This window comes from Paenibacillus vietnamensis (assembly GCF_020169515.1).
Lineage (GTDB): Bacteria > Bacillota > Bacilli > Paenibacillales > Paenibacillaceae > Pristimantibacillus > Pristimantibacillus vietnamensis.
The window spans coordinates 403,155-460,825 of sequence record NZ_JAHMHW010000004.1 but is presented as its reverse complement, the minus strand read 5'-3'; the positions used below and the strand labels follow the sequence as shown (position 1 = coordinate 460,825).

The window sequence follows — 57,671 nt, the reverse complement described above, 5'->3', positions numbered from 1 at the left end:
AGCTGCTCCCCCGCAACCCGTTTGAAGTTCTGGACGGAGAAGGAGTAGGCCAGCTGATCGAACTGGCGATGATGAACGGACGCGCCCGCAAACCGGGTTTAAAAACGGGAATATGCGGAGAGCATGGCGGAGACAAGGAATCGATCGCCTTCTGTCACCGCGCCGGCCTCCATTATGTAAGCTGCTCGCCCTATCGGATCCCGATGGCGAGAATCGCTGCTGCGCAGGCGCAAATCGAGCATAGTCAAAATATTGAATTTTCTGCCGGATAATCAAGACAGACCCTAATCCTGACACACAAACGGAGCCACGCGAGTTAGCGGGCTCCGTTTATTGTTTTTCTCAAGTAGGCATTCCCGTCAATTCAAATACTGCTTCCGGAATTTAAGAGGAGTTAAACCGACGCTTTGTTTAAAACACGATGAGAAGTAAGGAGAATAACGGAATCCAACCTCTTCAGCTATGCGTTCAATCGACCATTCCGTAGTGACGAGCAGGCGTTTTGCCCGTTCCAGCCGGTAATCGAGCAAATACTCGATAGGCGTGCGGCCATACTTGGATTTCATACATCGAACAATGTAATTAGGGTGAAAATGCAGGGCTGCCGCTAATGCTTCATTGGTGATCTTTTCCTTATAGTTCTTTTGAATGTAGGCTGCCGCTTGTTCTGCCAATCGGGCTGCCACAGAGCCGGTGCGGCTCGAGCCTCTTTCCAGCATGGCGAGTAATTGGGCAAGCAGCCGTTGTTCCTCCCAGAAGGAAGAATCAATCGGCAGATCCAGCAGCTGCTGCATTAGATCGAATGCTCCCTCGAGGTTGGACAGCCGGGTCTGCTTCGGCAGGCGCAGGGTGTAGGGATTGATGAAAGGCCGTGACGAGAAGAGAGCTCTGAGCGATTCGGATTTAACAAAACTTTCCCGCCAAACCGTATGCTCGAAATGAACCCAGTAAAACGAGGTATCCTGATCGCAGGGCTTAACCGAATAATGCTCCCCGTCCGGAATCAGAAGCAGTGTATCTCCCTCCGTTAACGTCCATTGCCGGCCGTTCTCTCCAATATGAAGTTCTCCCTTAATGACGATCAATAAATCATATATGCCGAGATTTTTTCGATTCGGGTGATTGTCGCCGATTTGGAAGTCCGAGCGGCCCGATCCCAAATAGTAGGGCAAAGGAGGTGTCTTTAATTCGATCATCGTATCTTCGCTCAATGTATACCTCCAGTTGTGTTATTTATTATAAAAAAAGGTTCAATCCATTTCTATTTTATCGCTAGAATACAGCATATAATTGAACTCATTAAGAGTCAAATTCTATAGGAGGATATTCCAAATGAATAACACGCAAACCTGCATTCGGGACGACTTCTGGGAGGACTATACGGAATTGGTACGCCAGACCGTCATCCCTTATCAATGGGAAGCTTTGAATGATCGGATAGAGGGTGCGGAGCCAAGTTACGCGATTCGAAATTTCCGGATTGCCGCAGGGCTGGAGGAAGGGGAATTTGGAGGCTGGATCTTTCAGGACAGCGATCTGTATAAATGGCTGGAAGCGGTCGCCTATTCGCTTCGTCATCATCCGAATCCCGAGCTGGAGAAGACGGCCGACGGCGCGATCGACCTGATCGGCCAAGCGCAGCATGAGAACGGATACTTAAATACCTATTTCTCGATCAAAGAACCGGGGAAGCAGTGGACCAATCTCTACGAAGCTCACGAGCTTTATTGCGCAGGCCATTTGATCGAAGCTGCGGTCGCTTATTACGAAACCACGGGCAAGCGCAAGCTGTTGGACATTGCTTGCCGCTTTGCCGATCTTATCGATAGCCTCTTTGGAGCGGAGCCCGGCCAAATCCGGGCGTATTGCGGTCATCAAGAGATCGAGCTTGCACTGGTGAAGCTGCACAAAGTGACAGGTGAAGAACGTTATTTGAAGCTGAGCAGCTACTTCATTGACGAGCGGGGAAGCAAACCCAACTATTTCATTGAAGAATGGGAGCGCCGCGGCAGAACAAGCATTTGGTCGCAAGGTACGCCCAATCTTGAGGTTTATCAGTGTCATCTACCTGTACGTGAACAATCTGTAGCTGTCGGCCATTCCGTTCGAGCCGTCTATATGTACACTGCAATGGCGGATCTGGCGAGGATTACCGGTGACGGCAAGCTGCGCGAAGCTTGCGAGAGGTTATGGGACAATACGACCCGCAAGCAGATGTACATTACCGGAGGTATCGGTGCGACTCATCTTGGCGAAGCTTTTACGTTCGACTACGATTTGCCAAACGATACGGTTTATGCGGAAACCTGCGCTTCGATCGGTTTGATTTTTTGGGCGCGCAGAATGCTGCAGATTGAAGCAAAAAGCAATTACGCGGATGTGATGGAAAGAGCGTTATACAACAACGTGCTCGGAAGCATGTCCAAGGACGGCAAGCATTTTTTCTATGTGAATCCGCTTGAGGTTTGGCCGGACGCAAGCAGCAAAAATCCGGATAAGTTTCATGTGAAGCCGGTTCGTCAGAAGTGGTTCGGCTGCTCCTGCTGCCCGCCGAACGTTGCCCGTTTGCTAAGCTCGCTGAGCGATTATATTTATGACGTGTCCGATCAGGGCAGGACGGTGTATACCCATCTGTTTATTGGCAGCGAAGTCGGCTTTGAAACCGCGAACCGTAAGGTAACGCTGCGCCAAAGCTCCGAATTGCCTTGGAGCGGCAGAGTCGAATTTTTGATTTCGGTTTCGGACAAGGACATCGCCGCCTTTGAGCTTGCGCTGCGAATACCCGACTGGTTCCAAAGCGGTCTTCCCGTATTAAAAGTGAACGGAGCAACGCACGATTATCGCGTGGAAAACGGGTATGCGAGAGTCGAGCGGGAATGGTCGGATGGCGATACGGCGGAGTGGCTATTGCCGCTGGCATCGAAGCTTATCGCAGCCCACCCGTTAATGCGGGCGAATGCCGGCAAAGCGGCCATCCAACGCGGACCGCTTGTGTACTGCGTCGAAGAGACGGATAACGGTGCGCCGCTTGCTTCCCTTTCATTAGCCGAGGAACCGAACTTGACGGACCGGCTGGTTTTCGATTTGCTTGGCGGCTGCGTCGTTGTGGAAGGCGACGGACTGGCGTCGGATGAATTCGAATGGCCGGAGGATAAGCCTTATCAACCGCTAGGCAATCAGAAGAAGCCAGTTCGTTTCAAAGCCATTCCTTATTATTTATGGGGCAATCGCAAGCCTGGCGAGATGAGCGTCTGGCTGCGATACTGATCCATTCGTCATTTCGCTAATTAAAATAAGTACAAAGAGCATCCCCGGGCGAAAGCCGGCAGGATGCTCTTTTTTGTCATGTCTTCGGACGAGCCGTCGAAGGAAGCGCGGGTTGCCGGTCCGGCGATCTCTTCAACATGCGGGTAAGGATCATTTTCAATAAAGGGGATACGACGAAAAAAATAAAAAGAATCCGGAACAGCTGGTATCCCGATACGATCGAGAGGTCGGCACCTATTGCGTGCGCCATGATGCTCATCTGATCCATTCCGCCGGGAGCCATACTGAGCAGCGAGGTAGCCGCCGAGAGAGAAAACACTTTTGATAAAAAATAACTTAGCCCGACGGATCCGGTTATAAGCAGCATACTGCTTAGCAGCGCGAGCGTGATCGTCTGTTTTTTGCGCTGCAGCTGCTGCGGCCGCAGCATCAAACCCACATGACTTCCAATCATAAGCTGGGATATATTCAGCAGCGTGACAGGCAGCTCGGGCGGAGGTGCCGCAGCCGTCCACTGGACGATGCCCATGACCAGCATCGGGCCGAGCATAGACGCAGTCGGAAAATGAAGCTTGCGGGCGATCCAGGCTCCCAATATGCAGAGCGGCGCATAGAACAGCATATCGGGAAAGAGCCCTGACCAGGAGGGGCCAATGTCCTGAGCTTCAGCCGCAATGCCCGAAGCATGAAAGTTTCCGCCAATCCATGGGCTGTACAGCAGAATCGGCACACAAAACACAATCATGATCAGCCGAATGACCTGTAAAAAGGTGACCAGTGTCAGATTGATCGGCTTCATCTCGTCAGCCAGGGTTACCATCTGGGAGAGACCTCCGGGAACGCTGCCGACGAGCAGCGAAGGAAAGTCGAAATCGGTTGCTTTGGATGCCGCGTAAGCAATCAGCGCACATAAACCAACCAGCAGCAGGGACATGAGCAGCATCATCGGAAGCTGAAACAAGATGCCCTGCAGCGCCTCTTCCGTCATGGTCAAGCCAATAGCATAACCAATGATCAAAATGCCGTAATCCCGGACGGGCGTCGGCCACATCAGCTGCAGCTTGAATACTTGGGATCCGAGCAGCATAAACAGCATTGGACCAAGCAGCCAAGAGATGGGGATATGTAAGAATGTAAATATCAGTCCGCCCGATAGGGAAACGCCCAGACTTAAAAGAAAACGCATGTACAATCACTCCTGTTGTGAAAATTGTAATGTGCGGAAACTGCGATTTCAAGTTTTGTGCTGAAGGTATTCATTTTCTGTAATCATCACAAAAAGAGACAGCCCGCGCACCGCGGGTTGTCTCTCATTGCAAACGATTATTTCGCATTTTTTCGATCAATGTACGTGAGCTTGCTGACGATGTCCTGGTAGTAGTTGCCGAAGCCGGCTCCGTAGATCGTCAGCCCGCCGATGTTCTTCGCGTCTTCCTTCACTTCGAGCTTGAGCTCCCACTGCAGCCGGTTAATGTCCACATCGTCGATCGTGTAGTCGGAAACCTTCGTTCCTTCGATGAACGTGCCGTCAGCGTTGATCCGGATATGGACAAGCAGGCCGTATTGGTTCATCTCGATGTTCCACCACTCCGGCGTATATTTGCCGCGCGTGCCGCCGAAGTCGCCGGGGCTGGTCCATTTGCCGATCGGGAAGCCGTTGAACGAGAACGAAATGTCGGACGGCCAATGTTCGTTGGAAAGCGGGGCTTCGGAGGCGAGCTCCATCGTAATTTCGAGCTCCTCGGGATCTTCATCGGGCATCAGGTAGTTTGGAATTTTGTACGAGATATAGCCTTTCGAAAACCACAAAATTTTCGCGTCGACGCGTTCCGGGTCAAGGAAGTAACGCGGATCGTCGAAGCCCCCGCCGATAATCTTGTACTTGGACGCCAGACCGCATGTCGGCTTGACGTCGAAGTCGGTGAAATGGCCGATCGAGATGTTTGTAATATGGAAGTTGCGCGGAATGAGCCCTTTGCTAGGGAACACGAGCTCAATCCGGTCGGCAACCAGGGTGCAAAGCTTTTGCGAAGCTCCTTTGCCGGGTATCATTTCCGTGCGGACCAAGTCGGCCCGCTCAAGCTTCTTGACGTGCATCGTAATGATTGAATTGCTGAGTCCGAGCGCGGAGGCCAAGTCTTTCATGATCATCGGCTCCTGTCCGAGCAGCTCGATGATCTTGATTCGGACGTTGCTGGCCAATGCTTCGAATAAGGGGAGATTGTTCTCCGATACGATTGTCTCCATGCGACCTCTTCCAATAGTTCATTTTTATATTAAATATACCTTATCTACTTGACATTTGACAAGAGCATACATGGATGATTAAATTTTTGATTAATTCTATAAAGAACTTAATATAAATGTGAAATACTTAATAAAAAATCGTTGACAAAAACGATCATGCGTTTTAACATGCTAAATATAACAGGCAACTACGAAATACTTCACACTTATGTAAACAATGTAGACGGCTATCGTATGCTGGCATAATTGTTACCGTTTGCAAGCATCTGCTGTAAATTTTGGAAGGGAGGACGCATTTTTTCGGAAGGAATATGTAAACGCTATTATGGGGGCTTGTCATTCGCTTTACCAATAACGAGGAGGTTTTATAACAGATGAGAAAAGGTTCGATTATGATCCTCACCCTTATGACCGCGCTGACCATTACAGCGTGCGGCGGCAACAATGCGGGCAGCAACGCTTCGTCAGGTAACAACGCAGCGAACGGAGGCGAAAAGACGCCGGCCGAGAAAGTGGAAATCTCCATCTCGTCGTGGGGCGCACCGGATGAGCGTAAAGTGTTCGAAGCGGTGCTCGATGAATTCCAGAAAGCGAATCCGAACATCAAGGTCAAATTCATTCATATTCCAAACGATTATACGACGAAGATGAATACGATGATTGCCGGCAACTCGGCGCCTGACGTCATCTTCACGAGCGACGGCGACTTCCCGCGCTGGGTGAAGCAGGGGGCGTTCCTCGACATTACGGAGCATGTGGAGTCGAGCGACAAGCTGGACCTGGCCGACATGTGGGAAGGCGGCCTGAACCGCTACCGTTACGACGGCAAAATTACGGGCACAGGCGGCTACTACGCGCTGCCGAAAGATATCGGACCGACGGTTATGTACTATAACAAAGACATTTTCGACAAGCTGGGTGTTCCTTACCCGAGCGCCGAAACGCCGATGAATTGGGAACAAACGCTTGAAATGTGGAAAAAACTGACGGTCGACGAGAACGGCGACGGCAAAACCGATATCTACGGAGCAGGCCCGGTCTGGTGGGAAGGCTTTGTCTGGGGCAACGGCGGAGCATTGCTGAGCGAAGACCGCAAGCAGTTCGTGCTGAACGAGCCGGCCGCTGCCGATGCGCTGCAATTCATCTATGATCTGACTACTACGCACAAAGTTATTCCGGATTCCCGCGCGCTGCAATCGATGAACGACGGCCAGATGTTCGAAGCGGGCAAGCTCGCAACGATTACGGGCGGGCGCTGGATGGTGCCGACGTACCGCAAGCTGAAATTCGATTGGGATGTCGCGCCGATTCCGTCGGGCAACGGGACGTGGACAAACGGCTGGTCCGGTTCGGTCGGCCTCGGCGTCAACGCGAAGTCGAAGCATCCGGTCGAAGCGTTCAAGCTGGTTGAATTTTTCGCGGGTATCGAAGGCCAGACGAAAATGACGGAGCTTGGCTTCCAAATTCCGAACTTCAAATCGATGTCCGATGACGAAGTGTATACGCAGCCTGGCCAGAAGCCGGAGCATCCGGAAGTGTTCGTCAAGGCGGGCGAAGGCCAGCAGCCGGGTCCGTGGACTTACCTGCCGAACGGCAAATGGCTCGATACGCTGAACCAAAATCTCAGCAAGTTCTGGACCGGCAAAGAATCGGCGGCCGATTTCTTCACAAAGCTGAAGCCGCAGATCGAGAAAGACCTGAAGGAAGGCAATCCGGAGCTCTTTCAGTAATCCATAACGAGAGAGTGCAGCGCGGACGCCTCGCGCGTACGCGTTGCGCCTCCTTTTTAAAAGATAAGGAGGTTTACGCTTGGCGGAACAAATTAGAAGGGGGCCAGCCCTGATGAATGCCAGAACCAAGACGGTGAAGCGAAAGTCGCTCTACCGCAGCGAGATGTGGTGGGGGTTCCTATTTATCGCACCGCCGTTCATCGGCGTGCTCGTATTTTTGCTTTATCCGCTTGTGAATTCGCTCTATATGAGCCTTACGACGTTTAGCTTCGGTCAGCCTGCCGAGTTCACGGGCATCGAGAACTACAATCGCGCGCTCACGAACGATCCGCTCGTCTGGAAGACGCTGTGGAACACGTTCTACGCGGCGCTTGGCGTGCCGATCGGCATGATCGTCGCGCTGATCGTCGCGATGCTCCTCGACCGGAAGCTGCGCGGAAGAAACTTCTTCCGGATGCTGTTTTTCCTGCCGACGATCTGCTCGATGGTCGCGCTCGCGATGATCTGGCAATGGATCTTTAATGCCGACTTCGGCTTGCTCAACTACTACTTAAGTGTGATCGGCCTAAACCCGCCGGCATGGCTTGTCGACGAGAAATGGGCAATGATCGCCATCATCATCCAAGGCATCTGGGGCGGCATGGGCGTCAGCATCATCCTGTACCTCGCGGCGCTCGGCAACGTTCCATCGTCCCTGTACGAAGCGGCGACGGTCGACGGCGCAAACGGATGGAACAAGTTCATCCATATTACGATTCCGGGCATTTCGCCGGTGACGTTCTTCATTCTGATCACGTCGCTCATCGGCGCGCTGCAGGATTTCCCGCGCTTCCAGCTGCTTACAGGCGGGGGGCCGAACTACTCGACAACTACGATCGTGTACTACTTGTATACCGTGGCGTTCGAGTACAGCGAGATGGGCTACGCGTCCGCGATCGCCTGGTTTATCGGCGTCATCATCATGCTTGTCATTTTGATCAACTTCCTGCTGTCCAAGCGGTGGGTCCACTACAACTAAGGGGGGATACGAATCAATGAGTACGCAAACGACAACCGCACGAAAAGAAAAAACAAGCGATGTGCTTGCCAAAACGGTCGTCTACCTGCTGCTGATCGCCGGCGGCATCGTCATGGCAGTGCCGTTCCTCTGGATGCTGTCGACGTCGCTCAAGCCGGAAGGCGAAGTGTTCTCGTATCCGCCGCAGTGGATACCGTCGACGATCGCCTGGGAGAACTACAAGTTAATTTTTACGGATGCGCATATGATTCGAGGTTTCTTCAATACGATGATCGTTGTCATTCCAACGCTTGTGATCGGCCTGCTCGTCTGCGCGCTGTCCGCCTATGCATTCGCGAAGCTGCGCTTCCCTGGGCGTGACAAGCTGTTCATGACGCTCGTCGGCACGATGGTTATTCCGGGCGCGGTCATGATGATTCCGGCTTTCATTATGTTCAAGTCGTTCGGCTGGACGGACAGCTGGAAGCCGCTTATCATTCCGGGCATGTTCGGCGCGCCGATGACGATTTTTTTCCTGCGCCAATTCATTAAGCAGCTCCCCGACGAACTCGAGGACGCGGCGAAGATCGACGGGATGAACCCGTTCGGCATTTTTATGAAAATCATTATTCCGCTTACGAAACCGGCCATCATTACGCAAGGCATTCTGTCTTTCAATGCGGGCTACAACGATTACCTGGGACCGCTCATTTACTTGAATTCACCGGAGAAATATACGCTTCAACTCGAGCTTGCTTCCTTCTCGTCCTACTACGTGACGGAATGGACGCTAATTATGGCCGGCGCGGTCGTCGCGCTTGTGCCGACGCTGATTCTGTTCGCGTTCGCGCAGCGGTTTTTCATTGAAGGCATCGCCTTGACGGGCATCAAAGGATAGGAACATTTTTCACTGCTGCTTACTAGATAAAAAAAGGAGACAAACCACACGATGACCACACACAAGGTAGTCGTACACGCCGACTGGACGGTTGGCTCGATTAACCGTCATATCTATGGACATTTCGCGGAGCATTTGGGCCGCTGCATTTATGAAGGGCTATGGGTAGGCGAAGATTCGCCGATCCCGAATACGAAAGGCATCCGTAACGACGTGCTTGAAGCGCTGCGCAAGCTGAACATCCCGAACCTCCGCTGGCCGGGCGGCTGCTTCGCGGATGAGTACCATTGGAAGGACGGCGTCGGCCCGCGCGAATCGCGGAAGCGGATGGTCAACACGCATTGGGGCGGCGTCGTGGAGAACAACCATTTCGGCACGCACGAGTTTTTCCAGCTATGCGAGCTGCTTGATGCGGAGCCGTACATTTGCGGCAACGTCGGCAGCGGCACGGTGCAGGAAATGAGCGAGTGGGTCGAGTACATGACATTCGGCGGCGAGTCGCCGATGGCGAACTGGCGGAAGGAGAACGGCCGCGAGCAGCCGTGGAAGCTGAAATATTTTGGCGTCGGGAACGAGAACTGGGGCTGCGGCGGCAGCATGCATCCGGAATATTATGCGGATCTGTACCGCAATTATCAGACATACGTCCGGCAATACGGCGACAATCGCCTTTACAAGATCGCCGGCGGCGCGAACATCGCCGACTATCGCTGGACGGAAGTGCTTATGCGCAAAGCGGGCCATCTGATGGACGGCCTCAGCCTTCATTATTATACGATCCCGGGCAGCTGGGAGGAGAAGAAGCCTGCGCTTCATTTTGATGAGCTAGACTGGGCGGAGACGATGGCCAAGGCTTTTTATATGGATGAATTGATTACGCGCCACAGCACGATTATGGACCAGTACGATCCGGAGAAGCGCGTCGGCCTGATCGTCGACGAATGGGGCACGTGGTTCCTGACGGAGCCGGGCACGAATCCGGGCTTCCTTTACCAGCAGAACACGATGCGCGACGCGCTTGTCGCGGCGATTCACCTGCATGTGTTCCACAAGCACTGTGACCGGGTCCATATGGCGAACCTCGCACAGATGGTCAACGTGCTGCAAGCGGTCATCCTGACGGAAGGAGACAAAATGCTTCTTACGCCGACCTACCATGTACTCGAAATGTTCAAGGTGCACCAGGACGGCGAAGCGCTTGCGACCCACGGCTCGTTCGGCGAATACGAGGGGAATGGCAAGAAGCTTCCGCAGGCGACGGTATCCGCATCGGTCAAGGACGGTGTCATCAGCGTCAGCCTGGCGAACCTCGACCCGGCGAAAGCGGCCGACCTGAACGTCGAGCTGCGCGGTTCGGCTGGCGGCTATACGGCGAAAGGCTCGATCCTCGCGGCGGACGATATTCACGCGCACAATACGTTCGATCGGCCCGATCGGGTCGCGCAGCGTTCATTCGACGAAGCGCGCTGGGAGGACGGCACGTTGTCTGTGAAGCTGCCGCCGGCATCGGTAGCGGTTGTGCGGCTGACGCCGAAAGCATAATGGCGCGCAGGGCGGAATGGTACCGCGGGCTGCGTGCGGGGATCGGCGCGGCCTTGGCGGCTTCGCTGCTGCTCACCGGCTGCAGTGATGCCGGGTCCGGCGGAGCCGGCAATGAAGAGGAGGTTACACCGGTGTTCGGGGAAGCGTCCGTGCACGATCCGTCCGTCATCCGGGCGGAAGACGGCACGTATTATGTGTTCGGCTCGCATCTGGCGGCGGCTAAGTCAAAAGATTTGCTGAGCTGGGAGCTTGTCGCGTCCGGCGCAGCCGACGGCAACCCGCTTATTCCGAACGTGACGGAGGAACTGCGCGAAACGTTCGAATGGGCGCAGACCGACACGCTTTGGGCGGCGGACGTCATCCGGCTGCCGGACGGCAAATATTATATGTACTATAACGCATGCCGCGGCGACTCGCCGCTCTCGGCGATGGGCATAGCGGTGGCGGATGACATCGAAGGGCCGTATAAGGATCTCGGCATTATTCTTAAATCCGGCATGTGGGGCGAGCCAAGCGAGGATGGCGAGGTTTACGACGCTGCGATTCATCCGAACGTCGTCGACCCGCACGTCTTCTTCGACAAGGACGGTAAGCTGTGGATGGTGTACGGCTCGTATTCGGGCGGCATTTTCATTCTGGAGATGGACGAGAACACAGGCAAGCCGCTGCCGGACCAAGGGTACGGCAAGAAGCTGCTTGGCGGCAACCACAGCCGGATTGAAGGCCCGTATATGCTGTACAGTCCGGATACGGACTATTACTACCTGTTCCTGTCGTTCGGCGGGCTTGATGCGGCCGGCGGCTACAACATACGCGTCGCGCGGTCGAAAAATCCGGACGGTCCGTTCGTTGACGCGGAAGAAAACGACATGCTCGAGGCGAAGGCGGATCCGGCGCTGCCGCTGTTCGACGACCGGTCGATCGAGCCGTTCGGAACGAAGCTGATGGGGGGCCATCTGTGGAACGATCCGGCGGAAGCGGGACGCGAAGCCGGCTACGTGTCGCCCGGGCACAATTCGGCTTACTACGATGAAGCGAACGGGAATTATTATTTGTTCTTCCATTCGCGCTTTCCGAACAGCGGGGAGAAGCACGAGATTCGGGTGCATCAGTTTTTCCTGAACGAGGAAGGCTGGCCTGTCGTCGCGCCATTCCGTTATGCCGGCGAAACGCTCAGGAAAGCCGAGAAAGACGCGGTTGCAGGCGATTATGAACTGGTGAACCACGGAAAAGACATTTCGGCCGAGCTGAAGGAGTCGGCAGCGATCCGGCTCGAGCCGGACGGCACCGTGACCGGCGCAGCGAGCGGGGAATGGGCGTTAACCGGGGAAGCAGGCCTTCGCCTTACCGTGGACGGCGACACGTACGACGGCTATTGGCTCCGGTCGTGGGATTACGCCGCGGGGGCGTGGACGGTCACGTTCACCGTCCTGTCGAAGAAGGGCGTCTCCTTATGGGGTGCAAGGCGGCCAGACCCGGAGCAGGTCTCGTCCGCTTCGGCGAATACGACGGCTGAAGCCGGAGGCGCGGCTTGATGCTGCGCGAGGAAGCCGTGCGCGGCTGCCGGGGCTGCGGCGACCAATACCGCGTAACGGAACGGCAGATCGAGCGGGCGCTGGCCGCGTTCGGTTCCGAGCCGGAACGTCTTGTGCCGGATGACGTGTACGAATCGCGTCTTGCCGCCTGCAGAGCGTGCGAGAAGCTTGCGGACGGCGTCACCTGTATGGCGTGCGGCTGCATCGTTCGTGTGGCGGCGAAGCTGCGGGAGAAGAGCTGCCCGCTGCCTGGCGGCGGCCGTTGGACGCAGGTGTAGCGCAGGCGGCAATATCATTTTTTTTGAGGATAGAGAGGGAGAGAGAGATGACTGAACAGAATACGAGAACGGCGACTGAACAACCGATGATTTTGCAGCGCGCCGATCCATGGGTTTATAAGCATGACGACGGGTTCTACTACTTTACGGCGTCCGTTCCGGAATACGACCGGATTGAAGTGCGGCGGGCGAGTACGATCGCGGGGCTCGCGGAAGCGGAGCCGGACGTCGCGTGGCGGAAGCACGCTTCCGGCATGATGAGCGCGAACATCTGGGCGCCGGAAATCCATTTCATCGACGGCAAGTGGTACATCTACTTCGCTGCCGCCCGCACGACGGAGACGAACGACGGATTGTTCGATCACCGTATGTTTGTGCTGGAGAACGCGTCGGCGAACCCGCTCGAAGGCGAGTGGGTCGAGAAAGGCCAGATCAAGACGATGTGGGAATCGTTCGCTCTCGACGCGACGACGTTCGAACACCGCGGCACCCGTTACCTCGTCTGGGCCCAGAAGGACCCGGACATCACGGGCAACTCCAACCTGTATATCGCGCCGATGGCGAATCCTTGGACGCTTGCGGCGGACGGCGTCATGCTGACGAAGCCGGAGTACGACTGGGAAGTAATCGGCTTCCTCGTGAATGAAGGGGCGGCCGTCGTGAAGCGCGGCGGACGTATCTTTATTTCCTATTCGGGGAGCGCAACGAACCATCATTACTGCATGGGACTGCTCGAAGCGTCCGAAGAAGCCGACCTGATGGACCCGGCCTCCTGGACGAAATCGCCGCAGCCGGTGCTGAAAACGGACGAGGCGATCGGTTTGTTCGGCCCCGGCCACAACAGCTTCACGAAGTCGGAGGACGGCCGGGATGACATCCTTGTTTTCCACGCCCGTACGTACAAGGAAATCGTCGGCGATCCGCTGTACGATCCGAACCGTCATACGTTCGTCCGCAAGCTGCAGTGGAGCGCTGACGGTAAGCCGATATTCGAATAATCAGGCTCTGGGACGACTTAGCCGCCGAAGGTGACTGCACCTCGGCGGCTCTTCGTATATTTCCGGCAGTCAAGAAAGGAGCAAGTACGAATGGAGAGCGTGACAAAGCACAAGCTGCCGGGCGAGACGATCGAAACGGTGGTCTCGAAGGCGTTCCCCGGTTGCTTGTTGGAGCAGCTACTCATGATCTATTATTCGTAATCAATAACTACCATTTGATGGCCTATTATTTGATCAATTTGATAGTTAAGCGTTTCTCCTTCTACCGTAAAAGCAACTTTATTTAAATCGGGAGCCGTATATACGCCGGTTACCTGCTTGCCGGGCAATCGGAGCGTTACGCGAATATTCGATAGAGGGATCATATCTTCAATAATTTCAATTCCGTCACCCCGCTTGACCGGACTTGCATAAAGCAAATGGTTAATATACCGGCTCTCGGACGCTTGCTCCTGAAGCGTAACGATGCCCTGGGCAGGCAGGCTGGTTTGCAGCGTTTTGTCCGGCAGCAGCAGGTTCAATGCATAAACGATCACTTCCTTCAGAGCCAGCGACCCTTTTACGGCATAATCCTCGAATACGTTCCAGGCCACGTAAATGCCGCACGCGCTAAGCACCATTCCAGGACCGCCGTCGTTCAAGCTGCTGGGCGTATGCTGGTGGGAGCAGAAGTGATAAACGTCACGGTTAAAATAAGGATCCTCGCGCTTGCCAAGCTCCTCTCCGCCATCCAGCTCTACGCGGCGGCCATTCGCATAGAAAATGTAAGACGCGTCCCCAAGCGGCTCGAGCGGGAATAATGGCCTGAAATAGTCAGGCTGGTAAGGATTGCTTCCGGCATCCCGCACACCCAGATCGAGAATGAAATGAGTTTGTTCGGGGTTAAGTCCGGAATTGCCGGTCGCCAAAACCTTTCCGCCGCTTTCAAGGAACGAAGTGAGCTTCATATGCAGCGGTTCATTTATTACGATGTGATCCGGGAGAATGATCACTTTATAACGGTTGAAATCCGACTGGAGATCAATGACATCGAATAAAAAATGGCCTTCAAGCAGCATGCGCACGGCGCCGGCATCGGATTTACCGGTGAACATCGCGTCATTCTCCTGGCTCGCGCCGGCGGCTTCAACCGTCAACAGTCCGATATCCGCTGTATTGGTAACGTTGACACACCATTTTTCTTTCCGCTCGACCTCGGAGTAGGCAGCGCCTATTAAACGGTAAGTAGCCGGATCCATGAGTCCTTCCGGATGCAGCTGGTCGCCTATGGAACAGCGTGCGCCGTTGGCAAGACTAAGCGCCGTTTCATAACGAAGCGCGTTCGGATGCTTGTAGCCGCCGAATTCGCCCCAGAACGTATGGAACTTGCCGGTCATGCCGAGAAAATCCATCCCAAGCTGCTGTACATAACGCGCCGATAGCGGGAAGTGGTCATAACCCCAGCCGCCGGTAGGCAGCGATTCGAGCTCAAGATGCGTATTCATCGCCGCAAGATCGCGCCTTCCTTGACTGATATGGCCCGCATTGTGGAAAATCGGCATACCGGGTTTGATCGCATGAACCGCTTCTTCGACCCGGCGAGTGTAGCTGCTGTAGATCCGCTCGCCCAGCTCGACAATGTTGCTTTTCACGCGAGGATCCTTACCCTCTTGGTGTAATTGAGCGATACAAGTATGGCAATAGCATTGACGAACGCCGACGATATCCAGGAAAATCCCGTCCGCATCGTATTTCCGCACAACTTCTTCGATTTGGACAATCATCAAATCGAGATAAGGCGAATTTAAGCAAAACTGATGAAAGCCCGGGGTCATAAATCCGTTGACCCAGTTCGTTTCGTCCTTCTCGTTGCGCATGAGCCATTCCGGATGAAGGCGGGCCATTCTCTCGTCAAGCCCTACGGACAAGTAGACGGGAGCTTTGACGCCGATTTCGTGGGCCGCTTCCATTTGCTGCTGCAGCAGATCAAATTCGAGGTGCGGATGGATTTCATTCGTTTCGGAAGGAAAGTAAGCCCATCCGTGATGGCATTTGGCGAATACGGTAATCGAATCGACATGTCCCAGGCGCAGCATTTCTTGAAACTGCTCTTTGGAGAAATTTTTCGCGATGTTTGTAATTTTTTCGGTCGTATGGAAGTCGAGATGTACTTGTCTGAATTGCATGCTATACGCTCCCTTATACTAAAATTAAGTATTCCTTGGGAATATGGCTTTATTGTAAAATGGCAAGTGGCGGCGTGTATTTAAACAGGATTCCTTCATTTATATAAAATTCCGCTAATTTAGAAACTGGGTGGGGGCGGGCTTATGAAGAAGCTGACCGAAATGACCGTTCATTTGCGATCCGCGCACAGTTATTCCTATACAGGAAGCATTCATGAGGAAACGCGGGTAGTCCACGCCTTTGCCTTCCATCTGTTCGTTCAAGGAAAAGGAAGTATGATTATTGAGGGCAAGACGTACGAGGTAGGAAAAGGCTCGCTCGTTTTTATTCGTCCCGGACAAGCTCATTCGTTTCATCATCATCCGGGCTTGCAGCTGGAGGCCTTTAATATTTACTGCGACTTGTGGGAGATTCCGGGCAGCGGCGCGGCGACTTTTTCCTTCCAAACGGATTCAGCGGATCCTGCGTTGCTCACACTGCAGGAGAGCTGTCCGGAGCTGGAGGAGCTGCCGACACATGTGATGATTACGCCTTATCCGGACGCCGTTGATTTATTTATTCAAATATGCGGCCTGCATGCCTCGTCCAGGATTTACAGCGAAGAAATAGGCGCCTGTTTGATGTCGGGGTGGCTGATGCGGTTCTATAATATCGTTCGCGAAGGGCAGCCCCGCGATTATCGGATCATGCATATCCTCGAAGAGATCGACCGCAATCCGGAACGGCAGTTTAATTACACCGACTGGTGTAAGCGGTGGGGGCTGGAAAAAACGCATTTTTATAAGCTGTTCAGAAGAGATACCGGGATGACCCCCAAAGCGTACCAGCTAAAGCAGAAGATGGCGAAGGCCTCCGTCTTGCTGCTGGAGAGCAATCAATCCGTTACGTCGATTGCGGAGCATTTGGGGTATGATTCCATCCACTATTTCTCCAAACAATTTACGGATGTCATCGGCGTGCCGCCGACAACGTACAGACAGAGGAAGCGCGGCGGAACGATTTAGACGTTTTGAGAGAAAATCGTCATATAATTGAAGTGTTATAGATTAAAATGCACGACATGGGCTGGAGGGCTGTAATCATGACACAATTTGAGGATGCAAAAGAAAAGGTAAAAGATCAATTCGCTAGAAATGCCGAGCAGTATGTTTCCAGCAAAACCCACGCGAATGGAGACGATCTTGACCTGCTAAGCGAGTGGCTTCAGCTTAAACCGCATTGGAAGGTGCTTGATGTTGCCACAGGAGGAGGGCATGTTGCCAAGAAGTTAGCTCCTTTTGCAGCTTCTGTTACCGCAGTTGATTTGACGCGGCGGATGCTGGAAACGGCACGAAATTTTATATCGCAGCAGTCCGATCATGTCGGTTATGTGGTAGCTGATGCTGAAAATCTTCCTTTTCTGGACGAATCGTTTGATGCGGTAACTTGCCGGATTGCAGCTCATCATTTCCCGAATCCAGGGCAATTTGTAAACGAGGCGGCCAGAGTATTAAAGCCGGGGGGCCGGCTGTTACTCATTGATAATGTCGTGCCGGATCATGATTCGATTGACGATTTTGTCAACACGCTTGAACGGCTGCGGGACGAAAGCCATGTGCGCTGCAGCCGCATAAGAGAATGGGAAGAGTGGATGAAGATTGCCGGCTTCCGAGAGTTAAAGTCCCGCATCCGCAAAAAAGCATTTGATTATCCGACGTGGGTCAGGCGGACGGCAAGATCGGAAGAACAGGTGGAGGCGGTTTCCAATCACATTTTGCAGGGCAATGATGAAATGCGGGAATATTGTGGTCTCGTGATGAAGGATGGGGCTATTTCATCGATCCATATTGATGAGTGGATGGTTATGCTGGAAAAAGTTTGACAAGAAACAAGCTTACCCGGATTGCTCCGGGTAAGCTTGTTTTTTATCCTGATGACAGCATGAAGTACAAAGCCCAGTCCTGATCGTTTGCCCAAGGATCGTCAAACTTGCCGGGAACATCGTTAATGCTGAGCGGGAAAAGTCTGGCACAAGATGCGCTGCCGTCTTCCTTGAACAAGCTCAGAACGCCCCGGAGCGAACGCTCTGCAAGGCGCGCATATCGTTCGTCGCCGGTTACCGAGGCATATTCAGCGTATACTCTGCCGGACAGGCCGCTCCAATAATGGGGGAACGTATCGCCGTACAGTCTGCGTTTGCCGAACCAATAGCCGTCCCAATGCCGGATCGCCACTTCGTGCAGATTGTAATCGGGCTGTCCGCCACTGAAAAGCTCAAGCAAGCGCAAATGCTCGCGGAAGGCAGTCAGTTCACCTTCATCTCCGTTTAGCCCGTACATCTGGATAAGTATGTTAGCTGCCGGCGCAACAATGGCTTGCTCATATTTGACTTCACTTGGCGGGTAGGACGTGCCGATCTTGCGGATCGTTTCGGCATGCTTGGCGAACAGCGAGAAGAGTGAATCCGCTTGTATGGTCAAGCCATTTTCCCTTAAAAGCCGGATCATATCCCGGATCGGAAGCTCGATCGGATATAAACCGCCAAAGGCGTGAAGCTCTTGTTCCTTGGGATCGCTGCCCCATTTGGCGCCGCCTCCGTTTTTATAGAATGCGTGCATAATATTCGACATTTTCACTAAGCTGCTCTGCTCTTCGAAAAGATTAAACAGCTCCATGTACAGGATTGCCAGCCATGTATAGTTGTAAAGCCGGTGAATATCATTATTGCGTCCGATATCGTTATAAACTTCTCCGCTTTCGGCGTCGAACAGCTCCCTCTCAATATATTCGACGTATTTAAGCAAGCTGTGCTCGAGCTCGCCGGCGTTTTCCGGACGAAAGACGCGCAAATATGTCGCGATCAGTACACCCATACCGAACCTTTCTCTGCCGCCGTTATGGTCATGGTAATGCGAATAGTACATGTCACCGTCTTCATTGTCATAGATGAGGTAAGCACCGTTCAATCGGCTGTCCGGCCGGTGGCATTGCTGGTTGCGGACAATGAATTCGCAACGCGCCTTTATGAGACGTTCGAGTGTAGGAAGCACCAGAACAACGCAGTACGTTTCTGTACTATTTAAGCGTATGTCGTATTTGTATTCGCCAGGGAGCGAGTAACCATCCTCGACGAACAGCGTATTTCCTGCTGTAGTGAACGGCAGCTCTTTCCCTTCACGAGTTAAGGATACTTGATCAAGAGAAGGCATCGTATGCGAAATTGCGATTCGGCTTTTCTCGCCGGAGAAGAGAACATACTTGTCCGCTTCCACATGAACGTAATGAGGATAGTCCCGAAGCTTGGCGTAGAAATCGTCTTTACCTTCGTGCCAGAACAGCTCCCACTCCAGCGTATACGAAGCCCCGGGCGGCAAAATAAAAGGGGCGGGGTGCAGGATCATGCTGCCGCGATGATTACTGCTATGCGAAATATCCCGTTCTATACTGTAATTGGCGATCGATCCGGCAGTCAACACAAGTCCCAAGTGCGGAGCGATGCCGCCCATTCTTAGTCCCATGATGTAGCTGGATTCACGGCCGCACCAAATATGCGCGTGGCTTCTCTGCGTCTTGCATACGTCTGCCGAATCGTATTGATCGGGAAAAGTCGCGTATACGCCGATATCGTCTTTCCTCACATAGACGTCATACTCCGTCCGATTCGTAAACACGTAAGTTTCCTTGAGCTTGCCATCCGCCGTTGATTGTCTGTTCACAGATACGTCCAATCCGGATTTCATTTTAACTTGACCCCATTTGCCGAGTTCGCCAGCCCAGTTCATCTGGTAGGGATCGTTCGGGTGGACAAGCTTCAGGATTGTGTCGTTTTCGGAAAATTCCACTTGAAAATTAGCTGTCTGCATATGAATGACTCCCGACTCTATAGGAATAGTTTTGGAAATTAACCCTTTAACGCGCCGTTCATGACGCCGCCGATAATATATTTTTGCATAATCAAATAAAAAGCGAGCAGCGGCAATACGCCTAGTACCATCATCGGAAACATACTCGTCCAATCGGTTGAAAACTGTCCGACGTTGCGGTACACCTCTTGCAAAATGACATTTTTCTCCCTGGACTGGATGAAGTAGAGAGGTCCCATAAAGTCGTTCCAAATGGTTAGGGCGTTTAATATAGCGACTGTAGCGATAATAGGCTTCATGAGAGGGAACGTAATGATCCAAAACACGCGGTAAAAACCGGCGCCGTCTATTTTGGCCGCTTCCTCCAGCTCGCCCGGAATCGTCGATACGAACGATCGGAACATGAAGGTGGCGAACGGAATGTTCACGGCGATATTGATGAGGATGACCGCCGTTAACGTATTCATCAAATGCAGGCTTTGCACGACTTTATATAATCCCAGTACGGACATTTGGTAAGGAAACATAATGCCGGCTAAGATGAAAATGAAGATGATTTTACCCCATTTGCTGCCGCTCTTGCGGTTCAGCACGTAACCACCCATGGAGGCGGACAAAATGACACCGGCGACCGAGAAAGCGGTAATGAGAAAAGTGTTCATGAACGCCCGCGGATATTCCATCTTGACGAAGGCGTCGACGTAGGCGTTGAAGCTGAATGACGATGGCAGCGATAGCGGAGAGACGGCTGCTTCGTAAGACGTTTTGAACGTCGTGACAACGAGATAATAGACCGGCACGGCTATGATTAGCGTCAAACCGCACATCAGCAGGAAGGAGACAATCGGAATGAACCGCTCGCTAAATGATGTTGTCTTCAATTGAGCCGATCCTCCCATATTTTAAAAGTTCGCAGCAGCAATGCCGCCAGCGCGAGGCTGAGCATTAGAAATACGATGCCGAATGAGGCGGCATAGCCGTAATTGCCTTCCGAAAATTTTGAGAACATAAGCGTCAATATCGTTTCGGTCGAATAACCCGGACCGCCCTTCGTAAGCGACACGACAATATCGAACACTTTTAACCCCGATATCATGCCGGTAATGAGATTAATCTTGATGGCAGGCGCAAGCTGGGGCACGGTTATGCTGAAAAATTGCTGCAGACGACCCGCGCCGTCGATGCTTGCCGCTTCGTACAGATCTTCGCTGATGCTTTGAAGATTGGCCAAGTAGATGACCATTGCCCAGCCGAACCATTGCCATACCTGAGTCAGAATGATGGCGGTCAGCGCCGTATCCGGATCGCCCAGAAAATTAACGGGTCCGATGCCGAAGGAAGCGAGCAGCTTGTTCAGCATACCGTAATCGCTCGAAGAGAGCATGTAGCTCCACAAGAAGCCGACGACCAGCGTACTGAGAACGGCCGGGCTAAAGAAGATCGCTCTAAAGCCGTTTCGGAATTTCAGCTTGGAGTTTAGCAGCACCGCAACGGGCAAGGCGATCAAATTTTGTAGAATAACAGTAGAAATGGCATATACTAACGAATTTTTAACACCAACGAATAAGGTGTTGTCTTCGAGTATCTTCCGGTAATTGGAAAGACCCGTAAATTGAATCGCGCTTGAATAGTTGCTCCAGTCCGTGAAGCTGTAGATGGCGGTATAGATTAGCGGTACGATGTAAAAAACGGAATAAATCACAAGCAATGGAAGAAGCATGATGACATAGGGGGAATAAACGTTTAATTTATTTCTCACGGTTTTTCTCCTTTCTGGCGGTCTCAAAGAAAGAGAAAGGGACTTTTTCAAGTCCCCGTTTCTTTCGGTTCTATTAGTCTTTATATCGGATAAGGTTCGCTTTGTCGTCCATCGCTTTCAAAAATTGCTCCGTGGTCGTCATGCCGGCAACCATGCCTTGAAGCTGCTTCAGCCCCTCGTCGATCAATGATTGGGCAGGCATGTTCGTGCCCCAGCGGTCCCACGACACGCCGACTCTTCCTGCTTCCAGGATTTCCTTGATTGCGCTGTATTCTTCCGGAAGCTCGCTGTCCAGTCCTTTGAAGTAACTGAAGCCGCCCGGATTGCTTTTCAGGATGCTTTGCTGCACTTCCTTGGAGCCGAACAGTTTCAGGGCAGCTTTAGCTCCTTCCATGTTCTCGCTGTTTTTGTTGATTCCGAAGTTGGCGGCAGGCCCTCCGACCAGCCACCTGTTGTCCTTATCGTTTCCGACATGCGAGAACATACCGAATTCCATGCCCGATTCCTTCAACTGCGTGTACTGCCATGGGCCTCCGTTAAACATGGCAATTTCGCCCGAAATAAATTCAGGAATAACCTGCTCTCCCGAAATGCCGAGCATTTTTTCATTAATAAAGCCTTTATCGATCAATTGCGCCCATTCATCGACATAGCTGTTCAGATGGCCGCTAAGCGTCGTTTCTCCTTTGGCGAATTGCGTATCGAAGGCGGTTGTCGCCTTGCCGCCGTTATAGTACGCATTTTCCAAATACCCGATCAGCGAATGCCATGCCGTATCGCTATCGGATAAACCGAAGCCGAGCGGCTGCACGCCGTTATCGGTAAGTGTCTGGCTGACGGCCAGTAGCTCGTCGAACGTTTGCGGCGGAGTCAGATTGTATTTGGCGAATATTTCTTTGTTGTACCATACCCCCGAATACCAGCCGTAAGCAGGGATGCCGTATACTTTCCCGTTAGCCGAGGTCGATAGCGCTAATCCCGCTTCGTTGAAATCCGCGACGTAAGCTTCGTTACTGATGTCGATCAGGTTGCCTGCTTTAATGCGGGCAGGGAAAGAGGCGCCGTCCATCACGATGTCCGGACCTTCGCCGGCCGCAAGCTGCGTACTGAGTACGTTGTTGTACTGCTTTAGGTTGACGAACGTATATTCAAGCTTGTAGCCGTCCAGGCTTTCGTTGATCTTAGTAATCGCATCGTTCATAATCCCTTCTTCATACCAGCCGATCATCGATATCGTTTTTGTTCCTTTGGACGCTTGTCCGCCGGAGCTTTCATTTCCAGTGCCCGCATTGCCACTGCCGGAGGAGCATCCTCCGATCATAAATGCGGTGATTAATGCCCCTAACAAAATTATTTTTTTGTTCATTTCAACTAACACCCCCGATAGAAAGTCAGCCCTTGCAAGTAAGCTTACGTTTATTATAGACAGCGGCATCAGCTGCCTGGAATGATAAAGTTTTAATATCCGTATCGATTTTTTATGTTTGGCCGATTATGCCGTAGTCGAAGATAAGGAAAGAAGATACAATGAAAGTCGATTATCGATTATGCGGATCGCAATAAACGTTAAGGTGGTGTCCTCATGTCCGGCGAATTTTCGATATTGGTCGTCGACGACGAGAAGAAGGAGCGCGACGGCATCGAAACGCTAATCAGGAGAGGCGGCTACAATCTCCGGGTTCTTAAAGCCAATAATGGTGAAGATGCGCTAACCGTACTGGAACAAATAGGGAATGTTGATATTTTACTGACAGACATTAAGATGCCTTTTTTGGATGGCCTTGGTCTCATTCGCGGCGTGCAAGACCGTAAAGGCGAAATGTTTATGATTTTGTATAGCGCTTATGCCGATTTTGAATACGCGCAAAACGCGATCGCGTTAGGCGTAAACAAATATTTACTCAAGCCGATTAACATGGAAGATTTCCATTCGATTATGGAAGAAGCGATCGCTTGGTGCACGGAACGGGAAACGCGCAGAGCGGAGTCGGATAAATTCCGGAAACTGATTGAAGACTCGAAGCAGGACAGACTGGAAAAGCAGCTTCAGCTATTAATAAGCCCAAGCTCTAACAAGGTAAGGGCGGCTTACGATGATGTTTATGAGCTTGTGCCCTCCTTCAGGTATTCTCCATTTATACCGATTATCATATGCTGCGAGGGGACGTCGTTCATCGAAGCATTTGATGAGGCTAACGAATATTCGCGTAAGCCTTTCGACTTTGTCTACTGTCTACCGGATGAAGGGAGCTTCCTCGTCTGTCTGTTTGGCGGGCAAGTGGAGCAGGGTGCTGGTACCTTTTGCGATAGGCTGCTTCGGGCATCCGGACAGCGGAAGCTGTCTCCCGCACTCGTCATTGTAGGAAGAACATTAACAAGCCTTGAAGACTTGAAGCCCGAATACGAAAGAATGAGTTCATATGCAGATTATTATTATTTCATTTCTTCCAACACGGTTGTAAATGTGCAGAAGGATGCTCTTATCGAATCGAGTCATGACGTGCTGAATATGTCGATCGAAAAAATCGTTACCTGCGTCAAGGTTCAGAACTATGCCGAAGCCTACTCGGAGCTGGACAGGCTGCAATCGCAGATCCACAACAGCCGTTCCTACAGTCAAATTTTTATAAAATATATTTTCACCGAAATGATTAAGAAAATATCCGCCGGCAGCGGATTTTTTATAAAACCGGAAGATTTCGTGAACGAAATTTACTCGACCGGGAGCTTGGGCCGGACGATGGGCGTCATTGAAAAGATCATCCGTAAAATCGAATCGAAACAAAACGACAGCTTGGATATAAACCGCACGGTTCGTATGGTCAAAGACCTCATTGCCGCCGAATATGGAAGCAGTCATTTGGGACTTGCCTATCTAGCGGACCAGGCGAACGTCACATCCGCTTATTTAAGTGCGCTGTTTAAGAAAGAAACCGGACAGAACATTAGCAAATACATTGCGGATTATCGAATCGAACAGGCCAAATATTGGCTTCGAACGACAAACGCGAAAGTGTCGGAAATCGGGGAGAAGGTCGGCATTCCAAATACGTCTTACTTCATTTCTATTTTCAGAAGCAAGGAAAACGTAAGCCCCGCACAGTACAGGGAGAGAGAGGAAGGCAGATGAGGAGGCTGCGCGAATATTGGAAGACGTTATCGTTTTCGGGCAAGCTGAAACTGTCTTACGTCATCGTTTTTATGATTCCGCTGCTGCTGCTTGGCGGCTATTCGTATTATTCCTCGCTTAGTTTTGTTCGAGTGCAGATGGAAGAAGAGCTTAATCATACGGTAGACCGTGTAACCAAAGAAATGGAGACGAAGCTGTACCAAGCCGAATCCTCATTGTCTCTTGTTGTGAACAATTACAGCTTTCAAGAGTTTTTGCTGCAGGCCGGCCAACTCACGAAGCTGGAGACGACCCGGATCGCCGATGCGTATATCGGGCCGTTCCTGTATAATGCGCTATTATCCAATTACAATATCGACAAGCTGCAAATATACACAACAACTGAATTTTATGTGCTAACGGATTTGATCAAAAGTGCAAACACGGTTCAGGAAACCGGCTGGTACAGAGAGGCGCTGCTATCCGGAAGCTATTTGTGGCAGGAGGAGGAAGGCAGGCTATTCGTTAGCAAGTCGATTCGGAATTCGATTACAGGCGAAGTGTCGGGAGTCGCGCGAATGCGCATCAAGGAGGGACTGTTCACTCAAAGCTTCGAGTCCTTTGTAACACCGCCTGCAAATATTACGATTGCCCATGACGGCAGCACGTTTTATGAATATCATCCGAATTATGCGGACGATCACCTCTACCGTGCTGCGCGGACACTTGCGCCGCTCGGCTGGGAAGTTCGTTACGACTTCGAGCGCCAGAGCATGTCCTCCCGTTCAACGTCCCAGCTTCTGCTTAATGTTACCATTACAGTATCCTGTTTGCTGCTGGTCATCGTGATGATCCATTTTCTGTCCCGTTCGCTTGTTAAACGGATATTTGTCCTAACGCATCAAATGCAAGAAGTACGCGAAGGTCATATGAACATTCAGGTGGATACGTCGTATAAAGACGAAATCGGAAGTCTTGCCTTATCGTTTCAAACGATGATGAAACGGATTAACCAGCTTATACTGGAAAGCTACAGGTTCGAAATTACGAAGAAAGAGCTTGAAATCCGGCTGCTGCAGGAGAAAATTAATCCGCATTTTCTATACAACATGCTCTCGACAATGAACTGGATTGCGATCGAGCATAACCAAATGAAAATATCGCAAATGACGAACGACCTTGCGACATTTTACCGGACGGCACTTAATCAAGGGAAAAATATAAGTACGCTCAAAACGGAACTGGACAATATTCGAGCCTATATTGCTTTGCAGCAAATCGCGCGTGACGATTCGTTTGAGGTTGAATTTGACGTACCGCATGAATGGATGCAGCTTACGGTACCGAACTTTATTCTTCAGCCGCTCGTTGAAAACGCGATCGAGCATGGCATTGATACGCTTCGTGAGGGCAGGGGGATCATCACGATTAGAGGTATGAAACGTGAGGCAGTTTGCGAAATTGTGATTGAGGATAACGGCATGGAACTATTTCGGCGTTTCGGCGAGGCCAAGATCGACGAATCGCTGTACGGGTACGGTCTCAGCAACGTCAATGAGCGAATCCGGCTTCAGTCTAATCGTCAGTTTGGAATTTCGATTTATGCGAGCAAGTGCGGGACGCGTGCGGTCCTTACCCTGCCTCTTCATGAAGGGCAGTAAGTTTATGGACAGAACCTTTGAAAGCCCATCACGTGATGGGCTTTCTGTATGTTTCCCTTGCTTCTATCTCAGCTCAATAGGAAAACTTTTTAACGACTGTCCGGTGATCGATACGGTCAAATGCGGTGCAATTTCAAACCCCTCGACCTGACGGATATCGGCGAACCGTTTCACAAACGAGGTTAGTGCCATATTAGCTTCTAACCGGGCGAGAGGGGCACCCAAACAGAAATGAGGACCGGCTCCGAATGTCAAATGCTGCTGATTGCCTGGACGATGGATATCGAATACGTCAGCGCTTTCGTATTTGGATTCGTCCCGGTTCGCGGAGCCGATCCACGCCACGATAGCTTGTCCCGCTTTCATCTCGGGCCCGAAGACGTTCGTATCCTGGGCTACCTTCCGATCCATAGTTGCCGCAAAGCGGAAGCGCAGCACTTCCTCGGTCAGCTTCGGTACCAGCGACAAATCGGATCTCAGCTCCTGATAGATGCCCGGCTTGTCAAACAGCATGCAGTAGAACATGTTGGAGATTAATGTGGTCGTCGTTTCGTTGCCGGCTCCAAGGAGTCCGATGGCTGACATGACCACTTCTTCGTCAGTCAACCGCTCGCCTTCCAGCTCGGCTTTTGTCAGATCGGAGATGATATCGTCCTCCGGATGGTTCCGTTTCTGCAGAACGATGGGATACAAATACTCTGCGAACTCCTTCATGGCCTGGCCCTTTTGCTGCTCGATGTCGGCAAATGCTTCATTATTGTACGGGAGGAAGAGGATGTCGGACCATGTTTTGAACTGGCGCCGATCCTGGTATGGGACTCCGAGCAAATCCGCGATCACGATGATCGGCAATGGAATTGCCAAGCTTTCCACAATATCGACGCTCGGGGCACCCTCCATCTCCGCTATTAGGCCGTCAACGATTTCTTGTATCCGCGGCTCCCAATCTTTGAGGCTTCGGGGAGTGAAGGCCTGGGCAAGAAGAGCTCGGCGTTTTCGATGTTCCGGCGGATCGACCAGATTAACATTGCTCCGGCTTTCCAGACGCTGGGGAATGGGAATCAGGCTTCGCTCCTTTTTGTTGGAGAACAGCTCATGGTCGAATAGCACACGTTTGGCATGATCGTACAAAAATACGTTCCAAACATCCTGCTCGGCATCATAATAGACGGGGTTGTTGTCTCTCATTTCCTTGTACCAGGCATACGGTTCCCATTGCGCCGTACTTGTGCCAAGCTTCGAGATTTCATGCAGCAGGATGATTTGAGAGTTCGCTTTCATTAGGATTCCCTCCAAATTGGAATGATTTTGATCGGTAACCTTCGTCGGTTCCGGCGATCTGCCGTCCATGAAGGGGTAATACCTAAAAATGTTGCGGAACACCTCCTTCTTGCATGATTGGCTGTGTCGAAATTTTGTGTTAAACTTACATAGGTTAATTTAACATATAGAGGTTCATTTCCTGCTTTCGGATGGAATGTTCACTAAAAATTCAAAAAAAGGTGATCCTATGTACGCAGATATATTGATTTTGGGACAGCTGCTCACTGGACCTAAGCACGGCTATGAGATCAAGAAAAACGTTCAGGAGGCGCTCGGGGAATCGTTCGAAATCAATAACAACTTGTTATACCCTGCCTTGCGGCGTTTTCTCGAGATGGGCGCCATGAGCAAGGAGGTCGAGAAGACGGACGGCAAGCCTGACCGGCATGTTTATTTGCTGACGGATGCCGGGGAAGAAATTTTTACCGAGCTCATTCGTGATTTTCCAAAAAAAGCTGCTGCAAATCCGATGGAATTTCTGGTGCGCGTCGCTGTGTTCGACCGGTTGGAGCCCGAGCTGCGGCTCGAGATTTTGCGCAAACGGCTGGCGGTGCTGGAGGAAGAAAAAGAGCGTTACCAGCGATACGACGATGTCCATTCGCAAAATCAGTTCGCTGCTGAGGTTATACGGTTCAGAAAAACGCAAGCCGAGCAAGAAAGGGCTTGGGTGGAGCATTTGATGCAGCAAATTCAATCGGAGCAATAAAAAAAACTTGTCTATTCGATACGTCAAAAATAGAGTGCTTGATATTGTGGAGACAATATCAAGCACTTTTTTTCTGTGAAAGGAGTCGAGAAAGAGGTCGGAAAACCAAAAACAAAAGGTCGTTATTCCGAAAGCTCTCGGACGGAGTATTTCGATACAATTGAATCGGACAAGCTGTGGCGACGGATGAAAGGACGACTGCACGGCTCAAAGCTGCCGAGGCGATCCTATGGGTCTGTTTCATCACAAAACATAAGTCCGAAGCCATTAGCCGGGAACTTTCCCGAATTCGCAAGTAAAGGTGGGGAAACGATGCAGCAAACGAATAAAAGCGCAGGCATCCGTTATGTGCATAACGCGAACGGTCCGAGGCTCGGTTATTCCGAGGCGTCCGGTGTCCGTATCCTGGAGGCGGACGGCCTCTTCTTCAAGGATCTGGATAAGGACGGAAAGCTGAATCCTTACGAGGATTGGCGGCTGCCGGCCGATGAGCGCGCAAAGGATCTGGCCTCCAGAATGTCGATCGAACAGATCGCAGGTCTCATGCTTTACAGCAGCCATCAGGCTATTCCGGGCAACATGGGCTGGTTTCCTGCCACCTACCACGGCGGCAAACCGTTCGAGGAGAGCGGGGCTGAGCCGGGCGAACTGTCCGACCAGCAGCTCGCTTTCTTAAAGAATGATCATATCCGGCATATTTTAGTGACACGGGTGCAGAGCCCGGAGATCGCGTCCGTTTGGAACAACAATGTGCAGGCGTTCGCAGAGGGCATCGGCCTCGGCATTCCGGCCAATAACAGCTCGGATCCCCGGCACGGCTCCGATACGTCGAAGGAATTCAACGCGGGTGCAGGCGGGACGATTTCGATGTGGCCGGAAAGCATGGGGCTCGCCGCTACGTTCGATCCGGAGACCGCCCGCCTTTTCGGCGAAATCGCCTCGAAGGAGTACCGGGCGCTCGGACTTGCAACCGCGCTTTCGCCCCAAATCGATATTGCGACCGACCCGCGATGGTTCCGGTTCGGCATGACGTTCGGCGAAGACCCGCAGCTTGCGGCGGATATGGCAAGAGCCTATGTCGACGGCTTTCAGACGTCGGAAGGTCAGGCGGAAATCGCGGACGGCTGGGGGTACGACAGCGTCAATGCGATGGTGAAGCATTGGCCGGGAGGCGGCTCAGGCGAAGCGGGGCGGGACGCGCATTTCGGTTATGGGAAGTACGCAGTTTATCCGGGCGGCAACTTCGACGAGCATCTGGTTCCTTTCACGGAAGGGGCGTTTCGTCTCGAAGGCGCAACTGGAAAGGCGTCGGCCGTTATGCCGTATTACACGATATCCGCCTTGCAGGATCCGAAGAACGGCGAGAACGTCGGTAACTCCTACAACACCTATCTCATTAACGATCTCCTGCGGGAAAAATACGGTTACGACGGTGTTGTCTGCACTGACTGGGGCATTACCGCCGACGAAGGCGAAGACATCACGCAGCTGTTCCCGGGCGGACGCTGCTGGGGTGTGGAGGAAGGCTATACGGTCGCGGAACGTCATTACAAGCTGCTTATGGCGGGCGTCGACCAGTTCGGCGGCAACAACGAGATCGGGCCGGTCATCGAGGCTTACAACATCGGCGTCCGGGAGCACGGCGAAGCTTTCATGCGCAGGCGGTTCGAGCAATCGGCGGTCCGTCTGCTGCTCAACATGTTCCGGCTCGGCTTGTTCGAGGACCCTTACTTGCAGGCAGAAGAGACGGCCGCCGTCGTCGGCTGCTCCGCGTTCATGGAAGCGGGCTACGAGGTTCAGCTCAGGTCCGTCGTTCTCCTCAAGAACGAAGGCGCGCTGCCGCTGCCGAAGCGAAAAAGCGTCTATATCCCGAAGCGCAAGCTTCCGGCGGATACGGACTGGATGGGTGCGCCGATTCCGGCCTCGGAACATTATCCCGTAAATCTTGAGGTCGTCCGCAAATATTACGAGGTGACAGACCGGCCGGAGGAAGCGGATTTCGCACTGGTGTGCATGGAAAGCCCGCGGTCGACGAAGGGCTACAGCAAAGCGGACGTCGAGGCGGGAGGAAACGGTTATGTGCCGATCAGTCTCCAGTATGGACCGTACACGGCCGAGCATGCACGCGAAACGAGCCTGGCGGGAGACCCTCGCGACGTGCTGAACCGCTCCTACAAAGGCAAAACGGTCACCGTTTCGAACGCCGGCGATCTCGAAACCGTGCTTGAAACCAAGCGGCTGATGGGCGGGAAACCGGTTGTCGTCTCCATCCTTCTGTCGAACCCCGCGGTCGTAGCGGAATTCGAACGGGAAGCGGACGCCATCGTTGCCCATTTCGGCGTGCAGGACCAGGCGGTGCTGGACATCCTCTCCGGCGCGTTCGAGCCGCAGGCGCTGCTGCCTTTCCAGCTGCCGGCACACATGAGAACAGTGGAGGAGCAGCTTGAGGACGTGCCGCACGACATGGAGGTCTACGTCGATTCGGCCGGCCATGCCTATGATTTCGCGTTCGGCCTGAACTGGAGAGGCGCTATTTCGGACGCCCGCACGGCGAAATACGGAAAGATCAGATAGGTGCAGAATGAGAAGGCGGCGGCAGCGTCGACCTTCTTTAGCATTTTCCAAAGATAATTTCACAAACCGGTTGCGGACACGCTATAATGCTAAGAAAGCGCAAACGTTTACAAGGGAGGTGCGGCGGCCATGCGCAAAATCAAACCGTTCGTCAATTCGCTGCGCTTCAAATTTTTTGCCGCCGTACTCGTCATTTTCGTCCCGCTTGTCACTGTGCTCATCATCAATAACTTTTATTCCGTCGATGTCGTACGCAACCAGGTGGCGCAATCCAACAAGAACATGCTTAGCCTGTACGTGGACCAGATCGATCGAAATCTCGAGGAAGTGGACAAGTACCTGGCAAATACGCTGGAAAGCGATTTGAACGTGCTTGAGCTTGAATTTCCGAGAGAAGCGGACGACGACCGCTACAACATTGCGAAGCTCACGCTGTACAACATGATGCGGGACGACATCAGCTACTATCCAATCCTGGATTCGTTTTTCATCTATTCCGAACCGAACCGTGACCTGATCGCGATGCAAACCAACCTGGACTCGTTCGATACCCGTGAACATGTGAGTAATGAGATGCGCAAGATGCTTGAGCAGGAAGCCAGGACGATCGATTACGCGCGTTGGCATATTTGGAAAGGCGAAAACGACTACTACCTGTTCCATTTGCTGAAATCCGGCAATGTGTACATGGGCGCCTGGATGAGCAGCGACAAGCTGATGGTGCCGCTGAACCTGATCGATCTCGGAGAATCCGGCGTCGCAGTCATTACGACGGACGAGAACGAGCCGATCAGTCATACGGCACTGATTCAGGACAAGGCGATCGACCTGACATTTCCCGTCGATTCGTACGCCATTACCGGCCAAGGCCGGAATACGTATCTCGTAATGGGCGAGCCGTCGAAGAAGGGCAACTTCAATCTGGTTGCCGCCGTGCCCGACAGTACCATCTTGCAACAGCTGCCTTTCCTGCAGAGAATTTCGTCCTTCATCTCGATTGCGGCCGTTCTGTTTCTGCTGCTCTTCATCTTCATGATGCGAAGCGTGATCCTTAATCCCGTCAAGCGGATCGTCGTTGCCATGCGCAAGCTGCGGGACGGCAACTGGGAATCCAGGATTGAGCAGCGGAGGACCTCGACTGAATTTGAAATCGTTAACGAAACGTTCAACCGCATGATCGCCGAGATTCAGAATCTAAAGATCAACGTATACGAGGAAAAACTGAATCACCAGAGGGCCGAGCTCCGCCATTTGCAGCTGCAGATTAACCCTCACTTTTTTCTGAATACGCTTAATATCATCTACAATCTGGCCACGGTAAAAGATTTCTCCCTGATCCAGGAGATGGTCAAATGTCTGGTGTCTTACTTCCGCTTTATGTTCCGCAGCAATTCCTATTTTGTGTCGCTTAGAGACGAGCTGCTGCATACGGCAAACTATTTGCGCATCCAGCAGCTCCGGTTCCCCGACAGTTTCCAGTACCAGATCGAGCAGCCCGAGCATTTGCTCGATGCGGAAGTTCCGCCGCTAATTGTCCAGACGATGGTTGAGAACACGATCAAATACGCCGTCAACATGGACGAACCTATCAGGATATCGGTCGAGGTCGGAGAAGAAACGGACGGGAATGAGGCGAGGATCGTCATTCATATCAAGGACACCGGGCCGGGATTTCCGGAGGAAGTATTGAAGCGGCTTGCGCTGGAAGGCGAACCGGGGAGCGAGACCGGCGAACAGATCGGGATCTGGAACGCTCGGCGCAGACTCCGCCTGTTATATGAAGACCAAGCGGATATCGATTTCTACAACGAAGACGTGTCGGGAGCGGTCGTGCGGATTGACGTTCCCTTCCGAAATACCAAAACGTGAGGTGATCGATCGTGTATCAAGCGTTGATCGTGGATGACGAGGTTCACGCGGTGAGAGGGCTGCAGGCGGGCGTGCGGTGGGAGCGGTTGAACGTCGGGTCCGTCTATACGGCGCACAGTTTGAAGCAGGCACAGGAGGTTTTTCAATCCAAGCAGGTGCACGTGATGGTCTGCGATATCGAGATGCCCCAAGGAACCGGGCTGGAGCTCACAGCCTGGGTCAAGGAGCATTATCCCGGAACCGAGACGATTTTCCTGACCTGCCATTCGGATTTCGGCTTCGCCAAGCAGGCCATACAGCTCGACAGCTTCGACTATCTGCTGAAGCCCGCCGATTATTCGGAGCTCGAATCGGTCATCGCAAGGGCGCTCGGCAAGATGGCGAAGGAACGGGAGCTTCGCTCCTTCGAGGAAACCCATCATCATTACAAGAAGCTGTGGGAATCGCATCAGCCGGTTGTGGCGGAACGCTTCTGGCAGGACCTGATCCAGCGAAAAATCCCTTCCAATCCGCAGTCGCTCTGCGGGCACCTGCACAAAGCCGGACTTGACTATCCGGAAGGTGTCCTCTTTCTGCCCATTTATACCCGCGTTCAGCGCTGGCACAAGGAGCTATCCGAGCGCGATCAGCGAATCATGGAGTACGCGCTGCGGAACGTATTGCAAGAGACGATGAAATCGGCCCCCGGCTCGGCGGTCATACCGGTATCCGGCGGCTCCCTGTTGACCGTTGTTCCGCTGAATCAGCCGGCGGACGAGTCGAAATTGCGCGCAAATTGCGACGCGTTCATTCAAAACTGCAATCAATATTTGTTTTGCGATATTAGCTGTTACGTCGGCGATCGGGTGCTGCTGAACGGGCTTCCCGACATGCTGCGCTCGCTCAAGCAGCTCGATGAGAATAACGTGACCCAAATCAATCGGACCTTCATCCTGTCCGAGACGAAGAAATGCGGCTCCCGGCTCGATCCGGCTCCGCTGGGGGATTGGGCGGAATGGATGAAGCAGGGCGCCCGCGACAAGCTGAAGGAACAAGTGGCGAAATATCTGGAGTCCTGGAAAGCCCTTAAAGGCGGCATCGATGCGCAAGCGCTGCATGCCTTCTACCAGGACTTCCTGCAGATGATTTTCTTCAGCCTGCAATCGAAGGGGCTGCAGGCGAATCAGGTGTTCGCCCAGAACCTGCTGACGGACAAACCGGAATCCGTGCTGCGATCGCTCTCGTCCCTGCAGGAATGGGTCGGTTACGTACTCGACATCGCGATGAACCGCATTCACTCCATCGAAGAAAATTTATCCGTCGTGGACAAGGCCAAACGGTTTATCGCAGAACAGATCGGCGAGCAGGACCTGTCCCGGGAAGACATAGCCAGCCACGTGTACCTGAATCCGGATTACTTGACACGGATTTTCAAGAAGGAAACGGGCATGTCGCTCTCGGACTACCTGCAGACGAGTCGAATCGACTACGCGAAGGAGCTGCTTGCCAATACCGGGCAATCGGTAAGCGACATCGCCGTCGCTTCCGGCTATTCGAACCTGTCGTATTTCTCGACCATCTTCAAGAAAGCGACCGGTGTAAACCCGGTGGACTACCGCAAGCGGGCGCAGCAGAATTAGCGCTTAAGCCGATTCCGTAACAGCGGAGTCGGCTTTCTATTTTCCCTATGCGAGAAGGTCGGAATATTGAAAGTCGGAAGTCGTTTTATTGGTAAGTGTCCCTCTCCTCCGTCCGATAGAATGAGAGCATAACAAATGTCACGAAAGAGGGGACAGCAGATGGAACAAGCGGAACGAATGGCACAGGCAAAGCGGCATACGGCGCAGGCAACCCGCTCTTCGATTTTCTTCAAGAAGCTGAGGCGGTACCGGGCGCTGTTTATCATGATGATCCCGGGCTTTCTCTACCTGATCATCAACAACTACCTGCCGATGTTCGGAGTGATGATCGCCTTTAAGGACATCAACTACGCCAAGGGGATTCTCGGAAGCGACTGGATCGGGTTCAAAAATTTCGAGTATCTGTTCATGACGACGGATGCGTACATCATCACCCGGAACACCATCCTTTACAACGGATCGTTCATTATTCTCAATACGGTCTTTGCGATTGCGGTCGCGATTCTGCTGAGTGAAGTCAGAAGAAAGCTCGCGGCGCGGTTCTATCAGAGCATCATTCTGCTGCCGTATTTGATTTCCATGGTTATCGTCGGCTACCTCGTTCTATCGATGTTGAGTGTCGAAAGCGGATACCTTAACCTGAACCTGCTGCCGATGTTCGGGATGGAGCCGATCTCCTGGTACTTCGAGCCGAAATACTGGCCCTACATTCTGACGATCGTGCAGCTCTGGAAAGCAACCGGTTATCTGTGCGTCATCTTCCTGGCGGCGATCATCGGCATTGACCACGAGTACTACGAAGCCGCCACGATCGACGGGGCATCGAAATGGCAGCAAATCCGCACCATTACGGTTCCGCTCATCGCACCTACGATTACGATCATGACACTGCTGGCGATCGGCCGCATTTTCTACTCGGATTTCGGCTTGTTCTACCAGGTACCGCTGAATTCCGGTCCGCTTCAGCCGGTGACGGATGTTATCGACACCTATGTTTACCGCGGCCTCATGACACTTGGCGATATCGGCATGTCGTCCGCCGCCGGTCTGTACCAGTCGCTGGTCGGATTTGTCCTGGTCCTGCTGTCCAACTACATCGTCAGCCGACGCAACAAGGAAAACGCCTTGTTCTAGGCAGAGGGAGGGAAAACGACTATGAAAACCAACGATATGAACCAGCCCGTCGTCCATGCGATATTTATCATCCTTGTCGCGCTGTGCCTGTTTCCTTTCGTGCTGCTCTTCATGTCTTCCATTACGGAGGAGAGCGCAATCGTCAAGAACGGTTACTCGTTCTGGCCGAGCGAATTTAGCCTTGAAGCCTATAAATACCTCTGGATGCAGAAGTCGGCGATGTTCAACGCCTACGGCATCACGATCGTGATCACGATCGTCGGCACATTCGTCGGCCTGCTGATCAGCGCGCTGCTCGCCTATCCGTTATCGCGGCGCGACCTGCCGATAAAAGGCATCCTGAGTTTTCTGGTGTTCTTTACGCTGTTGTTCAACGGCGGCCTCGTGCCGACGTATCTGATCTACACCGAAGTGTTCCACCTGAAGAACACGCTGATGGCCCTGATTCTTCCCGGGCTGTTGACGAACGGCTTCTTCATCCTGCTGATCCGGACGTTCTTTGCGAACTCCATTCCTGTGCAGATCATCGAGTCGGCGTACATGGACGGAGCTTCGGAGTTCAAGATTTTCTACCGGATGATCCTGCCGCTGTCGTTGCCGATTCTGGCGACGATCGGGCTCATGCTGACGATCAACTACTGGAACGACTGGTTCAACGGCCTTATCTATGTCACGGAGCCGCAGCTGTTCAGCATCCAGAACCTGCTCAACCGGATGCTGGTCAATATTCAGTTCCTGCAGCAGAACAACTTGGGCAACCAGCAGATGGCGGTCAATCCGCCGATGAACTCCGTGCGGATGGCCATGGCCGTCGTCGGTATCCTGCCGCTGCTGCTGATCTACCCGTTCTTCCAGAAATACTTCGTCAAGGGCCTCACCATCGGTGCGGTTAAAGGGTAAGAAGCAGTTGAAGTCATGGCCAATCCCGGGCCTTCGGACCCGGTTGGTATAGATGCAGTGTAAACACTTGTTAGGGGGAAAAGATATGCCAAAAAAGTCGAAAGCCGCGACACTGCTTCTCTCCGTCGTACTGATTCTGTCGATGCTCGTTTCCGCTTGCTCTGGGTCGGGCAGCAATGCCGGCACATCCGGGCCGGCCGCGAACAAAGGCTCCGCTGAGAATTCCAGCGCAGGTGGAAGCGCAAACGATGTCAACGAGAAGGAAATGGAGCTGACGGTTGCTTTTCTCGGTCTTGGAAATATGCAGGAAGTCGGTCTCGTTCAGGAAGAGATCAGCAAAATCACCAAAGAAAAAATCAACGCAACGGTCAAACTGATGCCGATCGATGTCGGCGCATGGACACAGCAGGTCAATCTGCTGCTTGCAGGTAACGAGCCGCTGGATTTGCTCGTCACGTCCTCCTTCTTCAATTTCAGCTCTCAGGTCGCGAAGGGTCAGCTGCTGCCGATCGACGAACTGGTGGAAAAATGGGGGCCGGGCATCAAGGATACGATGGAACCGGCGATCTTCAGCTCGACAAAAATCGGCGGCAAGAGCTACGGCGTGCCGAGCGTGCGCGATACGGCGGCAGATCAGGGCTTCATCGCAAGAAAAGATCTGATGGACAAGTACAATCTGATCTTCGACAACGTCAAGACGTTTGCCGATCTTGAGCCAATCTTCCAGACGATCAAAGAGAATGAGCCGGGCATTTATCCGCTGGTTCAGCGTTCCCAAGCGATTTCAGTGACTGTTGACCTTGTTCGCGGCTATATCGATACGCTTGGCGACACGCCGGGCGTCCTGATCGTCGATAATCAGGATCTGAAGGTCGTCAACCTCTACGAGCAGCAAATTTACAAGGACGCGCTGCAGCTTGCCCGCAAATGGTATCAGGCCGGCTACATCATGCCGGACGCGGCGACGACGCAGGAAAGCAACATCAGCCTGGTGAAGGCGGGTAAAGGCTTTGGCTACCTCTCCAACATGAAGCCGGGCTTCGAGGCACAGGAGACAAACGTCACTGGCCAGGAACTGGTCGCCGTCCGTCTCAACAAGCCGATCTCCACGTCCGACGCAGGCACGGGCTTCATGATGTCGATTCCGAAAAACACGCAGGATCCGGACCGCGCTGCCCAGCTGCTGAATCTTCTCTACACCGACAAGGATATCGTCAACCTGCTCGCCAATGGCGTTGAAGGCAAGCACTATACAGACGCGGGCAACGGCCTGATCAAAGCGCCGGAAGGCGGCAGCAACTACGTGTTCAACCAGTGGCAAGTCGGCAACAACGCACTGGCGAAAGTATGGGAAGGCACGTCGCCCGATATCTGGGAGCAAACGAAGGAGTTCAACAAGTCGGCAATCTTCTCCAAAGCGCTCGGCTTCTCGTTCGATTCATCTCCGGTGAAGACCGAGGTCGCCGCCGTCACCAACGTCAACAACCAGTACAAGGCGGGTCTGGAATCGGGTACGATCGATCCTTCCAAGCTGGATGAGTTCGTCAGCAAGCTTAAGCAAGCCGGCCTTGACAAGATTATCGCCGAGAAGCAGAAGCAGCTGGACGCGTGGGCGAAGGAAAACAACGTGCAATAAACGGTAATAGCCGAGGCGAGTGAAGACTCCCTTCTTCGAAGCCTGTTTCGGGGAAGGGAGCCTCGCTTTAAAACCAACATGGCAGGGAGATGAAGAAGTATGAACTTTACGGAACGGACCCGCATCGGTATCCTTTACAAAAATGAGCCGTCGCGCGAGATCATTGTGCGGCGGGTCCCGGCTCTTTCCACCGCTGCGCCGCATGTCGCGTCGCTTACAAAGAGCCTTACACTCGAGCAATATTATCGTTTTCGCGAGGACGAACTGCCGCAACAATGGATTGCGGAAACGCTGGCCGAACTGGCGGACGTGCCGTACGAACCGGAAACCGCAGGAGCGGAATCTGAACCGACGACGTCCATTAACTATGAATCGGCGGATGTTCCGGCCGCTTCCGCGGCCTATCACGCGCCTGCCGAGGCCGGGCAGTGGGACGTATACGAAATCGAATTCCACGGTCCGAGCCACGGGAATCCATTTACGGACGTGACGCTGTCCGCCGAGTTCCGTTCCGGGGACAAGGTCGTCCGCACGCCTGGCTTCTACGACGGCGGCGGCGTGTTCCGTATCCGTTTTATGCCGGAGGTACATGGCGGCTGGACGTTCAGGACGTCCAGCAATGCGAGGTCGCTCGACGGAATTGAAGGTGAGTTCCGAGTCGTCGCTCCGGCCGAGGGAAATCACGGGCCGGTGCGGGTTAAGGATACGTTTCATTTTGCGTATGCGGACGGAACGCCTTACATTCCCGTAGGAACCACCTGCTATGCTTGGACGCATCAGGGCGACGAGCTTGAGGAACGGACGCTCGAGACGCTGAAGGCTTCCCCCTTCAACAAAATGAGAATGTGCGTGTTTCCGAAATCGTACCTGTACAACGAGAACGATCCGATCCGATACCCCTTCGAAGGCTCTCTCGCGGACGGCCCGGATTACTCCCGGTTCAATCCGGCTTTCTTCCGGCATCTCGAGAACCGAATCGCCGATCTGGGCCGGCTCGGCATCGAGGCGGACCTCATCCTGTTCCATCCGTACGACCGTTGGGGGTTTTCGGAAATGCCGCCGTCCGCGGACGACCGTTACCTCCGCTACATCACTGCACGGCTCGCTGCTTACCGAAACGTGTGGTGGTCGCTGGCGAACGAATATGACTTGATGTGGTCCAAGAGCGAAGAGGATTGGGAGCGGTTCGCTTCCGTCGTGACGGAGAACGATCCCTCGGGACATCTCATCTCGAACCATAATTGCTTCGCCTTCTACGACTTCAGCAAGCCGTGGGTCACTCATTGCAGCATTCAGCGCGTCGACGTCTACAAGACGTCGGAGGCGACGAACGAATGGCGCGAGAAGTGGAAAAAGCCCATCGTCATCGATGAGTGCGCGTATGAAGGGGATATCGACCATGGCTGGGGCAACATCACCGGGGAAGAGATGACCCGCCGTTTCTGGGAAGGCGCCATTCGCGGAGGTTACGTTGGACACGGGGAAACGTATCTCAATCCGGAGGAAGTGCTGTGGTGGTCCAAGGGCGGCAAGCTGACGGGAACAAGCCCCGATCGCATCGCTTTCCTCCGCCGCATTGTGGAGGAAAGTCCGGGAGGCATGCTCGAGCCGCTGCCTTCCGAATGGGATCTGCCGTGCGCAGGCATCAAAGATGAGTATTATCTGTTCTATTTTGGCTTCAACCAACCGCGTTTCCGCAATTTCCACCGCAAGCCGGGCATCCGGTACAGGGTCGAAGTGATCGATACATGGAACATGACGGTTGATACGCTCCCGGATTTGTACGAAGGATCGTTCCGCATCGATTTGCCGGGAAGGCAGTTTATCGCGGTCAGGCTAACAAAAATGGCGTAAGAGATAAGTTCGAGAAGCTGCCTGGCTTATTCAGCGGCCGTAACGGCACTAAGCTCCCCAAAATCATCGGAGGAGGATTCCGCCATGGGAAGAAGTTACTTTACGATAACGGAGATTACTGATCTTGGTCCCTTCATTACAAAGCTTATATTGCCAATGACGGCAATCGTGAAGGCAGCAGCGGTGAAGCCGAAATGCTTTAGTGTCCATGCGGAGCGGAAGAATAAAAAGGGAGAAGTCCTGCTGCTTCCAAAGAGCTGGTTTGATAGGGATGTAACGGAGCCGAGCAAAGGCTACTGCACGGTAAAGGATGCATATCCTTCCTCACTGGATGGTGAACGAAGGAAAGCCGGAGAATACGTAACTCTGGAATTGAAGCTTAGGCCGTTTGATATCTCCTCTCCGATTGCAGCACCCGAGGGTATGAACGAGTTTGTCATCACTGACTTTCGGATTACTCAGATAGCAGAAATTCCGGCAGAGGGAGAGAAACTGACGGGTTTGATTTTTGACTTGCACGCTGGTAATACCATGAAACAAACGGAGAAATTCGTGCACGGCATTTCCTCCTATAAGGACGAGCCGTTAAAGTACGGCTACTTCGTACCGCAGACGGGCAACGGCAGACGGCCTCTCATCATCTGGCTGCACGGTGGGGGAGAAGGCGGTTCGGATCCGACGATCGCTTACGCGGGCAACAAGGTGGTAAACCTGGCCGGCGATGAAATCCAGGCCAAGTTTGGCGGAGCTTATGTATTGGCGCCGCAGACTCCCACCTTCTGGATGAACGACGGCAGCGGACAATATGGCAGGACGGGAAAGTCCAAGTACGGGAAGGCATTGAAAGCTCTGATCGACGAGTTCATCGACAGGAACGATGCAGCGATCGATACGAACCGGATCTATATCGGCGGCTGCTCCAACGGTGGATTCATGACCATGCGAATGGTGCTGGACTATCCCGACTTCTTCGCGGCAGCGTATCCGGTATGCGAGGCGATGTACGATGAGGTCATCAGTAATGCAGATATCGAGGCGATCAAGCACATGCCAATCTGGTTTATCCACTCCAAGGATGATTTGATCGTAAAACCGGAAGAAACGGCAGTGCCCACCTATGAGCGCTTGATTAAGGCTGGCGCCAAAAATGTACATTTCTCATTATTCGAGCGAGTGGTGGATCTCCATGGCCTGTTTAAGGACGAAAAGGGGGAGCCTTATACTTATAACGGTCATTTTTCCTGGGTCTATGTCTTGAACGACGACTGCCGCTTTGATTATGACGGGAAGCAGCCGGTCGTGATGGACGGTAAGGAAGTATCCTTGATGGCGTGGCTGGCTATGCAGAGGAAAAAGGTTGATTGTCTGTATTCGGGAAAGATGTAACGCTCTTGACAACCGGATCTCTATCATGAAAAATAGCCGTCGTTATCGACGGCTATTTTGCTGCTTTTAAGATCTTTAACATGGCCATTTTAATTATGGGACTGCATGCTTTAAAATGAATCATAAAAAAGCCCATGTATTAACTTAAAAATGCCCCTTTGATTTTTTATGATTCTTAAAGTATAGTTTCGTGTAATCGGTTACACATCAAATAAAGGATGGGCCAGGTCATGGAGCGCAACCATTGGATACGAAGAGCTGTTCTTATGATAAGGAATATGAGGTTTCAAAATAAATTAATGGCAGGGTATCTTCTGGCTTGTGTCATTCCGCTGCTCGGTGTCAGTGCCATTATTTTTCATCAATCGGCAGAGGGGCTTGAGGATTCCTCGCAGGAATTCGCCTCTTTGTACACGTCCCAAATCAGGACTACTTTGAATGAATTCCTTAATGAATATGACAAGGTCACGAAGTCGGTGCTGGTCGACAGCGAAGTGATCAACAAGCTCCGGGGAGAGCGAAGTTTATCCATGGACGAGCTGATTATTCAAAGAGTTGCCGTTCAGCGGTTACTGATGCGGGTCGCCTTGCTTAAGCCGGAGATCGGTACCGTCATGCTGGTCAGCGGCAATAACAGTGTGTACCAGTATACGACTACAACAAGCAGAGTGAATGAGAGCATGCTGTTATCCCGGGAGTGGTATAAGCGGCTCCGCAGCTCGGATGATACGTTTTTTATTACAGGCTTACACGACCGTTCCTATTATGAGGATAAAGGGGCGGGAGCCGTAGTGACGGTAGGCAGGGTGCTGTTCAGCTCCGATGGGGCTTATGCAGGCATCCTTCTTATCGATCTGGATCCGTTTGCACTGCTGCAGCTTGATCATGATTTCGTTTTGGCCCGGGACAAATACGGCATGAGTGTCATCATAAGCAATCGCCAAAAGGAAATCGTTTACCATTCCGACGCGGCCAGCGGCCGGTTATCCTGGGAGCAGGTGCTGAATTCCGGAGCGGAGTACATCAAGGATGACGGCAGCCAAGACCACATTATTTTATCGGGGAACACCTCGCAGGAGAATCTGTTGATCAAAACCGTTATTCCGCGTTCGAAGCTGCTTCAGAAAATCAATCGGATCAAAGGAATGACCGTGATTGTGATCCTGACGAGCTGTCTGGTCATCACCCTCATCTCGCTGGGTTTAAGCTACACGATCACAAAGCCGATTAAGGCGCTCCGCAGAAAAATGAAGCAGGCGGAAACCGGCCAATATTTGCCCATAGAGAACGAACAGGCAGGCGACGAGATCGGAAGTCTGGTTCACAGCTATAACAGAATGATTATCACGATTCGAACCTTAATTGAAGACGTGTATATGGCAGAGATCAAGCAGCGTAAAGCCAAATTCATCGCGCTCCAGCATCAGATTAACCCCCACATGCTTTATAATACTTTGGAATCTATCCGCATGAAGGCGCTGGTTAAAGATGACGAGGAAACCGCCGGCATGATAAAAATTTTGGCCCGTATGTTTCGTTTAACGTTAGGCAAAGAAGGCAGACACCATTCGGTGAAGCATGAATTGGAGTATACGGCCAATTATTTGCAGCTTCAGAACATCCGGTATGACAACACGTTCAGGCTGGATATCAAAATTCCCGATGAAATGATGGATTGCAGTATCATCCCCTTGGTATTTCAGCCTATCGTGGAAAACAGTATTAACCATGGCTTCGAGAGCTACAGCCGGACCTTGAATATCGGGATTGAAGGCGTCTGGACGGAAGAAGGAGAAATCTTAATCCGGATTACGGACGACGGTACCGGTATATCTTCAGAGAAGCATAAGGAACTGCTGGCCTTGCTGGAGGATGTGGAATCGGACAAACACAAGCTCGAAGAAACCGATGTTCCGGAAAGTGGAGGGTTAGGCCTGAAAAATATCGCAGAACGTATCAAGCTCCATTATGGCGAGCGGTATTATCTGACCATTCGTCCTGGAATGGATCGTGGAACGGTGGTCGAAATTTTAATCCCAAAGCTTAAGGCTAATGTCAGGTATATGGAGAGGGGGGGTTGGAATGAAGTTAATTTTGGTGGATGACGAGAAAGGCATTGTGGACGGTCTTAAAAAAATGATCGGCCGCTATATTCCGGAATGCGAAGTTGTCGGGACCGCTTACAATGGTTTGGAAGGGGTCAAGCTCATTCAAAAAATGAAGCCTGACATCGTCATTACAGATATCAGAATGCCGCACGCAGACGGTCTCGACATGATCAGAATGCTGAAAGAGGCGAACATACCGACTAAATTTATTCTTCTGAGCGGATATGCCGACTTTGAATATGCCCGCAGAGGCATGCAGTTGGGCGTGCAATTTTATATCAATAAGCCGGTGGAGGAAGAGGAGCTGCGCGACTGCGTTTATCAAGTCATGAAGATCGTCCAAGCGGAAAGGGTCAAGCTGCGTGAGGTTGACGACTTGAAGCAGGAGGTCCAAAGCCGTATGCAAGAGAGCGCTTTGCGGGATATTCTCGATATCGGAAGCGATAATACGGATCTGATGGAAGAGCTGCTTGAAATTGCGCGAATCCCGACTGGGGGCGTCTCGTTCGCTTGTATGCTGCTTGAAATCGAGGGTAACGCCGATGGCTTAAAGGAAGCTGGCCTGCAGCAGGTGTTTACCCAAATCGATCGGGCCCTCGGGCAGTTTCGCGAAGTGTACCGGTTTCGATATTCGGGTGCCCAGGTTGCAGTGGTGGTTTCTCAAGGCAGCTCTATCGGATATGCGGATCTGGTTCGATCGGCACAACGACTTAAGGAACAAGTGTACCTGCAGCTGGAGCTGTCCATGACTGTGGGAGTCGGTACGGTTCAAAAAAGAGCCGCTGGGATCAGTCAATCTTTTGAGGAAGCAAGGTATGCATTAAGTTATAAAGTCGTGAAGGGCGCGAACGCTGTCATCGCATTTCCAGAGATCAACAATCTGACAGGACGGAGTCAACCTGTTCCGGAGGAAATGATCGTCAAACTGGAATCGGCTCTCGATAACATGGATGAGAAGGAATGTACAGGCATTATACGAGAGATTTTTCGAAGGATGGAAGCCGAGTCAAGTATGAGTCCCGCGGATCTCCAGCTGCAGTGCTTGAACATCCTTTTGTCGACCGTCCGAAAAATGTCCTTTCAGCAGCTGCAGCAAAACGATTTTTTGGGCCGTCATATATTATCGCTGGAAGGTATGTCCAGGTTTCGGACGCTGGAATGTCTGGAGGAATGGATGGTTCAAGTCATTAGAAGAATTATTGAGTTCAAGCTGGAGCATAATATTCCCAGGAAGAAGGACATTATCGCGGAGGTCAAGGAATATGTATCCGCCCATTACAACGAACCGATCACCCTTGCAGATCTGTCCGCGCGTTTTTTTATCAGCCCTTATTATTTAAGCCAGTTTTTTAAGCAAAAGACGGGGGAAACGTATGTGAGCTTTTTGACTCAGATACGAATCGGCAAAGCGAAAGAACTGCTGGAGAAAACAGATTTGAAAGTGTACGAGATCTGTCAGATGGTGGGCTACTCGGATACGCAGCATTTTGCGAAGATGTTCGAGAAACTAACAGGCTGCAAACCAAGAGAGTATCGAAGGAAGCTGCCGAATGTATAATCTTATTTAGCCACTCCGCGAAGGAGTGGTTTTCTATTTCTTAAAAATGACCTTGTTTATCCTTAAAAATGCCCAATTGAGTGAGGCTTCCCCTGGTTGTATAGTATCCATGTAAGCGAATTCAACAACAAAGATACTGGGGGGAATAAGTTGAAAGCAATCGCATTTCATCGAATGAAGGTATATTGGCCGCTGTATGTGATGGCGATTCCGGGAATCGTTTTTCTTATTGTATTTAAATACATTCCGCTGGCTGGTGCTGTAATCGCCTTCAAGGACTATTCGGTTTTTAAAGGGTTTATCGATAGTCCGTGGGTAGGCTTCAAGCACTTTGAAACGCTGATGGAGCATCCGGACTTCGCACGGGTATTCGGAAATACGCTAGTGCTGGGATTTCTCAAGCTTGCTTTGGTGTTCCCGGTGCCCGTTCTACTGGCGCTGATGATTAACGAGATCCGAAAATCGGCGCTGAAGAAAGGGATTCAGACCGCTTTGTATATCCCGCACTTTTTGTCCTGGGTTATCGTTGCCGGCATCGTGTTTGATTTCTTCTCTTTGAGCGGATTGTTTAACATTGTCATCGGATGGTTTGGCTTCGAGCCTCTTCTGGCTATGCAGGAAAGCGAATACTTCCGGCCGGTTTACGTCCTCTCATCCATATGGAGGGATGCCGGCTGGGGAACCGTCGTGTATATAGCCGCAATCAGCGGAATTGATCCTCAGCTGTACGAATCGGCGATGATCGACGGAGCATCCAGGTTTAAGCAAATTCGCCACATTACGTTTCCGCTGCTTTTGCCTACCGTGCTGGTGCTGTTCCTTCTTGAAATCGGCAACTTCCTGGATCTGGGCTTTGATCAGGTCTATAATCTGATCACTCCTATGACCTACAATGTAGGGGACATTCTGGATACTTACGTATTCCGGACAGGCATTCAGCAGGCGCAGTACAGCTTTGCTACGGCGGTCGGCATTTTCCAATCGGTTATCGGATTTATCCTCGTGTATGTATTCAATCGGTTGTCGAAGAAAGTATCGGACGGGGGGCTCTGGTAGACATGCTTGAATCGAAGGGTGAAAAAATATTTGTAACAGGACTTACGCTCGTTCTCATCCTCTTGTCCATCATAGCGCTCGTGCCGCTTCTGTCCGTGATCTCCACCTCGCTTAGCTCCAAGAGTGCCGTGGATATGAATTTGGTAACCTTATGGCCGAAGCAATTTACTTTCGATTCCTGGGCATATATTATCGACCGTCCTGACTTGTGGAGATCGTTTTTCCTTACCTTAAGCACGACGCTGATCGGAACGGTTTTGGCTCTCCTGATGACCGCGCTGCTAGCGTACCCGCTTTCGAAGCCGGAGTTCCGCTGGGGGTCCGTGATCATGATCGGCGTCGTGATCGCGATGATTTTCAAGGCGCCCATCGTTCCTTACTTCCTGACGGTGCGCGGCATCGGACTTTATAATAATCCGCTTGTTCTGGTCGTACCGCATATCCTGAATCCATTCAATTTGATTATTATGAGAACGTTCTTTAAACAATTTTCCAAGGAGCTGGAGGAAGCCGCTTTACTTGAGGGCTGCGGATATTTCCGGATGCTGTTTCAATTCGTGCTCCCGCTGTCCAAAGCAGTCCTTGCAACACTTGCTTTATTCTACGGCGTGCTGCTGTGGAACCAGTTTCAGCACCCGCTCTTTTTCCTGCAGGATCCGGACTGGTTTCCGCTGCAAATCAAGATCCGCCAATTCATTACCGACGACAGTGTCATTATGGCAGGCGCCGCCTCAACGGCTGATCTTAACTATAATGAGCGCACCTTAAGAGCAGCGACCGTTATGTTCGCTATCATTCCGATTATTTTGGTGTACCCTTTCCTGCAGAAATATTTCGTCAAAGGAGCCATGATCGGCTCTGTAAAAGGGTAGGATATCCTTTCCGGTTTATAGGCAAACTGCCTTAAACATATCATATTAAAATCGAGGGGGAAGACACATGATAGCTAAAAAAATAGGGTCATTATTAGCGGCAGGCGTTGTTGCCATTACGGCTGTAACCGGCTGCAGCGGAAACACGAACTCATCCGATGACACTGCTCCGAACCAGACTGAAAGTGCTGATGGTATTGTCGATATCGAAGTATGGGGTACGAATATCGGCTATAAGCCGATCACGAAAGGCAGCAAACTGTATGAATTTTATAAGGAAAAGCTTGGCGTCGGCGTCATTCATCCGTATGTGGAATGGAACGGGGGCACCAACTACCTGAATCAGTTAAACCTGAAGATCGCCGCTAATGAAATGCCGGACCTGTTCACTCCCCAGCAGGGCATCGAGAACAGCTTAGCTCAGAATGGTGCGATTGCCGACCTGACGGAGCTGCTTCCAAAGTACGCACCGAATGTCATGCAGGCCATTCCGGAGGACATCTGGAAAGTGGTCAAGGCGAACGACCCGACAGGTCAAGGGAAAATTTATTATATTCCGAATATCGTGGAATACGGAAGATACGGAAGCATGATCCGCCAGGATTGGCTGGACAAGCTGGGCCTGAAGATGCCGACGACGCAGGACGAATATGTCGAAGTGCTGAAGGCGTTCCGGGACAAGGATCCGAACGGCAATGGCCAGCAGGATGAGATCCCGACCGGCGGCCGGGAGCAGGCGCGCTGGATGGACCATTTGTTCGCGATGTACGGAGTAGCGATGTTCGAAGGTTATCCGGAGTGGGATCTGTACAATGGCGAGCTGACGTATTCCGCGGTAACGCCCAATATGAAAGCGGCATTGGAGTTCATCGCCAGGTTGTACAAGGAAGGATTAATCGATAAGGAATCGCTGCTCAATACCAAGGATAAGTGGGAGGGCAAGATTCATTCGGATAGGGTAGGCAACTATTTCCACTGGGTCGAGCAAGGGAATATGGTGTTCGAGAATCTGTACAAGAACACAGGTGTAAAGGCTCAGTATTCCTTACTTCCTCTGCCGAAAGTCGAGGGATATGAAGGCTTCTACACGATGAAGAGGTTAGCAAATCCGGTTTGGGTCGTGAAGAACAATAAGGATGAAGAGAAGCTGAACGCTACACTGAAGCTGCTCAATAATTTGTACGATAAGAGCAAATGGAAAGAGCTGTACCTTGGTGTGGAAGGCATGCACTATACGATGAAGGACGGCAAAGCGGTCAAGCTCCCGGATGACAAGAGCAGCCAGGAAAATCTGATTCTTAACACAGCTTCCAGCGTAGGGACACTAGATATGACATTTGAGCTTTTCAACAGCACCGCATCGGAAGACAATAAGTGGGCAATCGAACAGGTCACCCGGAATATGCAGGAAGCTCAGAAGTACGCGAAATCGATAGCCGGTGACGGCCTGCCGACAAGTATTTACGACGGTTTCCCGGACATTAATAACCGTACGCTGTACGTTGAGTACGCAACCAAAATTATTATCGGCACGTACCCGATTGACAAGTTCGACGAATTCGTCGAGAAATGGAACAAATCCGGCGGCGAAGAAGTTACGAAGCGGGCCGGAGAATGGTATGCGAAGGTCAAGCCATAATTGTCCGTCGGACTTAATAGAATATCGGAGCGCGCCTGTAAGGGTGCGCTTCTTGAATCAGGAGGCTATCATGAGCAATCGTCTGAAGGAAGTGCTGGAGGGGCAGGAACACAATTATATACTCCCTTTTCTATGGCAGCATGGTGAGGAAGAGCAGGTGATAAGGGAAGAGATAGCCCGCGTTCATGAAGCCGGAATCGGGGCCTTGTGTGTCGAGGCCCGGCCTCATCCGGATTTTCTTGGACCGAAGTGGTGGACGGATATGGACATCATTATGGATGAAGCTCGAAAACGAGAGATGAAGGTATGGATGCTCGATGACGATCATTTTCCGACGGGACATGCGGCAGGAAAGGTGAAGGAAGCGCCGGAGGCGCTTCACCGTAAGTTTCTCGGTGAACGGTACATCGATACCGTCGGACCTGCCCAAGGAGCCTCATTGCTTCTGGATACGCTGCTGATGAGCGGGCTTCGACCGACCATCTCGAATACCCCGCGTGCAAGCGGCAGGAATAAGCTGATCGCCGTCGTCGCAGTACGCCGGGATCCACTCAGCGGCGCATTGCTCCATGAAAGTGTCGAGATCACGGAGCTTGTACATGACGGGATTCTGTATTGGGATATCCCGGAAGGGTATTGGCGCGTGTTCATCATTTCCGAGAATAAGGATGGGGGCAGCAAGGAGCAGGAAGATTATTTGAATCCGCTGGAGCAGGATTCCGTACGCATTCTGCTCGACACGGTCTATGAAGCTTTTTATGAACGGTACAAAGACGATTTTGGCAAAACCTTCGTCGGCTTCTTCTCGGATGAACCGGGATTTTACAATGACAAAACTACCTTCGACTTTCATTCGAAGCCTGGCAAGCAAGGCGTGCCGCTGCCTTGGTGCAGCGAAATGCCGGCTCTGCTGGAACAGGCGCTTGGTGCGGACTACCGGAAACGATTGCATCTCCTCTGGCATGAGGCGGGGGAGCAGTCGAGTCTTGTACGGTACGTCTATATGAATATTGTCAGCAAGCTCTATGGGGATAACTTCTGCAATCAGATCGGAGAATGGTGCAGAGCCCGCGGAGTCGAATATATCGGACATGTGCTGGAGGACAACAATGTCCATGCCAGACTGGGCCCTGGCGCCGGACACTTCTTCCGCTCGCTCTGGGGACAGGACATGTCGGGTCTTGATGTGGTGCTGTGGCAGATCGTACCCGGCTTCGATGAATTGCCCTTCCGCGGTGTCGGCGCAGAGACGGACAGCGAATTTTTCCATTACGGCCTCGCTAAGCTCGGTGTATCGCTCGGTCACATCGATCCGAAAAAACAGGGCCGGACGATGTGCGAGGTTTATGGGGCATATGGCTGGACGGAAGGCTTAAAGCTGATGAAGTGGCTCACAGACCATATGCTCGTACGAGGCGTCAACTACTTTGTCCCGCATGCCTTTAGCCAAAAAGCGTTTCCGGATCCGGATTGTCCGCCGCATATGTATGCGAGCGGGAAGAATCCGCAATTCCGGTACTACAAGCATCTGAACCGCTATATGAATCGGATCAGCCACCTGATCTCGGGCGGCATACACGTGGCGTCCGCAGCCGTCGTCTATCACGCCGAAGCCGAGTGGTCCGGGGAGGCGATGTATTTTCATAAGCCCGTTAAGAAATTGATGCAGCATCAAATCGACTGCGACGTTATTCCCGTGGATGTTCTAGCGGAAGCGGCGAGCGTGAAGGATAACAAGTTACTTGTCAATCACGAGGATTATGAATGCCTGATCGTGCCTTATGCAGAAGCATTGCCGGCAGCGATGCTTCGGAGCTTGGTCCGGTTTGCCGAACAAGGACTTGCCATTTGTTTTGTTGACGGGCTGCCTAGGCGTTCGAGCGAGGGCAGTGATGCTTCTGCCGAACTGGCTTGTCTTGCCTGTCACCGGAACGTGAAGCTTGTTCCTTTAGACAAACTGGCGCAAGAACTGATTACAGACGGACATTGCGAAATTAGAGCCGACCAATATGAACCTTATCTACGGAGTTATCATTATCTTCATAACGGCTTGGATTTGTTTATGTTCTTTAACGAACACCCGTATCAAACAATTCATACGAAGGTTCTTTTACCCGTCCAAGGTGATGTATATGCCTATGATGCCTTCCTGAATCGGTTGACCCGATTACATGCAGATAGGGAGAACGGCTCAAGACAGGTGCAGGTTATTCTTCATCCGTATGAATCGATTGTCCTGCTTCATGGGGCTGGTCTAGATGGTTTTGCCGCAGACGCGCATCGTACAGTTGGACCGGAGCTTGTGCTTCAAGGCGAGTGGATGGTATTCACCTCTGATGCCGAACATTACCCTAACTTCAAGGAATGGGGTAAACTTGCTGAATTAACGAACATGAGCGGGCCTGATTATTTGCCTCGATTTAGCGGCACTTTCCGATATGAAACGGAATTTGAATGGAACGACGATGCGGGCCATGCACTGCTGGAGCTTGGGGAAGTTTATGAAACGGCAGAAGTATGGTTAAACGGCGAGCAAGCAGGGGTACGCATCTGTCCGCCTTACCACATGGAGATCATTGGGTTGGTAAGGGGCAAAAATAAGCTTGTCATTGAAGTTACGAATACGTTGGTGAAAGAACAGCGAGATTTCTTGTCGGCCTTTGCACAACAGGAACCAAGCGGACTCATTGGACCCGTACAGTTGAAAAGCTTTTAGTTTCTATAAAACGATCACTTCCCAGTCTGGCGGAGTGATCGTTTTTGTTTGTGAAAGATTAGAGATAAGTCAGCAAAGTACCAAACAATAGTCGCCAAAACGTTAGTCGGCTTTCACGGATTTGTTTACGATTGGATGGAAGCATTCTTTTTTGTTGGAGCTGAATGAAATCACTAATTTAAATCAAGGAGGATCTCTATATGCTGGAAGCAGTTTTATTACGAACGGAATACCTGGAAAACCCATTAGGTCTGGACTCGAAAGCGCCGCGTCTTGGCTGGAAGCTTCGGTGCGACGGCACGAACGTCATGCAAAACGCCTATCAAGTGCAAGCGTCGGCAACCGAAAGCTTCACTAGTGTACTATGGGACTCTGGCAAGATAGAGACAAGCCAGTCGCAAGGCATTTTGTATGCAGGTCCGGAATTGAAATCAGGTGAGCGCGTTTATTGGCGTGTAAAGGTTTGGAGCAATCAGGGGGAGGAATCCCCGTACAGCCAGTCTGCTTTATTCGAAATGGGACTGTTACACCCTGCGGATTGGAAGGCCCGCTGGATCGAACCGGAGAAGGAAGTTGACATTGATGCTTACAAACCGGCTCCGTATATCCGGAAACAATTTAACGTAAGGAAAGGACTCGTCTCGGCACGGGCTTATTTTACAGCAAAGGGGTTGTACAGCTTTTATTTGAACGGTGTGGAGGGTACGGACCACCTGTTCACACCGGGGTTTACCTCTTACTATAAACGACTCCAATATCAAGTATACGATGTAACGCCTTTTCTTCGGGAAGGCTCCAATGCGCTGGGCGTTATTCTCGGAGACGGCTGGTGGAGAGGAGCTACCGGCGGCGCAAATTTGAAGAACAATTTTGGATATAAAGCGGCCTTTCTGGGGCAATTAATGTTGGAGTACGAAGACGGAAGCCGCGAGATTATCGGCAGTGACGACTCCTTTAAGACGTCCCATGGACCTTTGCTGAAATCGGACATGAAAGCAGGAGATGTCTACGATGCCAGAATAGACATAGAGGGCTGGAACCTGCCTGATTATGACGATTCTTCATGGGAGCAAGTAGAAGTTTCGGAAGATGGTCTGGTCAGCTTAATCGCTACCCGCAGTGTGCCGGTAAGGCAGAAAGAAAGGTTCACGCCGAACGTGCTGCGAACTCCAAATGGCGAAACGGTGCTTGACTTCGGACAAAATATCGCGGGCTGGGTAGAAATGAAGGTGCAGGGAGATGCCGGAACGGAAGTTGTTTTAGTCCACGGGGAAGCGCTGGATAAAGACGGTAATTTTACTTTGCAAAACCTTGCAGAGCACGGAGCTGTTGAGGATTTCCAGGAGGTTCGCTACATTTTGGCAGGCCGTGGGCCGGAGAGCTACCGTCCGCGCTTCTCCATTTTTGGCTTCCGCTATGTTCTGGTAAGGAATTATCCGGGAGAAGCTAAACCTGAGAACTTTACGGCAGTGGCCGTGTATTCCGATTTAGAGGAGACGGGCGATTTCACCTGTTCGAATCCGTTAATCAACAAGCTGGTCTCTAACTCCAAATGGAGCCAGAAGGACAACTTTATGGAGGTGCCTACCGATTGCCCGACCCGCGAGCGGGCGGGGTGGACCGGGGACGCCCAATTGTATTGCCGGACGGCGTCCGATTTCATGAATGTATATCCTTTTTTTGAAAAATGGATGGCAGACGTAGCGGCTGAGCAATTTCCCGACGGTTCTGTCGGAAGCACGGTACCTACCGTTATTGGGCATCACAGCATGAAGGAGTGGGAACGATTTTCTAAGCGTAATACCAATCCGATGGTAGCATTACGCAGACCTAAACCCGGAACGGCGAGCATGCTGGACGGATCATCGGGTTGGGGGGATGCGGCCGTTATCATTCCATGGACCATGTATCTTTGTTATGGAGACAAGACGATTGTCGAGAAGCAGTTCGATTCGGCGAAGGCATGGGTAGACTACATGGCCGCATGTGCGAAGACTCCGAATGAGCAATTGAAAGATTCACCGGCTTATTCAAACTATACCGACGGGGAGCTTGACGCCGACTATATTTGGGATACGAAATTCCACTGGGGAGAATGGCTGGAAGCCGACACAGAATTTGGCGATCTGGTCGCTGTGATGAGCAAATCCAAAGGCTCGCACCCGGATGTCGCGACCGCTTATTTCGCCTATTCCACCCGTCTATTGGTTGAGATGGCAGCTGTTATCGGGAAGAGCGAGGAGGAAGCCAAGTACCGAGCGCTGTATGAGAAAATTAAACGGGTATATAATCAGTATTTTATTCAAGAGGACGGACAGATTGTGGAAGGCAGACAGGCGCCGAATGTCCGAGCGCTTGCTTTTGAATTAGCGAATGAAGATAAAAAACAGATTGTCGCAGACAGACTCGCACAGATGGTTGCAGAGCAAGACTACCACTTGAACACGGGTTTCCTTTCGACGCCGTTCATTCTCGATGTGTTGGCGGAATCCGGACATGATGACATCGCTTTCCGGCTGTTGGAGCAGGATACTTGTCCGTCATGGCTGTATGCCGTCAGCAAGGGAGCGACAACCATATGGGAGAGCTGGAGAGGCGTAAAACCAGACGGAGAATTGTCGGGATCATTAAATCATTATGCGTACGGAGCCGTGTGCGATTTTCTCTTCGCGGGCATTGCCGGAATACGACCGGTTTGGGAAAACCCGGGCTACAAACACTTTATACTGAGGCCCATGCATGGAGGGACGCTGACTCATGCATCCGCTGCATTTGAATCCCTCTATGGAACCATTCGATCCAGCTGGGAGAAGACGGATCGAGAGATCACCTATCGTTTCGAAGTGCCGGTGAATACAATGGCGACGATCATGCTTCCGGGCAAGCCGGACGATCTGGATAAAGTGAAAGGTGATTTCCCGGACGCGCGATATGAGGATGGGCGTATTGTATTCACGGCGGGAAGCGGCAATTATACCTTTACAATGTAAATTTTCAAAAGTCGTCAAAACGTTAGTGACGAGTCGCCATATTGTTAGTTACCCCCGATGCCTCACTATACAATGGGGTTGAGACAAATAACCGAAGTAAAGGATGAGAGTATATGACACATCAATTTCCGGATAACTTTTTATGGGGAGCATCGACTGCAGCGCATCAGGTTGAAGGCAATAATACGAATTCCGATTTTTGGCTGATGGAAAACCTGGAGGGCTCGGTGTTCAAGGAGCCTTCCGGCAGCGCCGTAGACCACTATCGCCTATTTAGAGAAGATATTGCACGAATGGCAGAAATGGGTTTTAATGCGTACCGGTTCTCGTTCGAGTGGGCGCGAATCGAGCCGGAGGAGGGGCGATTTGATCCGGCTGAGCTCGGGCATTACAGAGATGTTCTTCTCGCGTGCAAAGAATGGAGTATTACGCCGATCGTGACCCTCCATCACTTCAGCTCGCCTCAATGGCTCATTAAGCAGGGAGGCTGGGAGGCTGCCGAAACACCAGCCCGATTTGCCCGCTACTGTGCTCATGTCATGAATGAACTAGGCGACTTGATTCCGTATGTATGCACGATCAACGAAGCGAATATTTCCATCGGGATCAAGAAGATTATGAAACGTCACGAACTGCAATCAGGAGCTCAAGGTGCCCAGGTCGGCATGAATATGGATCGAATGGCTCAAATGCAAAAGTACTTTGAGGAGCTGGGCAAAGCCTTTGGCGTGCCGCATACCGAGGTTCACTCGTTCCTTGCTCCGCGTTCGGAAAAAGGGTTGGAGATCATTTTTCAAGCCCACATGGAAGCGAAAGCGGCAATCCGGCTTATCCGTCCGCAAACCCGAATCGGGTTATCTCTGTCGCTTTATGACATTCAAAGCCGTCCTGGCGGCGAAGAGCAGGCAGCTCACGCTTTGCAAGAGGAGTTCCTCCAATTTATCCCTTACCTGAAAGACGACGACTTTTTCGGGCTGCAAAATTATACACGGGTTTTATATGGGCCTGATGGCATTCTCCCCATCCCTGATGGTGCGGAGATCACACAGATGGGGAATGAATTTTATCCGGAGGCGCTCGGTGCTGTCGTCCGTTATGTGGCGAAGCATCTGGAGATTCCGATTATGATCTCGGAGAATGGAATCGCAACTGATGACGATACCCGCCGGGTTGTCTTCATTGATCGGGCACTTAAGGGTGTACATGATTGTATTTCTGAGGGAATTCAGGTTCTGGGTTACATGCACTGGTCGCTGATGGATAATTTTGAATGGCAGCTTGGGTTTGCCAAACGTTTCGGCCTCATTGAAGTAAATCGTGCCACGCAAGAACGAACGATAAAGCCTAGTGGGCTGCATTTAGGGAACATTGCGAAAAGGAATGCTATCGAACAAGCGTAAACGGCTGTCGCCGTCCTTGGCGGCAACAGCTCGTTTCGCGGTGAAATATAAGCTTAATTATAAATGTGAAACTTATTAATTCTTATATTTTAACGAAGACGGGTTAGGAAGGGGATTCTTACACATGGAAAAAGCCGTAATGGCGGCTGAAGCGCTGCCCGGTATTACGTACAAGAAAAAAGAAAACAGGTACCGCAAATATTCGCCCCTTTTGATCATGATGGTACCCGGGTTAGTTTACATGCTTATTAATAACTATCTCCCTATGCTAGGAATCGTGATCGCTTTCAAGAAAATTAATTTCACGAAAGGTTTGCTTGGCAGCGAGTGGATTGGGTTTGAAAACTTCGAATATCTTTTCAAGACGTCCGATGCTTTTATAATCACGCGTAATACGATACTTTATAATCTTTTATTTATCGTACTCGGCACGGCATTGGCTTTTATATGCGCGATCTTGCTGAACGAGATTAAAAATAAATTGCTGCTTAAATTTTATCAGAGCGTAATCACGTTACCGCACTTGATTTCCATGGTCATCGTCAGTTACCTGGTGTATGCGCTTCTTAGCCCAGACACAGGGTTTATGAACCGTACCGTACTACCTTGGTTTGGAGTAGAGGATGGAATCTCATGGTATAGCGAAGAAAAGTATTGGCCTTGGATTCTGACTATCGTTCATTTTTGGAAAGGTGTCGGTTATTCCAGCATTATATTCTTTGCGGCACTGCTCGGTATTGATGAAGAATATTATGAAGCGGCGAGGCTTGACGGCGCAAGCCGGGTTAAGCAGATTCTGCACATTACGCTGCCGATTTTGACGCCGGTCATTACGATGCTTACGCTGCTAAGCATCGGACGAATTTTTTACTCCGATTTCGGTTTGTTCTATCAAGTTCCAATGAATTCAGGAGCATTATTTAACACAACGGCCACAATCGATACTTATGTATTTAGGGGGCTGATGGGAAGCGGCGATATCGGCATGTCGACTGCGGCAGGCGTTTATCAATCGATTGTCGGCTTCTTGCTTGTTATCATTGCGAACTATGTGGTCAGAAAAGCCAGCAAAGATAATGCATTGTTCTAGATAAGGAGGGAATCCGTTTGAAAAATGAAAGCAGAGGCTTGACCATATTCAGCCATATCATGATGTTCATATTTGCCTTGGTATGTATTATTCCGTTTGTACTTCTTATTTCGGCATCGCTAACCGATCAAGACGCCATCGTCGCTCAGGGCTATTCTTTCATTCCGCACACGTTCAGTACGGCGGCGTATGAATATTTATATGAAAGAGGGACAGATATCGTTCGTGCTTATGGAGTAACGGTTTTTGTTACGGTGGTCGGTACAGCGGCGGGAGTGGCAATAACAGCGCTGCTTGCCTACCCGTTATCGAGATCGGTCACCCCGCACCGTAATCTGATTATGTTTGTGGTCTTTTTTACGATGTTGTTTCATGGAGGTTTAGTGCCTTCTTACTTGGTTTACACACAGATCTTTGACTTAAAAAATACAATCTGGGCATTAATAATTCCAGGACTCCTGATGAACGGATTTTACGTCATGATGATGAGGACATTCTTCCAAACTTCTATTCCGGGCGCATTGATCGAATCTGCACAAATCGATGGGGCCGGGGAGTATAGAACTTTCTGGACGATTGTGCTTCCGCTTTCTACGCCTATTTTGGCGACGATCGGCTTGTTTGAGTGTATTATGTACTGGAACGATTGGCAGCTCGGGATGATCTATATAACCGAGCCGCAGCTCTTCAGCATTCAGAATTTGCTTAATCGAATCATGCAGGATATTCAGTTTATTACAACGAATATGAGTGACAATTCGGGCGACGCCATGCAGCAAATGCCTACCGATGCAGTAAAAATGGCTATCGCGGTAATCGGAGTTTTGCCTATCCTGGTGGCGTACCCGTTCTTCCAGAAATACTTCGTCAAAGGCATTATGATCGGTGCTGTAAAAGGATAAGGAGCGAATCATTGCTCCTGTATATTTGACGCCACAACTGACTTCAATTCGTTGTGGCGTTGATGCTTTTTATAAGAGTATGATAGATGTAAACGAAAACCTAAAGGAGCCTGGAACGCATGAACACTCAAGTTTGGCACTGGCGGCAATCCTCCATACGATTCAAGATTATATTCAGTGTACTCCTAATGACACTGCCGCTTGCAGGGATGCTCATCTATAACAACAACTATGCGATTCATGTCGTTCGCGGCCAGGTTGCCGATTCCTACAAGAACATGTTAAAGCTTTACATGAACCAGACCGATTC

General features: G+C 51.6%; 42 protein-coding genes (2 of these 42 cut by a window edge). 33 read left to right on the top strand and 9 right to left on the bottom strand.

The window, feature by feature from the left end; translation table 11 throughout:
- Positions 1–272, top strand: the 3' portion of a protein-coding gene (gene ppdK, locus KP806_RS12310) for a pyruvate, phosphate dikinase (RefSeq protein WP_224723947.1). Its footprint begins 2,389 nt before the window's first position; the window shows 272 of its 2,661 coding nt (coding positions 2,390–2,661); its start codon lies beyond the left edge, outside the window; the stop codon is at positions 270–272.
- Between the two features lie 87 nt (positions 273–359).
- Here ppdK and KP806_RS12305 read toward each other — a convergent pair whose 3' ends face one another.
- Positions 360–1,211, bottom strand: coding sequence for an AraC family transcriptional regulator (locus KP806_RS12305; protein ID WP_224723945.1), 852 nt, complete (start codon positions 1,209–1,211; stop codon positions 360–362).
- Positions 1,212–1,332: 121 nt separating this feature from the next.
- Here KP806_RS12305 and KP806_RS12300 point away from each other — a divergent pair, with 121 nt between their 5' ends.
- A complete protein-coding gene (locus tag KP806_RS12300; RefSeq protein WP_224723944.1) occupies positions 1,333–3,267 on the top strand; it encodes a glycoside hydrolase family 127 protein in 1,935 nt (644 codons plus the stop codon).
- A gap of 76 nt (positions 3,268–3,343) precedes the next feature.
- On the opposite strand, the gene KP806_RS12295 is transcribed toward KP806_RS12300, so the two are convergent.
- Both KP806_RS12295 and KP806_RS12290 read right to left on the bottom strand, forming a co-directional pair.
- Complete coding sequence (locus KP806_RS12295; RefSeq protein ID WP_224723942.1) at positions 3,344–4,453, bottom strand: AbrB family transcriptional regulator; 1,110 nt, start codon at positions 4,451–4,453, stop codon at positions 3,344–3,346.
- Positions 4,454–4,590: 137 nt separating this feature from the next.
- On the bottom strand, positions 4,591–5,514 hold the full coding sequence (locus tag KP806_RS12290; RefSeq protein WP_224723938.1) for an ArsR/SmtB family transcription factor: 924 nt from the start codon (positions 5,512–5,514) through the stop codon (positions 4,591–4,593).
- Between the two features lie 374 nt (positions 5,515–5,888).
- Here KP806_RS12290 and KP806_RS12285 point away from each other — a divergent pair, with 374 nt between their 5' ends.
- The 7 genes from KP806_RS12285 to KP806_RS12255 all read left to right on the top strand — a co-directional run bounded on the left by KP806_RS12285 (position 5,889) and on the right by KP806_RS12255 (position 13,492).
- Positions 5,889–7,244, top strand: a complete 1,356-nt coding sequence (locus tag KP806_RS12285) for a sugar ABC transporter substrate-binding protein (protein WP_224723937.1) — start codon at positions 5,889–5,891, stop codon at positions 7,242–7,244.
- 112 nt (positions 7,245–7,356) lie between these two features.
- Positions 7,357–8,262: a carbohydrate ABC transporter permease gene (locus KP806_RS12280; RefSeq protein ID WP_224723936.1), complete on the top strand. Its 906-nt coding sequence runs from the start codon at positions 7,357–7,359 to the stop codon at positions 8,260–8,262.
- A 16-nt stretch (positions 8,263–8,278) separates the two neighbouring features.
- The gene (locus KP806_RS12275) at positions 8,279–9,139 is read left to right on the top strand and encodes a carbohydrate ABC transporter permease (protein WP_224723934.1); all 861 of its coding nucleotides are present in this window, start codon (positions 8,279–8,281) and stop codon (positions 9,137–9,139) included.
- 51 nt (positions 9,140–9,190) lie between these two features.
- Positions 9,191–10,681: an alpha-N-arabinofuranosidase gene (locus tag KP806_RS12270; RefSeq protein ID WP_224723933.1), complete on the top strand. Its 1,491-nt coding sequence runs from the start codon at positions 9,191–9,193 to the stop codon at positions 10,679–10,681.
- Positions 10,681–12,216, top strand: coding sequence for a glycoside hydrolase family 43 protein (locus tag KP806_RS12265; RefSeq protein ID WP_224723932.1), 1,536 nt, complete (start codon positions 10,681–10,683; stop codon positions 12,214–12,216). Before KP806_RS12270 ends, KP806_RS12265 begins: the two co-directional genes overlap by 1 nt.
- The gene (locus tag KP806_RS12260) at positions 12,216–12,494 is read left to right on the top strand and encodes a DUF6171 family protein (RefSeq protein WP_224723931.1); all 279 of its coding nucleotides are present in this window, start codon (positions 12,216–12,218) and stop codon (positions 12,492–12,494) included. Before KP806_RS12265 ends, KP806_RS12260 begins: the two co-directional genes overlap by 1 nt.
- A gap of 47 nt (positions 12,495–12,541) precedes the next feature.
- Complete coding sequence (locus KP806_RS12255) at positions 12,542–13,492, top strand: glycoside hydrolase family 43 protein (protein ID WP_224723930.1); 951 nt, start codon at positions 12,542–12,544, stop codon at positions 13,490–13,492.
- A gap of 191 nt (positions 13,493–13,683) precedes the next feature.
- Here the strand turns inward: KP806_RS12255 and KP806_RS12250 are convergent, their stop codons facing one another.
- Complete coding sequence (locus KP806_RS12250) at positions 13,684–15,657, bottom strand: beta-galactosidase trimerization domain-containing protein (protein WP_224723928.1); 1,974 nt, start codon at positions 15,655–15,657, stop codon at positions 13,684–13,686.
- Positions 15,658–15,801: 144 nt separating this feature from the next.
- Between KP806_RS12250 and KP806_RS12245 the strand changes: the two genes are divergently transcribed.
- Both KP806_RS12245 and KP806_RS12240 read left to right on the top strand, forming a co-directional pair.
- The gene (locus tag KP806_RS12245) at positions 15,802–16,662 is read left to right on the top strand and encodes an AraC family transcriptional regulator (protein ID WP_224723927.1); all 861 of its coding nucleotides are present in this window, start codon (positions 15,802–15,804) and stop codon (positions 16,660–16,662) included.
- A gap of 77 nt (positions 16,663–16,739) precedes the next feature.
- Entirely contained in the window at positions 16,740–17,519 is a 780-nt protein-coding gene (locus KP806_RS12240) for a class I SAM-dependent methyltransferase (protein ID WP_224723925.1), read from the top strand.
- A gap of 43 nt (positions 17,520–17,562) precedes the next feature.
- Here the strand turns inward: KP806_RS12240 and KP806_RS12235 are convergent, their stop codons facing one another.
- The 4 genes from KP806_RS12235 to KP806_RS12220 form a co-directional block, all read right to left on the bottom strand.
- Complete coding sequence (locus tag KP806_RS12235; RefSeq protein ID WP_224723923.1) at positions 17,563–19,500, bottom strand: hypothetical protein; 1,938 nt, start codon at positions 19,498–19,500, stop codon at positions 17,563–17,565.
- Positions 19,501–19,538: 38 nt separating this feature from the next.
- Positions 19,539–20,381 carry a carbohydrate ABC transporter permease gene (locus KP806_RS12230; protein ID WP_224723919.1) on the bottom strand — a complete coding sequence of 281 codons (843 nt, stop codon included), beginning with the start codon at positions 20,379–20,381 and terminating at the stop codon, positions 19,539–19,541.
- Positions 20,378–21,259, bottom strand: coding sequence for a carbohydrate ABC transporter permease (locus KP806_RS12225; protein WP_224723917.1), 882 nt, complete (start codon positions 21,257–21,259; stop codon positions 20,378–20,380). The genes KP806_RS12230 and KP806_RS12225 overlap by 4 nt, the downstream gene beginning before the upstream one ends.
- 73 nt (positions 21,260–21,332) lie before the next feature.
- Positions 21,333–22,625, bottom strand: coding sequence for an ABC transporter substrate-binding protein (locus KP806_RS12220; protein ID WP_224723915.1), 1,293 nt, complete (start codon positions 22,623–22,625; stop codon positions 21,333–21,335).
- A 216-nt stretch (positions 22,626–22,841) separates the two neighbouring features.
- On the opposite strand from KP806_RS12220, the gene KP806_RS12215 reads away from it, so the two are divergent.
- Together KP806_RS12215 and KP806_RS12210 are read left to right on the top strand one after the other, a co-directional pair.
- Positions 22,842–24,389 carry a response regulator gene (locus KP806_RS12215; protein WP_224723913.1) on the top strand — a complete coding sequence of 516 codons (1,548 nt, stop codon included), beginning with the start codon at positions 22,842–22,844 and terminating at the stop codon, positions 24,387–24,389.
- Positions 24,386–26,029 carry a sensor histidine kinase gene (locus KP806_RS12210; protein WP_224723911.1) on the top strand — a complete coding sequence of 548 codons (1,644 nt, stop codon included), beginning with the start codon at positions 24,386–24,388 and terminating at the stop codon, positions 26,027–26,029. The genes KP806_RS12215 and KP806_RS12210 overlap by 4 nt, the downstream gene beginning before the upstream one ends.
- Before the next feature lie 63 nt (positions 26,030–26,092).
- On the opposite strand, the gene KP806_RS12205 is transcribed toward KP806_RS12210, so the two are convergent.
- Entirely contained in the window at positions 26,093–27,310 is a 1,218-nt protein-coding gene (locus tag KP806_RS12205) for a cytochrome P450 (protein WP_224723910.1), read from the bottom strand.
- Positions 27,311–27,539: 229 nt separating this feature from the next.
- On the opposite strand from KP806_RS12205, the gene KP806_RS12200 reads away from it, so the two are divergent.
- The 20 genes from KP806_RS12200 to KP806_RS12105 form a co-directional block, all read left to right on the top strand.
- Positions 27,540–28,058: a PadR family transcriptional regulator gene (locus KP806_RS12200; RefSeq protein ID WP_224723908.1), complete on the top strand. Its 519-nt coding sequence runs from the start codon at positions 27,540–27,542 to the stop codon at positions 28,056–28,058.
- A gap of 312 nt (positions 28,059–28,370) precedes the next feature.
- The gene (locus KP806_RS12195; RefSeq protein WP_224723906.1) at positions 28,371–30,632 is read left to right on the top strand and encodes a glycoside hydrolase family 3 protein; all 2,262 of its coding nucleotides are present in this window, start codon (positions 28,371–28,373) and stop codon (positions 30,630–30,632) included.
- A gap of 129 nt (positions 30,633–30,761) precedes the next feature.
- Positions 30,762–32,501, top strand: a complete 1,740-nt coding sequence (locus KP806_RS12190; RefSeq protein WP_224723904.1) for a sensor histidine kinase — start codon at positions 30,762–30,764, stop codon at positions 32,499–32,501.
- Positions 32,502–32,512: 11 nt separating this feature from the next.
- A complete protein-coding gene (locus KP806_RS12185; RefSeq protein WP_224723903.1) occupies positions 32,513–34,120 on the top strand; it encodes a helix-turn-helix domain-containing protein in 1,608 nt (535 codons plus the stop codon).
- Between the two features lie 177 nt (positions 34,121–34,297).
- A complete protein-coding gene (locus KP806_RS12180) occupies positions 34,298–35,254 on the top strand; it encodes an ABC transporter permease (protein ID WP_224724032.1) in 957 nt (318 codons plus the stop codon).
- 21 nt (positions 35,255–35,275) lie between these two features.
- Positions 35,276–36,154 (top strand): carbohydrate ABC transporter permease, encoded by an 879-nt coding sequence (locus KP806_RS12175; protein ID WP_224723902.1) that lies wholly within the window; start codon positions 35,276–35,278, stop codon positions 36,152–36,154.
- 85 nt (positions 36,155–36,239) lie between these two features.
- Positions 36,240–37,790: an ABC transporter substrate-binding protein gene (locus KP806_RS12170; protein ID WP_224723901.1), complete on the top strand. Its 1,551-nt coding sequence runs from the start codon at positions 36,240–36,242 to the stop codon at positions 37,788–37,790.
- Positions 37,791–37,889: 99 nt separating this feature from the next.
- The gene (locus tag KP806_RS12165; RefSeq protein ID WP_224723894.1) at positions 37,890–39,644 is read left to right on the top strand and encodes a DUF5605 domain-containing protein; all 1,755 of its coding nucleotides are present in this window, start codon (positions 37,890–37,892) and stop codon (positions 39,642–39,644) included.
- Between the two features lie 84 nt (positions 39,645–39,728).
- A complete protein-coding gene (locus tag KP806_RS12160; RefSeq protein WP_224723892.1) occupies positions 39,729–41,030 on the top strand; it encodes a prolyl oligopeptidase family serine peptidase in 1,302 nt (433 codons plus the stop codon).
- A gap of 230 nt (positions 41,031–41,260) precedes the next feature.
- Positions 41,261–43,135 carry a sensor histidine kinase gene (locus KP806_RS12155; RefSeq protein WP_397376388.1) on the top strand — a complete coding sequence of 625 codons (1,875 nt, stop codon included), beginning with the start codon at positions 41,261–41,263 and terminating at the stop codon, positions 43,133–43,135.
- A complete protein-coding gene (locus tag KP806_RS12150) occupies positions 43,113–44,696 on the top strand; it encodes a response regulator (RefSeq protein WP_224723888.1) in 1,584 nt (527 codons plus the stop codon). Before KP806_RS12155 ends, KP806_RS12150 begins: the two co-directional genes overlap by 23 nt.
- Positions 44,697–44,846: 150 nt before the next feature.
- Positions 44,847–45,752, top strand: coding sequence for an ABC transporter permease (locus tag KP806_RS12145; RefSeq protein ID WP_224723886.1), 906 nt, complete (start codon positions 44,847–44,849; stop codon positions 45,750–45,752).
- 2 nt (positions 45,753–45,754) lie between these two features.
- On the top strand, positions 45,755–46,624 hold the full coding sequence (locus KP806_RS12140) for a carbohydrate ABC transporter permease (RefSeq protein WP_224723884.1): 870 nt from the start codon (positions 45,755–45,757) through the stop codon (positions 46,622–46,624).
- Between the two features lie 67 nt (positions 46,625–46,691).
- Entirely contained in the window at positions 46,692–48,263 is a 1,572-nt protein-coding gene (locus tag KP806_RS12135; protein WP_224723881.1) for a type 2 periplasmic-binding domain-containing protein, read from the top strand.
- A 70-nt stretch (positions 48,264–48,333) separates the two neighbouring features.
- Positions 48,334–50,979, top strand: coding sequence for a glycosyl hydrolase (locus KP806_RS12130; RefSeq protein WP_224723878.1), 2,646 nt, complete (start codon positions 48,334–48,336; stop codon positions 50,977–50,979).
- Between the two features lie 200 nt (positions 50,980–51,179).
- A complete protein-coding gene (locus tag KP806_RS12125) occupies positions 51,180–53,969 on the top strand; it encodes a family 78 glycoside hydrolase catalytic domain (protein ID WP_224723876.1) in 2,790 nt (929 codons plus the stop codon).
- A 113-nt stretch (positions 53,970–54,082) separates the two neighbouring features.
- The gene (locus KP806_RS12120) at positions 54,083–55,369 is read left to right on the top strand and encodes a glycoside hydrolase family 1 protein (protein ID WP_224723874.1); all 1,287 of its coding nucleotides are present in this window, start codon (positions 54,083–54,085) and stop codon (positions 55,367–55,369) included.
- Between the two features lie 139 nt (positions 55,370–55,508).
- Positions 55,509–56,459, top strand: coding sequence for an ABC transporter permease (locus KP806_RS12115; RefSeq protein ID WP_224724031.1), 951 nt, complete (start codon positions 55,509–55,511; stop codon positions 56,457–56,459).
- 17 nt (positions 56,460–56,476) lie between these two features.
- On the top strand, positions 56,477–57,361 hold the full coding sequence (locus KP806_RS12110; protein WP_397376387.1) for a carbohydrate ABC transporter permease: 885 nt from the start codon (positions 56,477–56,479) through the stop codon (positions 57,359–57,361).
- Positions 57,362–57,480: 119 nt separating this feature from the next.
- On the top strand, positions 57,481–57,671 hold the start of the coding sequence (locus KP806_RS12105) for a sensor histidine kinase (protein WP_224723872.1). Its footprint extends 1,561 nt past the window's final position; the window shows 191 of its 1,752 coding nt (coding positions 1–191); its start codon is at positions 57,481–57,483; the stop codon falls past the right edge of the window.

Bases quoted from the DNA above. Each gene is read 5' to 3' on its own strand.
- KP806_RS12300 (WP_224723944.1), top strand. From the start codon at position 1,333: ATGAATAACACGCAAACCTGCATTCGGGACGACTTCTGGGAGGACTAT.
- KP806_RS12295 (WP_224723942.1), bottom strand. From the start codon at position 4,453: ATGCGTTTTCTTTTAAGTCTGGGCGTTTCCCTATCGGGCGGACTGATA.
- KP806_RS12290 (WP_224723938.1), bottom strand. From the start codon at position 5,514: ATGGAGACAATCGTATCGGAGAACAATCTCCCCTTATTCGAAGCATTG.
- KP806_RS12285 (WP_224723937.1), top strand. From the start codon at position 5,889: ATGAGAAAAGGTTCGATTATGATCCTCACCCTTATGACCGCGCTGACC.
- KP806_RS12280 (WP_224723936.1), top strand. From the start codon at position 7,357: ATGAATGCCAGAACCAAGACGGTGAAGCGAAAGTCGCTCTACCGCAGC.
- KP806_RS12275 (WP_224723934.1), top strand. From the start codon at position 8,279: ATGAGTACGCAAACGACAACCGCACGAAAAGAAAAAACAAGCGATGTG.
- KP806_RS12270 (WP_224723933.1), top strand. From the start codon at position 9,191: ATGACCACACACAAGGTAGTCGTACACGCCGACTGGACGGTTGGCTCG.
- KP806_RS12265 (WP_224723932.1), top strand. From the start codon at position 10,681: ATGGCGCGCAGGGCGGAATGGTACCGCGGGCTGCGTGCGGGGATCGGC.
- KP806_RS12260 (WP_224723931.1), top strand. From the start codon at position 12,216: ATGCTGCGCGAGGAAGCCGTGCGCGGCTGCCGGGGCTGCGGCGACCAA.
- KP806_RS12255 (WP_224723930.1), top strand. From the start codon at position 12,542: ATGACTGAACAGAATACGAGAACGGCGACTGAACAACCGATGATTTTG.
- KP806_RS12250 (WP_224723928.1), bottom strand. From the start codon at position 15,657: ATGCAATTCAGACAAGTACATCTCGACTTCCATACGACCGAAAAAATT.
- KP806_RS12245 (WP_224723927.1), top strand. From the start codon at position 15,802: ATGAAGAAGCTGACCGAAATGACCGTTCATTTGCGATCCGCGCACAGT.
- KP806_RS12240 (WP_224723925.1), top strand. From the start codon at position 16,740: ATGACACAATTTGAGGATGCAAAAGAAAAGGTAAAAGATCAATTCGCT.
- KP806_RS12235 (WP_224723923.1), bottom strand. From the start codon at position 19,500: ATGCAGACAGCTAATTTTCAAGTGGAATTTTCCGAAAACGACACAATC.
- KP806_RS12220 (WP_224723915.1), bottom strand. From the start codon at position 22,625: ATGAACAAAAAAATAATTTTGTTAGGGGCATTAATCACCGCATTTATG.
- KP806_RS12215 (WP_224723913.1), top strand. From the start codon at position 22,842: ATGTCCGGCGAATTTTCGATATTGGTCGTCGACGACGAGAAGAAGGAG.
- KP806_RS12210 (WP_224723911.1), top strand. From the start codon at position 24,386: ATGAGGAGGCTGCGCGAATATTGGAAGACGTTATCGTTTTCGGGCAAG.
- KP806_RS12205 (WP_224723910.1), bottom strand. From the start codon at position 27,310: ATGAAAGCGAACTCTCAAATCATCCTGCTGCATGAAATCTCGAAGCTT.
- KP806_RS12200 (WP_224723908.1), top strand. From the start codon at position 27,540: ATGTACGCAGATATATTGATTTTGGGACAGCTGCTCACTGGACCTAAG.
- KP806_RS12195 (WP_224723906.1), top strand. From the start codon at position 28,371: ATGCAGCAAACGAATAAAAGCGCAGGCATCCGTTATGTGCATAACGCG.
- KP806_RS12190 (WP_224723904.1), top strand. From the start codon at position 30,762: ATGCGCAAAATCAAACCGTTCGTCAATTCGCTGCGCTTCAAATTTTTT.
- KP806_RS12180 (WP_224724032.1), top strand. From the start codon at position 34,298: ATGGCACAGGCAAAGCGGCATACGGCGCAGGCAACCCGCTCTTCGATT.
- KP806_RS12175 (WP_224723902.1), top strand. From the start codon at position 35,276: ATGAAAACCAACGATATGAACCAGCCCGTCGTCCATGCGATATTTATC.
- KP806_RS12170 (WP_224723901.1), top strand. From the start codon at position 36,240: ATGCCAAAAAAGTCGAAAGCCGCGACACTGCTTCTCTCCGTCGTACTG.
- KP806_RS12165 (WP_224723894.1), top strand. From the start codon at position 37,890: ATGAACTTTACGGAACGGACCCGCATCGGTATCCTTTACAAAAATGAG.
- KP806_RS12160 (WP_224723892.1), top strand. From the start codon at position 39,729: ATGGGAAGAAGTTACTTTACGATAACGGAGATTACTGATCTTGGTCCC.
- KP806_RS12155 (WP_397376388.1), top strand. From the start codon at position 41,261: ATGGAGCGCAACCATTGGATACGAAGAGCTGTTCTTATGATAAGGAAT.
- KP806_RS12150 (WP_224723888.1), top strand. From the start codon at position 43,113: ATGAAGTTAATTTTGGTGGATGACGAGAAAGGCATTGTGGACGGTCTT.
- KP806_RS12140 (WP_224723884.1), top strand. From the start codon at position 45,755: ATGCTTGAATCGAAGGGTGAAAAAATATTTGTAACAGGACTTACGCTC.
- KP806_RS12135 (WP_224723881.1), top strand. From the start codon at position 46,692: ATGATAGCTAAAAAAATAGGGTCATTATTAGCGGCAGGCGTTGTTGCC.
- KP806_RS12130 (WP_224723878.1), top strand. From the start codon at position 48,334: ATGAGCAATCGTCTGAAGGAAGTGCTGGAGGGGCAGGAACACAATTAT.
- KP806_RS12125 (WP_224723876.1), top strand. From the start codon at position 51,180: ATGCTGGAAGCAGTTTTATTACGAACGGAATACCTGGAAAACCCATTA.
- KP806_RS12120 (WP_224723874.1), top strand. From the start codon at position 54,083: ATGACACATCAATTTCCGGATAACTTTTTATGGGGAGCATCGACTGCA.
- KP806_RS12115 (WP_224724031.1), top strand. From the start codon at position 55,509: ATGGCGGCTGAAGCGCTGCCCGGTATTACGTACAAGAAAAAAGAAAAC.